47 protein-coding genes and 1 pseudogene are annotated in these 55,529 nt (G+C 68.4%); 30 read left to right on the forward strand and 18 right to left on the reverse strand.

Translation table 11 applies throughout. The features are described 5' to 3' along the window. Positions 1–280: 280 nt before the first annotated feature. The 3 genes and pseudogenes from SB786_RS31480 to SB786_RS31490 form a co-directional block, all read right to left on the reverse strand. Entirely contained in the window at positions 281–652 is a 372-nt protein-coding gene (locus SB786_RS31480) for a nuclear transport factor 2 family protein (RefSeq protein ID WP_410730871.1), read from the reverse strand. A gap of 100 nt (positions 653–752) precedes the next feature. After that, positions 753–1,074, reverse strand: a pseudogene (locus SB786_RS31485) (hypothetical protein); the annotation flags it as partial. A gap of 54 nt (positions 1,075–1,128) precedes the next feature. Beyond that, on the reverse strand, positions 1,129–2,133 hold the full coding sequence (locus tag SB786_RS31490; protein ID WP_410730872.1) for an AraC family transcriptional regulator: 1,005 nt from the start codon (positions 2,131–2,133) through the stop codon (positions 1,129–1,131). A gap of 136 nt (positions 2,134–2,269) precedes the next feature. On the opposite strand from SB786_RS31490, the gene SB786_RS31495 reads away from it, so the two are divergent. Genes SB786_RS31495 through SB786_RS31505 form a run of 3 tightly spaced genes read left to right on the forward strand, consistent with a single transcriptional unit; the run spans position 2,270 to position 5,952 of the window. Further along, positions 2,270–3,943, forward strand: a complete 1,674-nt coding sequence (locus SB786_RS31495; protein WP_410730873.1) for an acyl-CoA synthetase — start codon at positions 2,270–2,272, stop codon at positions 3,941–3,943. Positions 3,944–3,963: 20 nt separating this feature from the next. Beyond that, the gene (locus SB786_RS31500; RefSeq protein WP_410730874.1) at positions 3,964–4,731 is read left to right on the forward strand and encodes a 3-hydroxyacyl-CoA dehydrogenase; all 768 of its coding nucleotides are present in this window, start codon (positions 3,964–3,966) and stop codon (positions 4,729–4,731) included. Between the two features lie 30 nt (positions 4,732–4,761). Next, on the forward strand, positions 4,762–5,952 hold the full coding sequence (locus SB786_RS31505) for an acetyl-CoA C-acetyltransferase (RefSeq protein WP_410730875.1): 1,191 nt from the start codon (positions 4,762–4,764) through the stop codon (positions 5,950–5,952). Between the two features lie 114 nt (positions 5,953–6,066). On the opposite strand, the gene SB786_RS31510 is transcribed toward SB786_RS31505, so the two are convergent. Beyond that, positions 6,067–6,759, reverse strand: a complete 693-nt coding sequence (locus SB786_RS31510; RefSeq protein WP_175699052.1) for a TetR/AcrR family transcriptional regulator — start codon at positions 6,757–6,759, stop codon at positions 6,067–6,069. A 363-nt stretch (positions 6,760–7,122) separates the two neighbouring features. On the opposite strand from SB786_RS31510, the gene SB786_RS31515 reads away from it, so the two are divergent. From SB786_RS31515 to hydA, 5 genes are all read left to right on the forward strand, one after another. Next, positions 7,123–8,403 carry a Zn-dependent hydrolase gene (locus SB786_RS31515; protein ID WP_410730876.1) on the forward strand — a complete coding sequence of 427 codons (1,281 nt, stop codon included), beginning with the start codon at positions 7,123–7,125 and terminating at the stop codon, positions 8,401–8,403. Positions 8,404–8,532: 129 nt separating this feature from the next. Next, complete coding sequence (locus tag SB786_RS31520) at positions 8,533–9,870, forward strand: NAD(P)-dependent oxidoreductase (protein ID WP_410730877.1); 1,338 nt, start codon at positions 8,533–8,535, stop codon at positions 9,868–9,870. Positions 9,871–9,942: 72 nt separating this feature from the next. Further along, entirely contained in the window at positions 9,943–11,250 is a 1,308-nt protein-coding gene (gene preA, locus SB786_RS31525) for an NAD-dependent dihydropyrimidine dehydrogenase subunit PreA (protein ID WP_011660851.1), read from the forward strand. 99 nt (positions 11,251–11,349) lie between these two features. Then, positions 11,350–12,858, forward strand: a complete 1,509-nt coding sequence (locus tag SB786_RS31530; RefSeq protein ID WP_410730878.1) for an NCS1 family nucleobase:cation symporter-1 — start codon at positions 11,350–11,352, stop codon at positions 12,856–12,858. A 46-nt stretch (positions 12,859–12,904) separates the two neighbouring features. Further along, a complete protein-coding gene (gene hydA / locus SB786_RS31535; protein ID WP_006760704.1) occupies positions 12,905–14,362 on the forward strand; it encodes a dihydropyrimidinase in 1,458 nt (485 codons plus the stop codon). A 70-nt stretch (positions 14,363–14,432) separates the two neighbouring features. Here the strand turns inward: hydA and SB786_RS31540 are convergent, their stop codons facing one another. From SB786_RS31540 to SB786_RS31560, 5 genes are all read right to left on the reverse strand, one after another. Then, the gene (locus tag SB786_RS31540) at positions 14,433–15,554 is read right to left on the reverse strand and encodes a Rieske 2Fe-2S domain-containing protein (protein WP_410730879.1); all 1,122 of its coding nucleotides are present in this window, start codon (positions 15,552–15,554) and stop codon (positions 14,433–14,435) included. Positions 15,555–15,773: 219 nt separating this feature from the next. Continuing rightward, positions 15,774–16,517, reverse strand: coding sequence for a peptide-methionine (S)-S-oxide reductase MsrA (gene msrA, locus SB786_RS31545; protein ID WP_410730880.1), 744 nt, complete (start codon positions 16,515–16,517; stop codon positions 15,774–15,776). A gap of 52 nt (positions 16,518–16,569) precedes the next feature. Further along, positions 16,570–18,426, reverse strand: a complete 1,857-nt coding sequence (locus tag SB786_RS31550; protein ID WP_410730881.1) for a cytochrome c biogenesis protein DipZ — start codon at positions 18,424–18,426, stop codon at positions 16,570–16,572. A gap of 37 nt (positions 18,427–18,463) precedes the next feature. Then, positions 18,464–18,991: a peptide-methionine (R)-S-oxide reductase MsrB gene (gene msrB / locus SB786_RS31555; protein WP_410730882.1), complete on the reverse strand. Its 528-nt coding sequence runs from the start codon at positions 18,989–18,991 to the stop codon at positions 18,464–18,466. Between the two features lie 477 nt (positions 18,992–19,468). After that, positions 19,469–20,383, reverse strand: coding sequence for a helix-turn-helix domain-containing protein (locus tag SB786_RS31560; protein WP_212062139.1), 915 nt, complete (start codon positions 20,381–20,383; stop codon positions 19,469–19,471). 334 nt (positions 20,384–20,717) lie between these two features. Here SB786_RS31560 and SB786_RS31565 point away from each other — a divergent pair, with 334 nt between their 5' ends. The 6 genes from SB786_RS31565 (at position 20,718) to SB786_RS31590 (ending at position 26,810) form a co-directional block, all read left to right on the forward strand. Further along, positions 20,718–21,791 (forward strand): porin, encoded by a 1,074-nt coding sequence (locus SB786_RS31565; protein WP_410730883.1) that lies wholly within the window; start codon positions 20,718–20,720, stop codon positions 21,789–21,791. Positions 21,792–21,895: 104 nt separating this feature from the next. Next, positions 21,896–22,219 (forward strand): hypothetical protein, encoded by a 324-nt coding sequence (locus SB786_RS31570; RefSeq protein WP_175885420.1) that lies wholly within the window; start codon positions 21,896–21,898, stop codon positions 22,217–22,219. A 151-nt stretch (positions 22,220–22,370) separates the two neighbouring features. Continuing rightward, positions 22,371–23,618 (forward strand): MFS transporter, encoded by a 1,248-nt coding sequence (locus SB786_RS31575; protein WP_410730885.1) that lies wholly within the window; start codon positions 22,371–22,373, stop codon positions 23,616–23,618. A 39-nt stretch (positions 23,619–23,657) separates the two neighbouring features. Continuing rightward, positions 23,658–24,524 carry a dihydroorotate dehydrogenase electron transfer subunit gene (locus tag SB786_RS31580; RefSeq protein ID WP_410730886.1) on the forward strand — a complete coding sequence of 289 codons (867 nt, stop codon included), beginning with the start codon at positions 23,658–23,660 and terminating at the stop codon, positions 24,522–24,524. Further along, entirely contained in the window at positions 24,517–25,494 is a 978-nt protein-coding gene (locus SB786_RS31585; RefSeq protein ID WP_166723228.1) for a dihydroorotate dehydrogenase, read from the forward strand. Before SB786_RS31580 ends, SB786_RS31585 begins: the two co-directional genes overlap by 8 nt. Further along, complete coding sequence (locus tag SB786_RS31590) at positions 25,494–26,810, forward strand: Zn-dependent hydrolase (protein WP_410730887.1); 1,317 nt, start codon at positions 25,494–25,496, stop codon at positions 26,808–26,810. The genes SB786_RS31585 and SB786_RS31590 overlap by 1 nt, the downstream gene beginning before the upstream one ends. Before the next feature lie 57 nt (positions 26,811–26,867). Here the strand turns inward: SB786_RS31590 and SB786_RS31595 are convergent, their stop codons facing one another. Continuing rightward, on the reverse strand, positions 26,868–27,428 hold the full coding sequence (locus tag SB786_RS31595; RefSeq protein ID WP_410730888.1) for a DNA-binding protein: 561 nt from the start codon (positions 27,426–27,428) through the stop codon (positions 26,868–26,870). A gap of 274 nt (positions 27,429–27,702) precedes the next feature. On the opposite strand from SB786_RS31595, the gene SB786_RS31600 reads away from it, so the two are divergent. The 4 genes from SB786_RS31600 to SB786_RS31615 all read left to right on the forward strand — a co-directional run bounded on the left by SB786_RS31600 (position 27,703) and on the right by SB786_RS31615 (position 33,333). Further along, positions 27,703–28,929 carry a Rieske 2Fe-2S domain-containing protein gene (locus tag SB786_RS31600; protein WP_410730889.1) on the forward strand — a complete coding sequence of 409 codons (1,227 nt, stop codon included), beginning with the start codon at positions 27,703–27,705 and terminating at the stop codon, positions 28,927–28,929. Next, positions 28,926–30,323: an SLC13 family permease gene (locus tag SB786_RS31605; RefSeq protein ID WP_410730890.1), complete on the forward strand. Its 1,398-nt coding sequence runs from the start codon at positions 28,926–28,928 to the stop codon at positions 30,321–30,323. Before SB786_RS31600 ends, SB786_RS31605 begins: the two co-directional genes overlap by 4 nt. Before the next feature lie 22 nt (positions 30,324–30,345). Then, positions 30,346–31,317, forward strand: coding sequence for a PDR/VanB family oxidoreductase (locus SB786_RS31610; protein ID WP_410730891.1), 972 nt, complete (start codon positions 30,346–30,348; stop codon positions 31,315–31,317). A gap of 588 nt (positions 31,318–31,905) precedes the next feature. Next, positions 31,906–33,333 (forward strand): MFS transporter, encoded by a 1,428-nt coding sequence (locus SB786_RS31615; protein WP_410730892.1) that lies wholly within the window; start codon positions 31,906–31,908, stop codon positions 33,331–33,333. 116 nt (positions 33,334–33,449) lie between these two features. Here the strand turns inward: SB786_RS31615 and SB786_RS31620 are convergent, their stop codons facing one another. Both SB786_RS31620 and SB786_RS31625 read right to left on the reverse strand, forming a co-directional pair. Continuing rightward, positions 33,450–34,850, reverse strand: a complete 1,401-nt coding sequence (locus SB786_RS31620; RefSeq protein ID WP_410730893.1) for an LLM class flavin-dependent oxidoreductase — start codon at positions 34,848–34,850, stop codon at positions 33,450–33,452. Continuing rightward, positions 34,847–36,106: an acyl-CoA dehydrogenase family protein gene (locus SB786_RS31625; protein ID WP_410730894.1), complete on the reverse strand. Its 1,260-nt coding sequence runs from the start codon at positions 36,104–36,106 to the stop codon at positions 34,847–34,849. The genes SB786_RS31620 and SB786_RS31625 overlap by 4 nt, the downstream gene beginning before the upstream one ends. A gap of 59 nt (positions 36,107–36,165) precedes the next feature. On the opposite strand from SB786_RS31625, the gene SB786_RS31630 reads away from it, so the two are divergent. After that, positions 36,166–36,360: a hypothetical protein gene (locus tag SB786_RS31630; RefSeq protein ID WP_410730895.1), complete on the forward strand. Its 195-nt coding sequence runs from the start codon at positions 36,166–36,168 to the stop codon at positions 36,358–36,360. A 37-nt stretch (positions 36,361–36,397) separates the two neighbouring features. After that, entirely contained in the window at positions 36,398–37,636 is a 1,239-nt protein-coding gene (locus SB786_RS31635; protein ID WP_410730897.1) for an SfnB family sulfur acquisition oxidoreductase, read from the forward strand. Between the two features lie 260 nt (positions 37,637–37,896). Here the strand turns inward: SB786_RS31635 and SB786_RS31640 are convergent, their stop codons facing one another. Next, positions 37,897–39,165 (reverse strand): alpha/beta fold hydrolase, encoded by a 1,269-nt coding sequence (locus SB786_RS31640; protein WP_410730898.1) that lies wholly within the window; start codon positions 39,163–39,165, stop codon positions 37,897–37,899. Between the two features lie 373 nt (positions 39,166–39,538). Between SB786_RS31640 and SB786_RS31645 the strand changes: the two genes are divergently transcribed. After that, positions 39,539–40,219, forward strand: a complete 681-nt coding sequence (locus SB786_RS31645) for a class II aldolase/adducin family protein (protein ID WP_175883922.1) — start codon at positions 39,539–39,541, stop codon at positions 40,217–40,219. A gap of 120 nt (positions 40,220–40,339) precedes the next feature. Next, positions 40,340–41,467: a sigma-54 interaction domain-containing protein gene (locus SB786_RS31650; RefSeq protein ID WP_410730900.1), complete on the forward strand. Its 1,128-nt coding sequence runs from the start codon at positions 40,340–40,342 to the stop codon at positions 41,465–41,467. On the opposite strand, the gene SB786_RS31655 is transcribed toward SB786_RS31650, so the two are convergent. Genes SB786_RS31655 through SB786_RS31670 form a run of 4 tightly spaced genes read right to left on the reverse strand, consistent with a single transcriptional unit; the run spans position 41,458 to position 45,301 of the window. Continuing rightward, positions 41,458–42,246: an ABC transporter permease gene (locus tag SB786_RS31655; RefSeq protein WP_410730902.1), complete on the reverse strand. Its 789-nt coding sequence runs from the start codon at positions 42,244–42,246 to the stop codon at positions 41,458–41,460. The genes SB786_RS31650 and SB786_RS31655 overlap by 10 nt on opposite strands. A 22-nt stretch (positions 42,247–42,268) precedes the next feature. Then, positions 42,269–43,087, reverse strand: a complete 819-nt coding sequence (locus tag SB786_RS31660; protein ID WP_410730903.1) for an ABC transporter permease — start codon at positions 43,085–43,087, stop codon at positions 42,269–42,271. Further along, positions 43,087–44,193 (reverse strand): PhnD/SsuA/transferrin family substrate-binding protein, encoded by a 1,107-nt coding sequence (locus tag SB786_RS31665; protein WP_410730904.1) that lies wholly within the window; start codon positions 44,191–44,193, stop codon positions 43,087–43,089. The genes SB786_RS31660 and SB786_RS31665 overlap by 1 nt, the downstream gene beginning before the upstream one ends. A gap of 31 nt (positions 44,194–44,224) precedes the next feature. Continuing rightward, the gene (locus SB786_RS31670; protein ID WP_410730905.1) at positions 44,225–45,301 is read right to left on the reverse strand and encodes an ABC transporter substrate-binding protein; all 1,077 of its coding nucleotides are present in this window, start codon (positions 45,299–45,301) and stop codon (positions 44,225–44,227) included. 440 nt (positions 45,302–45,741) lie between these two features. On the opposite strand from SB786_RS31670, the gene SB786_RS31675 reads away from it, so the two are divergent. The 8 genes from SB786_RS31675 (at position 45,742) to SB786_RS31710 (ending at position 54,854) form a co-directional block, all read left to right on the forward strand. Then, on the forward strand, positions 45,742–46,914 hold the full coding sequence (locus SB786_RS31675) for an LLM class flavin-dependent oxidoreductase (RefSeq protein WP_410730906.1): 1,173 nt from the start codon (positions 45,742–45,744) through the stop codon (positions 46,912–46,914). A 50-nt stretch (positions 46,915–46,964) separates the two neighbouring features. After that, positions 46,965–48,011: an ABC transporter substrate-binding protein gene (locus SB786_RS31680; protein WP_410730907.1), complete on the forward strand. Its 1,047-nt coding sequence runs from the start codon at positions 46,965–46,967 to the stop codon at positions 48,009–48,011. 33 nt (positions 48,012–48,044) lie between these two features. Continuing rightward, entirely contained in the window at positions 48,045–48,860 is an 816-nt protein-coding gene (locus SB786_RS31685) for an energy transducer TonB (RefSeq protein ID WP_410730908.1), read from the forward strand. 40 nt (positions 48,861–48,900) lie between these two features. After that, positions 48,901–49,617 (forward strand): MotA/TolQ/ExbB proton channel family protein, encoded by a 717-nt coding sequence (locus tag SB786_RS31690; protein ID WP_410730909.1) that lies wholly within the window; start codon positions 48,901–48,903, stop codon positions 49,615–49,617. Further along, a complete protein-coding gene (locus tag SB786_RS31695) occupies positions 49,617–50,027 on the forward strand; it encodes an ExbD/TolR family protein (protein WP_410730910.1) in 411 nt (136 codons plus the stop codon). The genes SB786_RS31690 and SB786_RS31695 overlap by 1 nt, the downstream gene beginning before the upstream one ends. Before the next feature lie 35 nt (positions 50,028–50,062). Then, on the forward strand, positions 50,063–51,127 hold the full coding sequence (locus SB786_RS31700) for an ABC transporter substrate-binding protein (protein ID WP_410730911.1): 1,065 nt from the start codon (positions 50,063–50,065) through the stop codon (positions 51,125–51,127). Next, positions 51,124–52,341, forward strand: a complete 1,218-nt coding sequence (locus SB786_RS31705) for an MFS transporter (RefSeq protein WP_410730912.1) — start codon at positions 51,124–51,126, stop codon at positions 52,339–52,341. Before SB786_RS31700 ends, SB786_RS31705 begins: the two co-directional genes overlap by 4 nt. Positions 52,342–52,538: 197 nt before the next feature. Then, positions 52,539–54,854 (forward strand): TonB-dependent receptor, encoded by a 2,316-nt coding sequence (locus SB786_RS31710; protein WP_410730913.1) that lies wholly within the window; start codon positions 52,539–52,541, stop codon positions 54,852–54,854. A 258-nt stretch (positions 54,855–55,112) separates the two neighbouring features. Here the strand turns inward: SB786_RS31710 and SB786_RS31715 are convergent, their stop codons facing one another. Further along, on the reverse strand, positions 55,113–55,376 hold the full coding sequence (locus tag SB786_RS31715) for a PIN domain-containing protein (protein WP_410730914.1): 264 nt from the start codon (positions 55,374–55,376) through the stop codon (positions 55,113–55,115). Between the last annotated feature and the right edge of the window lie 153 nt (positions 55,377–55,529).

Here is a 55,529-nt window from a genome sequence, read left to right on the forward strand (position 1 = left end):
GACCGTGAAACGACTCTACGCCGATGATAGTGCGGATTCCCGTGTGAAAGTAGGTAATCGTCAGGCTCCCTAAGCCAAGAACCCCCGCCCGACAAGGCGGGGGTTTTTGCATTGGCGCGGCGGAAAGGGCGATGGCAGCGAGGGCGCAGTCGTCGTTGGCGCATCTCTTCTCCCCGTCATTGGCCCAGGTCCCTGCGCGCCGAGCATATCGGTGCGTGACAGCCGCGGCATCGACTCACTTTCGGCTCCCGCACTCCGTCGATTGCCGGCATGCCGCAGCTCAACCGATCTGCGATGCGTGTCCGGCAACCACCCGCCAGTCGCTTCCCGACCGGCGCCATAGGCGCGTATAGGCAAACATGCCGTTGAATGCGGCGCCGTCGAAACGACCGGCAAGCATCGCCTTCGTCGTGGTGAGAATCAGCTCGCCGATCATCTTCGCCCCCATTTCCCGGATATCGAGTGCGTCGAGCCGCAACTGCTTCGCACGATGCGCGGACAGATCGTCGTGCTTCGCAATGACCTGCCCGGTCGGGACGGTGAAGATCAGGTCGTCGTCCAGCAACGTGTCGAGCGCGTCGACGTCGTTGGTGAGCATCGCCGCTCGAAGTGCGGCTTCATACGGTTCGATGACTGCACGAACTGCATCCATATCGGGCCTCGCATCATTTCGAAGATGATCAGGATTACGCATGGTCGCCGGCGGCCTGCGGTGGCCTTCGCATTCCGGCATCACGGCTACTCGACAGAGACTACTCCGCTTTCGACAGCATCTGACGCCGCACCGTCATCAGCAAGCAGATGCCGATCCGCGCGAGGCTGTTGACCGAGGGATAGAACGCAACCACGACATTCCACGTGCTTGGCGCGTACTTGAGCTCGCACAGCCTATGATCAGGCCGAGGGCGGCAAGCTCGATCGGCGTGACCGGACAGATCGACATCGTCGGGTCGTCGGTCAGCATCCGGAGCGGTATCGCCGATAGCGTCGCGCACGGGGAAGCCACTCGATGCGGGTCCAGCCGCGTTCGCCTCGAAACAGGCTCGCGACGAAAGTCAGCAAGCCGTTGGCCGCGCGCGTCGACGGCGTGTCGCGCCGATTCCGCAGCGTGTCCGGCCCCGCAGCGCATCAATGCTCCGGTTGCGCCGCATTGACGTCGCGCCGAAACGCGCCCGGGCTCGTGCCTGTCCATTTCCGGAACGCGCGATGAAACGCGCTGGGTTCGGTGAAGCCGAGTTCGGCCGCGATTTCCGCGACGCTGAGCCGGTGTGCGCGCAGCAGCGACTGGGCCAGTGCGCCGCGCAGTTCGTCCTTGATCGACGCGAAGCTCTGTCCCTCGCTGCGCAAACGTCGCCGCAGCGTCGCGGGCGTCGTGCCGAGGCGCACGGCCAGCGTGTCGAAGTCCGGCCACTCGGCGGCCGGCAGTGCCTTCAGGTGCGCGCGCGTTTTTGCCACCCAGCCGGTGTCGTGCCGGTAGCGGACCAGCAGGTTGCCCGGCGCGCCGCGCAGGAAGGTCTTCAATGCCTGTGCGGAGCGGATCGTCGGCAGCGCGAGATACGCGGCGTTGAAGGCGAGCCGGCTGTCGGGCCGGTCGAAATGTACCGGTACCCCGAAGAACTGGTGGTAATCGCTGCGGTGATCGGGGCTCGGACACGCGAAATCGATGCGCTGCAGCGGAATGCGCCGGCCGGTCAGCCAGCAGGCGACGCCCAGCAGGATCAGCCAGAACGTCCGGTAAGCGAACGCGGAATAGGGCGCGCCTGCCTGCTTGAGCACGATCTGCGCCTGTCCGTCGGCGACTACGAGCTCGCCGTGCGGCTCGTCGAGCACCACGCGCAGGAACTGCAGCGCACGCCGCAGCGCCTTCTCGAGCGTGCCCGCGTCCAGCACGGCATGGCACAGCAGCCTGAAGCTGCCACGCCGCATCGGGCGGGCCGCGAGCCCGAAGAATTCGTCGTCGATCGCGCTGGCGATCGCCAACCACAGCCGGCCATACTGCTGCGGCGTGACTGGCCCGCGCACGACGGCCGGCAGGCCGGCGGCGTGCAGCACCGGCCCGACCGGAATCCGTTGCCGGCGCAGGCTCTCGAGCGCATCCTCGACGAAATCGGGCGAGATCATCTGCGGCCCCATTTTTTCATGCCCTCCAGACATGGCAAAAGCGATCACGATTCTAGATTCGGTTTGTCATTGATTGCAATGTGACTGCTGTCTACCATCATCGATATACCCTCGGTTCGCCGGCGGTCATAACGAACAGGAGACACGCATGCGTGATGGAGCAACCGCCCGGGAGGTGCCGGCCTACGCCGACGCCGTGGCCGGCTTCCGTATCGAGACCGCCGCGGCATATCTGCACGGCGATCTGGAGCAGGGTCTGAACGCCTGCGCCGAATGCTGCGACCGGCATGCGGCGGCGGACCCGAACGCGATCGCACTCGACTGGATCGACGTCGGCGGCCGGCACCACAGCTTCACATTCGCGCAAATGCAGGCTCTGTCGGCGCGCGTCGCGAACCTGCTGGTCGCGCAGGGCGTGAAGCCGGGCGACGTGGTGGCCGGCCTGTTGCCGCGCACGCCCGAACTCGTCGCGACGATCCTCGGCACGTGGCGCGCGGGTGCCGTCTACCAGCCGCTTTTCACTGCGTTCGGACCGAAGGCGATCGAGCACCGGCTGCGCATGAGCGATGCACGGTTAGTCATCACCAATATCGCGAATCGCGCGAAGCTCGACGAGATCGCGGATTGCCCGCCGGTCGCGACGGTGCGCGAGCCGGGCGACACGATGCCGGCCCGCGACATCGATTTCCGTGCGGCGCTCGACGCGCAGTCGGGCAGGTTCGAACCGGTGCCGCGCAAGGGCACCGACCTGTTCATGATGATGTCGACGTCGGGCACGACGGGCTTGCCGAAGGGCGTGCCGGTGCCGCTGCGCGCACTGCTTGCGTTCGGCGCATACATGCGCGACGCGGTGGACCTGCGCGATAGCGACCGCTTCTGGAACATCGCCGACCCCGGTTGGGCATATGGTCTCTACTACGCGATCACGGGCCCGCTGCTGCTCGGCCATGCAACGACGCTGTACGAAGGCAGCTTCACGGTCGACAGCACCTGCGACGTGATCGAACGGCTCGGCATCACGAGCCTCGCCGGTTCGCCGACGGCGTACCGGATGCTGATGGCGGCCGGCACCGAAGTGGCGGCGCGGCTGAAAGGGCAACTGCGGGTCGTCAGCAGCGCGGGGGAACCGCTGAATCCGGAAGTCGTGCGCTGGTTCCACGCGGCGCTCGGCGCGCCGATCCACGATCACTACGGCCAGACCGAACTCGGGATGGTCGTGAACAACCATCACGGGCTCACACACGTCGTCCATGTCGGTTCGGCCGGGCTCGCGATGCCCGGCTATCGCGTCGCGGTACTCGACGAAGCCGGTCGCGAGCTCGGCCCGGGTGAGCCCGGCAACCTCGCGATCGACATCGCACGCTCGCCGCTGCTGTGGTTCTCCGGCTACTGGCAGCAGGATACGCCGGCGATCGCGGGCGGCTATTACCGGACCGGCGACAACGTCGAGCTCGAGCCGGACGGCACAGTGAGCTTCATCGGCCGCGCGGACGACGTGATCACGTCGTCCGGCTACCGGATCGGACCGTTCGACGTGGAAAGCGCGCTGATCGAGCATCCTGCCGTCAGCGAAGCCGCGGTGATCGGTGTGCCGGACCCGGAGCGCACGGAGATCGTGAAGGCGTTCGTCGTGCTGTCGAAAGGCTTTGAAGGCACGCCGGCGCTGGCCGACGAACTGAGCCAGCACGTGAAGCGCCGGCTGTCGGCCCACGCGTATCCGCGCGCGATCGACTTCGTCGACGCGCTGCCGAAAACCCCGAGCGGCAAGATCCAGCGCTTTGTTTTGCGCAAGATGGAAGCCGAGAAGACCGCTCAATCCTGAAGACTGAATATGGAGTGCGAATGAATATCGAGGATCGCGTTTTTATGATTACGGGCGCCGGTTCGGGCCTCGGCGCCGCGGTGGCGCGCATGGTGGTGGCCGCAGGCGGCAAGGCGGTGTTGCTGGACGTCAATGAGGATGCCGGCGCGAGCCTCGCGCGCGAACTCGGTGCGGCCGCATGCTTCGTGAAGACCGACGTGACGAGCGAAGCCGACGGACAAGCTGCCGTTGCCGCCGCGCGCGACGCGTTCGGCCGCATCGATGCGCTCGTGAACTGCGCGGGCGTCGCACCGGGCGAGAAAGTCGTTGGCTGCGAAAGCCCGCATTCGCTCGAGCGCTTCGCGCGCGCGGTGTCGATCAACCTGGTCGGTACGTTCAACATGATCCGGCTGGCGGCTGACGCGATGTCGAAGCAGGACGCCGACGCACAAGGTGAGCGCGGCGTGATCGTCAACACCGCGTCGGTCGCGGCGTTCGACGGGCAGATCGGGCAGGCCGCGTATGCGGCATCGAAGAGCGGCGTGGTGGGCATGACGCTGCCGATCGCGCGCGAACTCGCGCGGTTCGGCATTCGCGTGGTGACGATCGCGCCGGGTATCTTCGCGACGCCGATGATGGCCGGCATGCCGCAGGACGTGCAGGACGCGCTCGGCAAGAGCGTGCCGTTCCCGCCGCGGCTCGGCCGCCCTGACGAATTTGCGGCGCTGGTGCGCCATATTGCCGAGAACACGATGCTGAACGGCGAAGTCATCCGTCTCGATGGCGCGTTGCGCATGGCGCCGCGCTGAAACTGGAACTGGAACGGGAGAAACTCGATCATGACGACACAGGATCCGATCGTAATCGTCGGTGCGGCACGCACGCCGATGGGTGGTTTTCAGGGCGATCTCGCCGGGGCCAGCGCGAGCGAGCTTGGCGCGACGGCGATTCGCGCAGCGCTCGAGCGCGCGCGTGTGCCGGCCGAGCGCATCGACGAAATCGTGTTCGGCTGCGTGCTGCCGGCCGGCCAGGGTCAGGCGCCGGCACGACAGGCCGCGCTGAAGGCCGGATTGCCGCTGGCCGCGGGCGCGACCACGGTCAACAAGATGTGCGGCTCCGGGATGAAGGCCGCGATGTTCGCGCACGACCTGCTGCTGGCCGGCTCGGCGGACGTGGCGGTCGCGGGCGGGATGGAGAGCATGACGAACGCGCCGTATCTGCTACCGAAGGCGCGCGCGGGGATGCGCATGGGTCACGGCCAGGTGCTCGACCACATGTTCCTCGACGGGCTCGAGGACGCATACGACAAGGGCCGGCTGATGGGCACGTTTGCGGAGGATTGCGCGCAGGCCTACCAGTTCACGCGCGAGGAGCAGGACGCGTTCGCGATCACGTCGCTGACGCGGGCGCAACATGCGATCGCGGAAGGGCGCTTCACGTCGGAGGTCGCGCCGGTGACCGTGAAGGCTGGCAAGACCGAAGCGGTGGTCTCGATCGACGAACAACCGGGCAAGGCGAAGCTCGACAAGATTCCGACGCTCAAGCCGGCGTTCCGCGAAGGCGGCACGGTGACGGCGGCCAATTCGTCGTCGATTTCCGACGGCGCGGCCGCGCTCGTGATGATGCGTCGCTCGGAAGCGGAGCGGCTCGGCCTCACGCCGAAGGCCGTGATCGTCGGGCATTCGACCTACGCGAACAAGCCGGGCCTGTTCGCGACGGCACCGATCGGCGCGATTCGCAAGCTGTCCGAAAAAACCGGCTGGAACCTGCGCGACGTCGACCTGTTCGAGATCAACGAAGCCTTCGCGGTGGTCGTGATGGCCGCGATGCGCGATCTCGACCTGTCGCACGACAAGGTCAACGTGCACGGCGGCGCGTGTGCGCTCGGCCATCCGATCGGCGCCTCGGGTGCGCGCGTGATGGTGACGCTGCTGGCCGCGCTCGAATCGTATGGCCTGAAGCGCGGCATCGCATCGCTGTGTATCGGCGGCGGCGAGGCGACGGCGATCGCTATCGAGCGCGTCGCATAACGCGAACGCGTTCACGCGTCACGCGCGGGACGGCAAGTAAGCCGTCTCTCGCGACGCGGGCGGCGGGCATCGTGCCCGTCGCCCGTTTTGTTTTCCCGGGAATGCGCGATCGCGCTACGCGCTCGCGCCCGGCGACACCGCACCGCACGCGCGGATCACGAGCTGCACGACGTGCTCGGTCTTCTCGGCGAAGGCCTTCTGCGTGAACGCACGCTTGCCGCTCAGCGCGCGGATCTGCGCATCGAAATCCGCATAGTGCTGCGTGGTCGCCCAGATCAGGTACATCAATGCGTGCGCATCGATCGGTGCGAGCAGCCCGCGTGCGATCCAGCCTTCGATCACGTGCACGCGCGTGTCGAACCAGGGCTTCACACGTTCCGACAGGATGTCCTGCATGTGCTCGGCGCCGTGGATGATCTCGTTGGCCCACACTTTCGAGCCGAGCGGGCGCCGTCGCGACAGATCCATCTTCGCGCGCACGTAGCTGCCGATCGCCTCGACCGGATCGTCGCCGGCCTCGAACGAGCCGGCCGCGCGGTGCCAGTCTTCGAACAGGTCGTCGAGCACACGGCGGTACAACGCCAGCTTCGTCGGGAAGTAGTAATGCAGGTTCGCCTTCGGCAGGCCCGCACGCTCGGCGATCATCGCGGTGCTCGCGCCGTTGAGCCCGCGCTCCGCGAACACGGCTTCCGCGCACGCCAGCAGATGCGCTTCGTTGGACTCGCGGATGTGCGCCTTGCGTCGCCGCAAAGGCGTGCCCGTTTCGTCGTGGCCGCCGGCTGCGGCGGCCGCTTCGTCATGTCTCATCGTTGCCCTCGCGCGGCATCGGTGCCGCGTTGGGCTTCATTCTAGTCGCAGGTTCGCATCGAACGCACGTGCGCGCATTATCGGTGCATGCGCGATGCTGCGATGCGATGGCACGGTTCTCGCTCGAACCAGTCGCGCAAGAAAGACGTTGCGCTGGACATTTTGATGGTCTAAAACCTGTCCAATCGGACAGGATTCGACAAGTGGCGATACGCAGTGCGAGCACCCCCGCCGATCGATCGGACGAATCGCACGAACGATGCGCGCCCGCACCTCGCAGGTGCGGGTTTGCCCCGACAGCAGCAATGCGTGCACCGGCATCGACCGGATCACGACATGACCGACCCCACAGGAGCGATACGAATGGACACGGTATCGGAAACAGTGAAGCGGGCAGCATTCGACACGTCGATCAAGGTCGACGGCAGACGGTTGTGGGACAGCCTGATGGAGGTGGCGAAGATCGGCGCGACGCCGAAGGGTGGCGTCTGCCGCCTCGCGCTGACCGATCTCGACAAGGCCGGGCGCGACCTGATCGTCGGCTGGGCGAAGGCGGCCGGCTGCACGGTGACGGTCGATACGATGGGCAACGTATTCATGCGTCGCGCGGGTCGCGTGGTGGACGCCGCGCCGGTCGTCACCGGCTCGCACGCGGATTCGCAGCCGACGGGCGGCCGCTTCGACGGCATCTACGGCGTGCTCGGCGGCCTCGAGGTGATTCGCAGTCTGAACGATCACGGCATCGAGACCGAGCATCCCGTCGAGGTCGTGATCTGGACCAACGAGGAAGGCTCGCGCTTCGCACCGGCGATGGTCGCGTCGGGCGTGTTCGCGGGCGTGTTTTCGCTCGAATACGGGCTGTCGCGCAAGGACGTCGACGGCAAGACGATCGGCGAGGAGCTGGCGCGCATCGGCTATGCAGGCGACGTGCCGTGCGGCGGCCGCAAGCTGCACGCAGCGTTCGAGCTGCATATCGAGCAGGGGCCGATTCTCGAAGCGGAGTGCAAGACGATCGGCGTGGTGACCGACGCGCAAGGGCAGCGCTGGTACGAGATCACGTTCACCGGCCAGGAAGCGCATGCGGGGCCGACGCCGATGCCGCGCCGCCGCGACGCGCTGCTCGGCGCGTCGCGCGTCGTCGATCTCGTGAACCGGATCGGCCTAGATCACGCGCCGTTCGGTTGCGCGACGGTCGGGATGATGCAGATTCATCCGAACTCGCGCAACGTGATTCCGGGCCGCGTGTTCTTCACCGTCGATTTCCGTCATCCGGACGACGCCGTGCTCGCGAAGATGGATGCAGCGCTGCGCGACGGCGTCGCGCGCATCGCGGGCGAGATCGGGCTCGAGACCGCGCTCGAGCAGATTTTCTACTACAAGCCCGTCGCGTTCGATCCGGCCTGCGTGGCGGCCGTGCGCGACGCGGCCGACCGCTTCGGCTACTCGCATCGCGACATCGTGTCGGGAGCGGGACACGACGCGTGCTATCTGGCGCAGGTCGCGCCGACGTCGATGGTGTTCGTGCCCTGCGTCGACGGCATCAGCCACAACGAGATCGAGGACGCGACGCCTGCTTGGATCGAGGCAGGCGCGAACGTGCTGCTGCACGCGATGCTCTCGCGTGCGTGCGAGCCGGCTTCATGACGGATCGAATATAGCGCGGCCGGCAGGCTGCTCATCGCCTGACCGTAGCACTCCAAAACATAGCCGACCCGGCTGTGCGTTTGCAGCCGGCGGGGACGGCTTTGTCTCCACTCAGTCGAAGGAACGCGTATGACCACCAAGCCAACCGGCGATATCGCCGCGCATCGCCTGACGTCCACGCAACTCTCGTGCGAATTCGCCGATATCGCGCCGCTGCTCGATCCGACTGCCGCCGCGGCCGCCGCCAGCCGCTGCCACTACTGCTACGACGCGCCGTGCGTGCAGGCTTGCCCGACGCAGATCGATATCCCGAGCTTCATCCGCAAGATCGGCAACGGCAACCTGAAGGGCGCGGCGACCGACATCCTGTCCGCGAATCCGCTCGGCGGGATGTGTGCACGCGTATGTCCGACCGAGATCCTGTGCGAAGGCGCGTGCGTGCGCAATCATCAGGACGCGCAGCCGGTCGCGATCGGCGCGCTGCAGCGGCACGCGACCGACTGGGCGATGGCGACCGGGGCGGTGCGTTTCACGCGTGCGCCCGATACGGGGCGGCATGTCGCGGTGGTCGGCGCGGGGCCGGCCGGCCTCGCCTGCGCGCACCGGCTCGCGCTTGCCGGGCATCGCGTCACGCTGTTCGACGCACGGCCGAAGGCGGGCGGCTTGAACGAATACGGCATCGCCGCGTACAAGACCGTCGACGATTTCGCGCAGCGCGAAGTCGAGTGGCTGCTGTCGGTCGGCGGTATCGCGCTGGAGACGGGCGTCGCGCTCGGCCGCGACGTGACGCTCGATGCGCTGCGCGAGCGGCACGACGCGGTGTTTCTCGCGATGGGGCTGGGCGGCGTGCGCACGCTCGCGATCGACGGCGAGCAGTTGACCGGCGTGATGAACGCGGTCGACTTCATCGAGCAGGTGCGACAGGCCGACGGGCTGGAGAACGTGCCGGTCGGGCGGCGCGTGGTCGTGATCGGCGGCGGCAACACGGCGATCGACGCGTCCGTGCAGAGCCGCAAGCTCGGTGCCGAGCGCGTGACGATGGTGTACCGGCGCGGCGTGGATGCGATGAGCGCGACGTGGGCCGAACGCGAGTTCGCGCAAAAGAGCGGCGTCACGCTCGTCACGCACGCGAAGCCGGTGCGCATCGCGGGCGCGCACGGGCACGTGACGGGCGTCGAATTCGAGGCTGCGTCGGGCGAACGCATCACCGTCGACGCGGACATGGTGCTGAAGGCAATTGGCCAGACGCTGGTGCCGGACAGTGTCGCGGCCGCGTTGCTGACGGCGGACGGTACGCGCATCGCGGTCGATGCGGACGGACGCACCGCGTTGCCCGACGTGTGGGCCGGCGGCGATTGCGCGGCGACGGGCGGTATCGACCTCACGGTGCAAGCCGTGCAGGACGGCAAGCGCGCCGCGGCCGCGATCGACGCGGCGCTCGCGCAGCGCGACGCGAAGGCCGCGTGAGCGCGGCGAACGCAACGGCATCGCGCATGCCGCGCGGATCACGATAAACGCCCCATTTTCACGGAGCCGAACATGGCCGACCTTCGCTGCACCATCGCAGGCATCACTTCGCCGAATCCCTTCTGGCTCGCGTCCGCGCCGCCGACCGACAAGGCGTACAACGTCAACCGCGCGTTCGAGGCGGGCTGGGGCGGCGTCGTCTGGAAGACGCTCGGGCTCGATCCGCACGTCGTCAATGTCAGCTCGCGCTACGGCGCGGTGCAGTGGAACGGCCAGCGGATCGCCGGGCTGAACAACATCGAGCTGATCACCGACCGTCCGCTCGACGTGAACCTGAGAGAGATCGCGCAGGTAAAGCGCGACTGGCCCGACCGCGCGCTGATCGTGTCGCTGATGGTGCCGTGCAACGAGCGCGACTGGAAATGGATCCTGCCGCTCGTCGAGGATACGGGCGCGGATGCGGTGGAGCTGAACTTCGGCTGCCCGCACGGGATGAGCGAGCGCGGGATGGGCGCGGCCGTCGGGCAGGTGCCGGAATACGTCGAGATGGTCACGCGCTGGGTCAAGGAAGGCACGAAGCTGCCGTGCCTTGTGAAGCTCACGCCGAACATCAGCGACATCCGGATGGGCTCGCGCGCCGCCTACAAGGGCGGCGCGGACGGCGTGTCGCTGATCAACACGATCAACTCGATCGTCGCGGTGGACCTCGACCAGATGGCGCCGATGCCGACCGTCGACGGCAAGGGCACGCACGGCGGCTATTGCGGCCCCGCGGTCAAGCCGATCGCGCTGAACATGGTCGCGGAGATCGCGCGCGACCCGGAAACGCCGAACCTGCCGATCTCCGGCATCGGCGGGATTTCATCGTGGCGCGACGCGGCCGAGTTCATGGTGCTCGGCGCCGGCAGCGTGCAGGTGTGCACCGCCGCGATGCACTACGGCTTCCGGATCGTGACGGATCTCGCCGACGGGCTGTCGAACTGGATGGACGAGAAGGGCTACGCGACGCTCGACGACATCCGCGGCCGCGCGGTGCCGAACGTCACCGATTGGAAATACCTGAACCTGAAATACGACATCAAGGCGCGCATCGACCAGGACCGCTGCATCCAGTGCGGGCTGTGCCATATCGCGTGCGAGGACACGTCGCACCAGGCGATCACCGCCGAGAAGGACGGCGTGCGGCATTTCGAAGTGGTGGACGCGGAGTGCGTCGGGTGCAATCTTTGCATGCATGTGTGTCCGGTCGAGCAATGCATCACGATGGAGCGGGTCGACGCGGGCGACTATGCGAACTGGACCACGCATCCGAACAATCCGGCACGTGCCGACGCGGGTGCCGGCCCGGCGGAACCCGCGAAGCACGCGAAGGCGGCCTGACCGGCGGCCGGTGGCGCGGTACGGGCCGCGCCGCCGCTTGTGTCCTGTTTCGCCGGCATCGCGCGATGCCGGCGCCGACGTTTACGTGGAGCGCTTTCGATGAAACCAGCAGCGATTCCCGCCGATTCCGACAGCGCCGCAGCGCCGGCCGGCAGCCTGTACAACGACGACCTCGCGCCGACGACGGCGGCGCAGCGCACGTGGCGGTGGTACCACTTCGCGGCGCTGTGGGTCGGGATGGTGATGAACATCGCGTCGTACATGCTCGCGGCCGGGCTGATCCAGGAAGGCATGTCGCCGTGGCAGGCGGTGCTGACCGTGTTGCTCGGCAACCTGATCGTGCTCGTGCCGATGCTGCTGGTCGGCCATGCGGGTGCGAAGCACGGGATTCCATACGCGGTGCTCGTGCGCGCGTCGTTCGGCACGCAGGGCGCGAAGCTGCCGGCGCTGCTGCGCGCGATCGTCGCATGCGGCTGGTACGGCATCCAGACCTGGCTCGGCGGCAGCGCAATCTATACGCTGCTGAACATCCTGACCGGCAACGCGCTGCACGGCGCGGCGCTGCCGGTGGTCGGCATCTCGTTCGGGCAGCTCGCGTGCTTCCTGGTGTTCTGGGCGCTGCAGATTTACTTCATCCTGCACGGCACCGATTCGATCCGCTGGCTCGAGAGCTGGTCGGCGCCGATCAAGGTCGTGATGTGCGTCGCGCTCGTGTGGTGGGCGACGTCGCGGGCGGGCGGCTTCGGCTCGATGCTGTCGGCGCCGTCGCAGTTCGTCGCGGGCGGCAAGAAGGCCGGACTCTTCTGGGCGACGTTCTGGCCGGGCCTGACCGCGATGGTCGGCTTCTGGGCGACGCTCGCGCTGAACATTCCCGACTTCACGCGCTTCGCGCATTCGCAGCGCGACCAGATGATCGGTCAGTCGATCGGGCTGCCGCTGCCGATGGCGCTGCTGTCGGTGGTGTCGGTCGTCGTGACGTCGGCGACCGTCGTGATCTACGGCAACGCGATCTGGGATCCGATCGACCTGACGAGCCGGATGACCGGCGTCGGCGTCGGCATCGCGCTGGTGATTCTCACGCTCGACACGATGTGCTGCAACCTCGCGGCGAACCTCGTCGGCCCTGCTTACGATTTCTCGAGCCTGTGGCCGAAGGCGATTTCGTATCGCACCGGCGGGATGATCACCGCGACGATCGCGATCGTGATGATGCCGTGGAAGATCCTCGCGACGACGGACGGCTATATCTTCACGTGGCTCGTCGGCTATTCGGCGCTGCTCGGCCCGGTCGCGGGCATCCTGATGGTCGACTACTTCCTGATTCGCGGCACGCGGCTCGATACGCACGCGCTGTTCGACGAGCGCGGCGATTTCAGCTATGCGCGCGGCTGGAACCCGGCCGCGCTGGCCGCGCTCGCGATCGGCGTGCTGCCGAACCTGCCCGGCTTCCTGCATACCGCATTCCCGGCGTCGTTCACGAACGTGCCGGCCTTCTTCAACACGCTTTACACGTACGCGTGGTTCGTCGGCCTCGTGCTGGCGTCCGGCGTGTACGGCACCTGGATGAAGTGGCGCGCCGCACAGCGCGCGCAGATCGCGAGCGCGTGATGCGCGCAGGCATGCGACACCCGACAGTCAACGAGGAGGCGACGACATGGCAATCCTGATTCGCGGCGGCACCGTGGTCGATGCGGACCGCACCTATCGCGCGGACGTACTGTGTGCCGACCCGCAGGACGGCGGCACGATCCTGCAGATCGCCGAGACGATCGACGCGCCCGCCGGCGCGACGGTGGTCGACGCGCATGACCAGTACGTGATGCCGGGCGGCATCGATCCGCATACGCACATGGAACTGCCGTTCATGGGCACGACGGCGAGCGACGATTTCTATTCGGGGACGGCCGCCGGGTTGTCGGGCGGCACGACGAGCATCATCGACTTCGTGATCCCGAGCCCGAAGCAGCCGCTGATGGACGCGTTCCGCGAATGGCGCGGCTGGGCCGAGAAGGCGGCGGCCGACTACGGTTTTCACGTGGCCGTCACGTGGTGGGACGAATCGGTGCACCGCGACATGGGCACGCTTGTGCGCGAGCACGGCGTGTCGAGCTTCAAGCACTTCATGGCGTACAAGAACGCGATCATGGCCGACGACGAGGTGCTCGTGAACAGCTTCTCGCGTTCGCTCGAACTCGGCGCGCTGCCGACGGTGCACGCGGAGAACGGCGAACTCGTGTTCCGGCTGCAGCAGGCGCTGCTCGCGCGCGGGATGACCGGGCCGGAAGCGCATCCGCTGTCGCGTCCGCCGGAGGTCGAGGGCGAGGCCGCGAACCGGGCGATCCGCATCGCGCAGGTGCTGGGCGTGCCCGTGTATATCGTGCACGTGTCGTCGAAGGACGCGGTCGATGCGATCACGCGCGCGCGCAGCGAAGGGCTGCGCGTGTTCGGCGAAGTGCTGCCGGGCCATCTGGTGATCGACGAGGCCGTTTATCGCGACCCGGACTGGACGCGTGCGGCCGCGCACGTGATGAGCCCGCCGTTCCGCTCGGCCGAGCATCGCGAGGCGCTGTGGCGCGGGCTGCAGGCCGGCCAGCTGCATACGACGGCGACCGACCACTGCGTGTTCTGCGCGTCGCAGAAGGCGATGGGCCGCGAGGACTTCACGAAGATTCCGAACGGCTGCGGCGGCGTCGAGGACCGCATGTCGGTGCTGTGGCATCACGGCGTGAATCACGGCCGCATCACGCCGAACGAGTTCGTGCGGATCACGTCGACGAACGCCGCGCAGATCTTCAACCTGTATCCGCGCAAGGGGGCGGTGCAGGTCGGCGCCGATGCCGACCTCGTCGTGTGGGATCCGGCCGCGACGAAGACGATCTCGGTGAAAACCCATCACCAGCAGGTCGATTTCAACGTGTTCGAAGGGATGACCGTGCAGGGCGTCGCGACGCACACGCTCACGCGCGGCGCGCTCGCATGGGCCGACGGCGAACTGCGTGCGGTGCGCGGCGCGGGCCGCTACCTGGAGCGGCCGCCGGCCGCCGGCTACTACGAGGCCGCCCGCATCGCGAACCGGCTGCGCGAGCCGCATCCGGTCGAGCGCACGGGCTGACCGAGGGCGAAGCGGGCAAAGCGGGCGAAGCGCGCGAACCGGACGAAGGCGCGCGCGCTCGCCGCGGCGGTCAGCGCGCGTCGCTCGCGTTCGCTTCGCGGATCGGGATCACGGTGCGCGCGCCGCACTGGCGCAGCAGGTCGCGCAGTTCGTTGATGACCGGGAACACCTCGTGGTTCCAGTCGGCGCCTTGCCGGTCGTGCGCTTCCTGTTCGCGCTCGACGATCCAGCGATCCTCGCGGAAGATCCGCTCGGTGAACCAGACGAGCAGCGGCCACGCGAGATCGAGTGCGAACGGGATGCCCGGCTTGTGGATCGACAGCACACCGAACGTGCGGTTGGTGCGCTGCTCCGCGTCGAGCGGCACGTAGACGATCCACAGGTCCATCACGAGCGTGCCCTCGCTCGAGCGGATCTGCAGCGTCTGATACGGGTAGAGGGTGCGCACCGTCATCACGCTCTTGTCGGACTGGTCGGCCGGCTTCTTGCTGGCGCCGAACACAAGCGCCTCGCCGACCGGCTGCTTGCCTTCCATCCGCGTGAACGTGTAGTCGACCTCGACCCAGTCGTCGCCGCGCCGGCGGCCGACGCTGCGCGCGCGCATCTGTCCCATCTGCTTGCGATGCAGGAACTGATGGTTCATGTCCATCAGGTTCTCGTGCATGAACGAGTAGTGGCACTTGACCTCGCGGCCGAAGCGGCGCGTTTTATACGCACGGTCGTCCGCCGATTCGAGCGCGGGGAACGGGCGTTCGTCGGCGAGCGTCGCGTCGCCGGGGAACACGAAGATCAGCCCGTGCGCCTCGCGGCACGGATACGCGCGCACGCCGTTGGGCAAACGGTCGCGGCCCAGGTAAGGCACGTCGACGCAGCGGCCGCTGTCGCACGCGTAGGTCCAGCCGTGGTAGCAGCAGCGCAGCGTTTCGCCGGACACGACGCCCGCATGCAGCGGCACCTGGCGGTGCGCGCAACGATCTTCGAGCGCATACACGGCGCCGGATTCGGTGCGCACGAGCACGATCGGTTCGCCGGCGAAGCGCACGCCGAGCGTCTTGCCGCGCTTCAGCTCGCGCGACCACGCGAGCGGATACCAGTGGTCGGGATGGATGGGCACGCGGCGCAGGTCGCGCACGACCGCGCCGGTGGACGGTTCTTCGAGGGTGCTGCTGTCAGACAAAGGCACTGCGCTCATGCGTGACGCCTCCTGGCAAGCTGGTGAGTTCCGGCCGCCGCGTGAGGCGGCGGGGACTTGATCTGGAGAAGTCTACGCGAAGTTGGCCCGTGAAGCTGACCTGATCCGGGTTTGCCCCGTCGGCGCGGCATGCGTTTCGTTGATGCAGCTCAAACGCGGCCGGCGGCGCGGGCCGGCCGCGTCATGCCGCCGGCCGGCCGCCGCGCCGCCGGCTGCCCGTCACAGATGGGCGTCGCGCCACAGCACCGCGTCGGCACGATACAGCGTCGGGAAGCGCTGCTTCAGCCCGGCGACCTTCGGCAGGTCGTTGAATGCGATGTACGGCGCGTCGGGATGCAGCTCGAGGTAGTTCTGGTGATACGCCTCGGCCGGATAGAAGCCCTTGTACGGCTCGACGCGCGTGACGACGGGCGACGCGAACGTGTGCGCGGTGCCGAGCTGCACGATGTACGCGGTCGCGACGGCCCGCTGCTGCGCGGTGGTCGGGAAGATCGCGGACCGGTATTGCGAACCTTCGTCGGGGCCCTGACGGTTCAGCTCGGTCGGATCGTGCGCGACCGAGAAGAACACCTGCAGCAGCCGGCCGTACGTGATCTGCGTCGGGTCGTAGACGATACGCACCGATTCCGCATGGCCGGTCAGCCCGGTGCCGACCAGCGCGTAGTGCGCGGTTTCGGATGCGCCGCCCGCATAGCCGGCCGTGACCTGCTTCACGCCCTTCACGTGCTCGAACACACCCTGCACGCCCCAGAAGCAGCCGCCGGCGATCACGGCGGTTTCCTCGTGGGATGTGCCGGGGGTTTCGTCGAGCGTGGGCGCGGGCACCGTGCGCATCGGTTCCGCGGAACTGACGACACGCTGGTAGCCGAACACGGCGGCGGCCGCGACGGCGATCGCGCCGATGCGGCGCAGCATGGCCGCCCGCCGCCGCGGTGCGGAATTGCGAGTGGATGTCGGGATCATGAATTGCTCCTTCGAAAACGAGGGATGGAATGAGCTGGCCGGGCAGCAGTCCTTAACCAAACGTGAACGCATACGCATCGACGCCCGGATCGAGAAACTCGATCGAGAACGTGCGGTCGGCGATCGCGCCCGGCTGCCGGACCAGTTGGTACAGGCGTTGGCCGGTGACGGTGCCGTAGCCCTGCGCGTCCACGTCGGCGCCGTGTGCCGCGCCGGGCGCCGCGCCGTCGAGCGTTACGCGAAAGCGCACCGGCTTGCCGTTCGCCCCCGGGCCGAGCACGAGGTGCAGGTCGCGCGCATGGAAGCGGTAGACGATGCTGCCGGCCGGCGCGGCGAGCGTCGCGCGCTCGGCGCCGACCTGCCACGCGCCGGCGAGGCCCCAGTCGTTCAGGTCGGGGTGAGCGGGCGCGTCGTAGCGGTGCGCCGTGTCGCGCACGACGCCGCCCGGCGACGTGAAGTCTTCCGCACGCGCATAGCCGACATAGGTTTCGGGCGAGCGGACGTCCGCGCTGTCGGCCGCCGCGAGCGCGCCTTTCGCGGGCGCGCCGGTGAGCCCGAGCGGCACGTTCAGCGCTTCCGGGTGGCCGGCTTCGGCGAGCAGCGACTGGATTGCGCGTTCCGACTGCGCGTATTCGCCTTCGCCGAAGTGGTGATGGCGGATCCGCCCCTGCGCGTCGACGAAGTAGTGCGCGGGCCAGTATTCGTTGCCGAACGCGCGCCAGATCGCATAGCCGTTGTCGATCGCGACCGGGTAGTCGATGCCGAGGTCATGCACGGCCTTCTTCACGTTGCCGATGTCGCGCTCGAACGCGAACTCCGGTGCGTGCACACCGATCACGACGAGCCCGTACGGCGCGTACTTGTGCGCCCACGCGGTCGTGTACGGCAGCGTGCGCAGGCAGTTGATGCACGAATACGTCCAGAAATCGACGAGCACGACCTTGCCGCGCAGGCCGGCCGCGGTGAGCGGCGGCGAATTCAGCCACTGCACGGCGCCGTCGAGCGACGGCAGCGTGCCTTCGACGGGCAGCGCGGCCGGCGCCTGCGTCGCGGGCGTCGTGCCGGCCGCGCGCATCATCGCGCCGCCGGCCGCCGGTGCGCCATCGGTCGCCGCGGCCATCATCGCGCCGCCCGCCGTGCCGGTGTCGCTCGTGGAGGACATGGCGGCCGGTGCATTGTTCGAGCGCCCGCCGAGCCGGTCGACGAGCTTCGTCTCGAGGCTGCCCGTCGTGACGGTCGACAGTTGCGCGAGCGCACCCGTATCGAGGCCGAGCGCGATCGCGGCGACGCCGGCCAGCAGCGCCGCGCCGATCCCGCGCCGGATCCATTCGCCGGCGCCGAGCGAGCGCTTCATCGCGGCGAACACCTTGCCGCCGATCACGAGCGCGACGCCGAGCGACGTCGCCGCGCCGGCCGCATACGCGACCAGCAGCACCGTCGTGCCGACGCTCGCACCGCGCAGCGCGGCGCCAGTCAGCACGAGCCCGAGGATCGGGCCCGCGCACGGCGCCCACAGCAGGCCGGTCGCGACGCCGAGCAGCAGCGACGACATCGGGCCCGCCGGGCGGCCGTCGCGCTGCGCGAAGCCGGTGAGGCGGTTGCCGGCCGCGACGAGCGGGCGCGTCAGGTGTTCGGCGAAGCGCGGCAGCAGCAGCGTCAGGCCGAACACCGCAAGCAGCACGATGGCGAGCCAGCGGCCGGCCTGGTTGGCCTGCGCGACCCAGCCGCCGCCGACGGCGGCGAGCGTCGCGACGACGGCGAACGTGAGCGCCATGCCGATCAGCAACGGCAGGCCGGTACGTACGAACGGCTGGTCGGCGCGCGCGAACACGAACGGCAGCACGGGCAGGATGCACGGGCTCAGGATCGTGAGGACGCCGCCGAGATAGGCAAGGACGATGAGCAGCATGGGGCAGTCTCCGGTCGTTCAGGAAGGCGGCGGCCCGTCAGGCGGCGGCCGGGTGGAAGGCGAGCGCGAGCCCGTTCATGCAGTAGCGCAGGCCGGTGGGCGGCGGGCCGTCGTCGAACACGTGGCCGAGGTGGCCGCCGCAGCGGCGGCAGTGCACTTCGGTGCGCGCCATCCCGTACGACGGATCCGTCTCGGTCGCGACCGCGTGGTCGAGCGGCTTCCAGAAGCTCGGCCAGCCGGTGTGGCTGTCGAATTTGGTGTCGGACGAGAACAGCGCGAGGTCGCAGCCGGCGCAGGCGAACGTGCCGTGGCGGTGCTCGGCGTTCAGCGGGCTGCTGTACGGCGGCTCGGTGCCGGCATTGCGCAGCACCGTGTATTGGGCGGGCGTGAGGCGGCGACGCCATTCGGCGTCGCTGCGGGTGATCTCGAACGGGGCGGCCATCGGGGCGGCGGGCGGCGCGGCGAAAGCGCGGCCGACGAGCGCACGGCGGCCAGCCGACGACAGCCCTGCGAGCGTGGCGAGGCCGGTGACGCCGGCGAACAGCAGATGTCTGCGGGTGGGCATGACGGGCTCCTTGAAGCAGATCCTGAAAACATGCGCACAGAGTAGGCAGCGGCCGGTGTCGAAGTCCTCACGGAAAGTTAAAGGATTCGTGATGATTGGGGTGTTTCGCGGGGGGCGGTGGAATCCGTCGAAGCGCCAACTGGCAAGGGCCCTCGAACGGGTGAGCCGCCGATATTTACCGAGCGCCAGTTCGCAGAGGTTAACGCGTGGCTTTCGCGCGAACAAAAGCAGACTGCTTTCCCTGTCGCCGAGAGCCGTCTTGGAAGATGGTTTCGGCGCCTCACGCGGGTTGTCCCGGACACCGTGCCGGCAATAGAAGCCGCGCTCTGCATCAGACACGCGCCCGAAAACAGCGCGAGCATTGACAAGTCGATCATGGGCGTTCCTCCGGGCTGGTTCGGCGCAAAAGGAAGAGCAGTGCAGGAACGCGCGCGATGCGGGTCAACCGGGATCGCGCGTGGTCGATGCGACGTCGCACTACGCCCGGTCGAGCAGCTCGACGAGCAGCCTGGCCCCGTCGGCCCCCTTCGTGGAATCGGTCCACAGCCGGTCGATCATCTTCCGGTACATCGCGACGGCATCCGCCGACGTGGTGATCGTCGCGATGCCAGTACGAATGTTCGGCAGCTCGCCGAGCCGGAACGGCGATACCGCGATATGCGCGCTGTCGTCGTCCTCGAAGATCTGGAAGGTCTCGTTCGGCAGGTTGTCGCTGACGATACCGATACGCACGCCTTTCGCATCGTCCTCGAGCATCCCGACGATTCGCATCACTTCCCGGCGCGCGGCGAGTTTGCGCTCGAGCTGCACGCCCGGCGGCAGCCCGAGGCGGCCGACCAGGCCGTGGTGCAGGAACTGCTCGATCTGGCGCAGCCCGATCAGGCTCGTCACGTTCAGCGGTGCGCGCCGGAACGCGGCTTTCCGGTCCGCGAGGATCGCCATCACTTTCGACAGCGTCTGCCGCCAGGCGGCATCGGTCAGCGACGGCGGGATGCTTTCCTCGAGCATCTGGCGCAGCCAGCCTTCGTAATCGTCGGAGGTCAGCAGGAACGAGAACGGATCGAAATGCGCGAAGATCCGCTGCGAGCGGCTCTCGATCTGCCGCATGCGCTCGAAATAGCTGATCGCCGAATCGTGATACTCGACCTCGACGCCCATCAGGTTCGCGAGCGACACGCCGAACAGCGCGGCGAGCCGCTCGAGCGTATCGATCTTTACAATCTCGCCACGTTCGAGCTTGTAGACCGCCGCGCGCGAGATGTTCAGGCGCTCGGCGACATCCTCGCTGCGCAACTCGGCAGCCATCCGGTACGCGCGCAAGCGCTCGCCAATGCTGTCGAAGTCGAAGCGCGCGCCGCGCAGACGCGTTTTTCGGGAACCGGCGGTGGACATGAAGTACCTCTAGGTGGCGGGTGAAAAATCGACAGACACCGAATTGCGCGACCGCGCCGCGCCGCCATCCTGCCGGGGGCATCGCGAAGATCGATGTTTGTCTATTTTTTTGTATCGGGTATTTTAACGTAGCCGACAACGGATGCTCGCACACCCGCGTCTTGCGCTCGTCTCGTGCGCGGTAACGGCCTGCGACCGGACCGTGGCCGTGCGCGTGCACATCGTCTAAATATTTGGACGAGCCGGCGAGCGCGCAGACGGCTGTCGGCGATAGAGGCAGCCCACCTTCCAGACATTCCCACGTGCCGGCCCATTGCGCCGGGAGGAGAAAAGCATGACGTTGCGCACCCCGCGCGCCCGATTTCGGGCAGGATTCCTGATGGCCGGCGCGGCAGGCGCCATTGGCACCGCGCCGCTCGCGCACGCGCAGTCGAGCGTGACGCTGTACGGTGTCGCGGACGCTTTCGTCGGTTCGGTGAAGCAACCTGGCGGTCGCACGGCGCTCGTGCAGTCGGGCGGCGGGATGACGACGTCGTTCTGGGGGCTCGGCGGCAGCGAGGATCTCGGCAACGGCAACAAGGCGTTCTTCGTGCTCGAAAGCTACTTTCAACCGCAAAGCGGCGCGTACGGCCGCTACGCCGGGGACAGCCTGTTTTCGCGCAATGCGTACGCGGGATTGCAGACGCGGTTCGGCCAGCTTCGTCTTGGCCGGATCACGACGCCGCTGTATCTCGCGACGATCCAGTTCAACCCGCTGTTCAATTCGTACACGTTCTCGCCGATGATCTTCCACACGTTCAAGGGCGTGGGCGCCGAGGGCGTGGTCGGCGATTCGGCGTGGAACAACGCGCTCGCCTATACGAGCCCGACGTTCGGCGGATTCAATGCGGGGCTGCTGTACGCACTCGGCAATACGGCCGGCTGGAACGGCGCGAAGAAATGGAGCGTCAACGCGAACTACGCGCGCGGCGCGTTCGCGGCCGCCGTGGTCTTCCAGTACGTGAATTTCAGCGCGACGCCTGGCGATCTCGACGGCGCGCTCGCCGCGGCGCCGGGCCTGTCGAGCCAGCGCACGGTGCAGGTCGGCGCGTCGTACGACTGGCGTGTCGTGAAGCTGTTCGCGCAGTACATGAACGTCGCGAACCGCGCGCAGCGCGGCAACTTCCACGGCGATACGGTGCAGGCCGGCGTCAGCGTGCCGATCGGCGTGGGTTCGCTGCTGGCGAGCTACGCGTATACGCATTCGAGCGGGGCGCTCGCCGACGGCGCGCATCGCAGCACCGGCGCGCTCGGCTACGACTATCTGCTGTCGAAGCGCACCGACCTCTATTCGGCGATCAAGATCGATCACGTCGGCGGGCTGTCGACCGGCATCACGTACGGCGCGGGCCTGCGCACGCGTTTCTGACGCAGGCATCGCGATGCGAGGCTTCCCGGTTTACCCCGATACATCGGACGCTTGCATTCCGTTTTTGATGCGGGTAGTCTAAATATTTAGACGAGGAGGAGAGCATGAACCTTATGGACGCCACGCAGTGGCTGGCACAGGACGTCGTCGGCTTTTCCGATATTCACCGGTTCGCGACGCGCTGCCGGGACGCGGCGGCGCCGCACGGGCGGGAATCGGCGGCGCTGGTGCTGCTCGCACAGGCGGCCGCGACGTTCGCCGAACGGCAGGAGGGCGTGGCGGTCTGCACGGAGACTGTGCAGGCGTTTCTCGCCGAACTGCGCGAGCACGCGCGGCGGTTGAGCGATGCGAGCGGGGGCTCGGACGACGCGCTGCTCGCGGCGCTCAACGGCTTCGCCGCGCAGGTGTCGAAGGAACTGGTCGTCTGATGCGCGACGCCGGCGCGAATCTGCCCGGGCCACGCCCTTAAGCTGTGCGATGCCGACGATCGGGTTGCGGTCAGTCTGTCTAAAAAAAACGACAAACGACCGCAAGGCGGACCGCCGGCATCGATATTCCCTCCTCACGATACGGACAATCATGGAAGCGAACCTTCGATCCTCCGCTGCCGCGCCCGCCGGTGCACCGCCCGAACGGGTGTCGCGCTACGCGTGGAAAGTGCTGGCCGGCTCGGCCATCGGCTATGCGATGGACGGCTTCGACCTGCTGATCCTCGGCTTCATGCTGCCGGCAATTGCGGCGTCGCTGCAGCTCGGCGCGCAGCAGGCGGGGGCGCTCGTTACGTGGACGCTGGTCGGCGCGGTCGCGGGCGGCGTGATTTTCGGCGCGCTCAGCGATCGCTACGGCCGCGTGCGCGTGCTGACCTGGACGATCCTGCTTTTCGCGGTGTTCACCGGGCTGTGCGCGTTCGCACAGGGCTTCTGGGATCTGCTCGCGTACCGGACCATCGCCGGCATCGGCCTCGGCGGCGAATTCGGCATCGGCATGGCGCTCGCGGCCGAAGCGTGGCCTGCAGCCAAGCGCGCCCGCGTGTCGTCGTACGTGGCGCTCGGCTGGCAGAGCGGCGTGCTCGCTGCGTCGCTGCTGACGCCGCTGCTGCTGCAGAGCGTCGGCTGGCGCGGCATGTTCGCGATCGGCGTGCTGCCCGCGATCGTCGCCTGGGTGCTGCGCAACAAGCTGCACGAGCCGGAAGTGTTCGTCCGGAGCCCGCAGCCGGCGCGCACGGGCGCGCGTTTCCGGCTGCTGTTCGCCGATGCGCGCACGACCCGCACGAGCATCGGCATCGTCGTGCTGTGCGCGGTGCAGAACTTCGGCTACTACGGGATCATGATCTGGATGCCGACGTTCCTGTCGAAGCAGCTCGGCTTCTCGCTGACGAAATCCGGAGTGTGGACCGCCGTGACCGTGCTCGGGATGATGGCCGGCGTCTGGCTGTTCGGACACCTGGCCGACCGGATCGGCCGCAAGCCGACGTTCCTGCTGTACCAGTTCGGCGCGGTGGCGATGGTGTTCGCGTATTCGCGGCTGACGGACCCGGCCACGATGCTGTGGGCCGGCGCGCTGATGGGCATGTTCGTGAACGGCATGGTCGGCGGCTACGGCACGCTGATGTCCGAAGCGTACCCGACCGCGGTGCGGGCGACCGCGCAGAATGTGCTGTGGAACGTCGGCCGTGCGATCGGCGGCCTCGGGCCGCTCGTCGTCGGCGCGCTCGCCGTGCGCTATTCGTTTCAGATCGCGATCGCGATGCTGGCCGCGCTGTACGTGCTCGACATGATCGTCACGGTCACGCTGATTCCGGAACTGAAGGACCGCGCGCTCGACTGACGCGCGTGCCTCCCGCCCAACCGTAACGAGGAGAGAACGATGGACGTGATCGACGGGGCGCGCGCCTGCGCGCAGCCGTGGGCGGCCACGGTCGCCACGCACGCGTGCGACGTGGTCGCGCATCGCGCGGTGAACCGGCGCTATCGCTATCTGCGCGTGCGCGCCGACGCGCCGCTCGCGAGCGTCACGCAGGCCGGCCAGTTCTATCAGCTCGTCTGCCCCGTCAGCGATCTGCACCGGCCATTCCTGCCGCGCCCGATGAGCGTGTACGGCGTCGGCCCCGGCGCCGGCGAAATCGAGTTCCTGTACAACGTGACCGGCGAAGGCACGCGTGCGCTCGCGCAGCTCGGCGTCGGCGCGCGGCTGTCGATCGTCGGGCCGCTCGGCCGCCCGTTCACGCTCGACGCCGGTGCGCGACGGCTGCTGCTCGTCGCGCGCGGCGTCGGTCTCGCGACGATGGCGCCGCTCGTGCAGCGCGCGGCGCGGGCGGGCATCGCGCTGACGGTCGTGATGTCGGCGCGCACGCCGGACGACCTGATGACCGCGGAATTCCTGCGTGGCGCGCCGGCCGACGTGCATGCGGTGTTCGACAGCGACGGCTCGTCGGCGGTCGCGAACGTGGACGCGCTGCTGCGCGCGAGAATCGCGCGCGATCGGCCGGACGCGGTCTACACGTGCGGCTCGCAACGGTTGCTCGCGCTGCTGCAGCGCGTGCTCGCCGACCATCCGTCGATGCGCGGCGAGGTCGCGCTCGAGCAGCGGATGGCATGCGGGATGGGCGTCTGCCTGTCGTGCGTGCGGATGTTCGACGACGGCGCGACCCGTGCATTCCGGCGCGTGTGCCGCGAGGGCCCGGTGTTCGCGATTCGCGATGTGGTGACGGAGGTGGAGGTGGAAGTTGGCTGACCTGAGCGTACGCGTGGGCGAACTGCGCCTGCGCAATCCCGTGATGCCGGCATCCGGCTGTTTCGCGATCGAGTATCGCGATGCGCTCGACCTGACCGGGCTCGGCGCGCTCGTGATCAAGAGTGTGTCGCCCGTCAGCCGCCCGGGCAACCCGACGCCGCGTGTCGCCGACGCGGGTGACGGCATGCTGAATTCGATCGGCATTCCGAGCCGCGGCATCGACGACTATCTCGAACACGTGCTGCCCGCGTACACGGGCCACGGCACGCCGGTCGTCGCGTCGGTGTCCGCCGATACGGCGGACGCGTTCGCGCGCGCGTGCGAGGCGCTGTCGCGGCCGGACGTCGCGGCGATCGAGGCGAACATCTCGTGCCCGAATCTCGAGGCGGACGGCATGGCGTTCGGGATGGACGCGGGCATGACCCGGCAGGTCGTCGACGCGATCCGCACGCGCACCGGGCATCCGCTGTGGGTGAAGCTGACGCCGAACGCGGGCAACATCGCGAAGATCGCGCAAGCGGCGCAGGACGCGGGCGCCGATGCGATCGTGATGGGCAACACGGTGCTCGGCATGTCGATCGACGTGCGCACGCGCCGGCCGTCGCTCGGCAACGTGATGGGCGGCCTGTCCGGGCCGTCGATCAAGCCGATCGCGCTGCGGCTCGTCCACCAGTGCTACCGCGCCGTGTCGATTCCGGTGATCGGCTGCGGCGGCATCCGGAGCGCCGCCGACGCCATCGAGTTCCTGCTCGCGGGCGCGAGCGCGGTGCAGGTGGGCACTGCATCGTTCCGCGATCCGGGCGTGATGCGCACGATCATCGACGGGCTCGAGCAGTTTTGCGCGGACGAGGGCATCGGTGCGATCGCGTCGCTGACCGGGCAGGTCAGGCTCGACGCGGAGCTGAGCGAGCGCTGGCGACGCTTTTGCGCGGCGCCGGCGCGCGCGGGCGGCACGACGGCGGGGGCATGATGAACGCGCATACCGACAGGCCGGACGCGCCGGCGGACATCGAAGTGCACGACGCGGCGGCGCTGTCGCTTGCCGAACTGACGGCGCTCGCCGAGCAGTGGTTCGACGAGATCCGCGTGCTGTCGGCCGACGGCGTGGGCGTCACGCGCGAGAGCTACGGCGACAGCGAAACGGCGGCCGCGCAGCGGCTGGCGGCGCACGCCGAACGCGAGGGCATCGCGGTGCGCGCCGACCGCGCGGCCAACCTGGTCTTCAGCCTGCCCGACGCGGACCCGCATGCGCGTGCGATCTGGGTCGGCTCGCATCTCGACTCGGTGCCGCATGGCGGCAACTACGACGGGCTCGCGGGCATCGTCGCAGGGCTGCTGTGCCTCGTCGCGCAACGGCGCAGCGGCTGCGCGTCGCCGCACCCGTTGAACGTGATCGCGCTGCGCGGCGAAGAGAGCGCCTGGTTCGGCAAGGCCTACATGGGATCGAGCGCGCTGTTCGGCCGGCTGACGCCGGACGATCTCGCGATGAAGCATCGCAGCACCGGTCGCCCGCTGGCCGACTGCATGGCGGCGGCGGGCGTCGACATCGACGCGGTGCGGGCGCGCAAGCCGCTGTTCGACGTGCGGCGCGCGCATGCGTATCTGGAGCTCCACATCGAGCAGGGGCCCGTGATGGTCGCGCGCGGGCTGCCGGTCGCGGTCGTGTCCGGCATTCGCGGCAACGTGCGGCACAACTCCATCAGCTGCATCGGCGAGGCCGGCCACTCCGGCGCGGTGCCGCGCGACCTGCGGCACGACGCGATCTTCGCGGTCGCCGAGCTGATCACGCGGCTCGACGAGCACTGGCGCCGGCTGCTCGAACGCAACATCGATCTCGTCGTGACGACCGGCATCGTGTCGACCGACCAGGACGAGCATTCGATTTCGCGGATTCCCGGCCAGGTGCATTTCAGCTTCGAGGCGCGCAGCGAGAGCACGGAGACGCTCGACGTATTCCATGAGCTGCTGATCGCCGAATGCAACTCGATCGCGCGCGAGCGTGGCGTGCGATTCGATTTCGACCGGCGGTTGGCGAGCGCGCCGGCGCGGATGGATGCCACCCTGCGCGCCGCGCTTGCCGACGCGTGCACGCGGCTCGACGTGCCGTATGCGACGCTGCCGAGCGGCGCGGGCCACGACGCGGCGCTGTTCGCGAACGCGGGCGTGCCAAGCGGGATGCTGTTCGTGCGCAACGATCACGGGTCGCACAACCCGCACGAGGCGATGTCGATCGATGATTTCATGCTGGGCGTGCGCGTGCTCGCCGACACGATTGCGCGGCTGTGACCGGCGACACGGGAAGCGATGGCGGCCGACGCGCTGTGGACCCGGAACGCGTGCGGTTTACGCCGACGGAACGTGTGCGCCCGCGCCGCCTGCCGCGCGGTTCACCTGCGCGAGCACGAATGCATAGACGTCGTCGAGCGCCGACACGATGCGCGTGCCGGCCGCGACGCCATCGAACGCGCTCGCGGGCCCGGCGCAGATCAACGGCTTCGCGAAGCGCGTCGCGAGGCGGATCTCGTCGAGCGTGCCCTTGCTCCCCGGCAGCGCGACGACGACGTCGCTCGTCAGCACGTTCACGTAGTTGCGGCTCAATGCGTCGTCCGCCGCGTCCGCTTCCTTGCGCGGCAGTGGCGTGACGATAGGCAGGTCGATGAACGGATTCGGATACCCGGCGATCGGCACGAAGCCGAACAGCGGGTGCGCTTCGCTCGGCACGATGCCGATCGAGCGGCCGCGGCGCCCCGGCGTCGTCGCGTAGGCGCGCGCGATCGACAGCATCACGCCGCGGCCGGCGCCGGTCAGCAGGTCGAATCCTTGCGCGGCGATCCACGTTCCGAGTGGCGTCGCCAACTCCGGCCATTCGTTCTTGCCCGAGCCCATCACGCCAATGATCGCCATCTTGTCCTCCTGGTTGGCCGACGCGCGGCGCGTCGATCTCAGCGATCGCGCGTGCCGTTCGTCTTTTTAATTATACACATCGGCCGATTTATGGCGATGCGACGGCGATGATGGGCTGAAAATTGTGGACTTTCCCGTCTTGCATTTTCCCTTCACTTTATTTAGTCTAAAAAAATAGATTTATCGACGGACGTATCGCGACTCGAGGGTTCGCCGGTACGCAGACGTCTCCGGGGCGATACAGCCCGCTACAACCTGAGAGAGAGGTGTATTCATGCTTGACCACGCCACCAACGAATTGCTGACCCGCGTGGGGCCCGGCACGCCGTGCGGCGAGTTGCTGCGTCGCTACTGGCATCCGGTCGGTTATTCGTCGGAGCTGGCCGAAGCCGGCCAGACGAAACGCGTGCGGATTCTCGGCGAGGATCTGGTGCTCGCGCGCACCGGCAACGGCGGCGTGCTGCTCGTTCAGGAGCGTTGCCCGCATCGCGGTGCATCGCTGCTGTACGGCTTCGTCGAGGAAGCCACGATCCGCTGCGCGTATCACGGCTGGCAGTACAACGCGGCCGGCGAATGCGTGGAGCGGCCGTTCGAATCGGCGAAGGCGAGCCGCGTCTGCAAGAAGCTGATCGACAGCTATGCGACGCACGAATGCGGCGGGCTGATCTTCGCATACATGGGGCCGGCGGAGCACAAGCCCGCGTTTCCGAACTGGGACATCCTCGTACGCAACGACGGCGTCCGCCATTTCGAGGTGCAGGACGATCTCGCGTGCAACTGGTTCCAGGTGCAGGAAAACGCTGTCGACGTCACGCACACCTTCTATACGCACTCGAAATACTTCGAGCACCTCGGCATGCGCGACGCGTCCGGGTTCGGCAAGCCGTTCAAGCGGTTCGGCTTCCAGCGCTTCGACTGGGGCATCGTGAAGAGCTGGGAATACGAAGGCGAGGGCCGTGGCTGGGGCAACCTGATGGTGTTCCCGAACATGCTGCGGATCATGACCGAGATGCACTGGCGCGTGCCGGTCGACGATACGACGACGCGGATCGTCTGGGTGTCGTTCACGCCGAACGCGGACGGCGCGCAGCCGCCCGCGGACGAGGCGCCGAAGATCGTCCGGCAGCCGGCGCGCACCGACGCGGCGGGCCGCTACCTGATGGACACGTTCATGAGCCAGGATGCGATGGCGGTCGAGACGCAGGGCCCGATCTTCGATCGTTCGCGCGAGAACCTCGGCGCGTCCGATCGCGGCATCGTGATGTTCCGCCAGATGCTGCAGGAGCAGATCGACGCGGTCGCGCGCGGCGAGCGGCCGGTCGCGAACGTGTACGGCGGCGCGCCGGACGTGACTGACCTGCGCGCATGGATGGGCGGCTATCTGCCGATGAGCTGCGCGCCGGACCCGACGTTCAGCCAGCAGCGCGAATTCGGCGACATCTTCGACGAGTCGCACGTCGAATACGAGATCCCGGCGAACTCGCCGGTGATGCGCGCTTGAGCGGCGGTGCGCTCGGCGGGCCGGGCCGCGGCGCCGGCATGCTGACGGCCGGCCGCGTCACGGCCGCGCTGCTCGCGGCGGGGCTCGCGAGCGTCGCCGCGCTCGGCGCGCGCGGCACGCTGTCGGCCGGCGACGCACGCATCGTCGCGATTGTGTTCACCTGCATCGTGCTGTGGGCAACGGGCGCGGTCGCGAGCCTGTGGGTGTCGCTGCTGTTTTTCTTCCTCGCGGCGACCTGCACGCCGGTGCCCACCGCCGAGATCTTCTCCGGCTTCGGGTCGAGCGCGTTCTGGCTCGTGTTCAGCGGCGCGGCGATCGGCTTCGCGCTGAAGGAGAGCGGCGTGAGCGAACGGATCGGCATCGCGCTCGCGCGCCGGATCGGCGGCTCGTATCTGAAGGCGCTGCTCGCATTCGCGATCCTGAGCTTCCTGCTGTCGCTCGTGATGCCGTCGACGTTCGGGCGGATCGCGATCCTGGTTCCGATCGCGATCGGCTACTGCGACGTCGTGAAGCTCGGCGCGCACGCGAACGGGCGGCGCGGCATCCTGCTGCTCGTGATCGTCGGCTCGTACGAGCTGGCTGCCGCGGTGCTGCCCGCGAACCTGCCGAACGTGATCATGGCGGGGATTCTCGAGCAGTCGCACGGGATGCATCTGCGCTTCTCCGAGTATCTGCTGCTGTTCTTTCCGGCTGGCGTGATCGTGCGCGGCGCGGTGCTGGTGCTCGCGTCCTGGTGGCTGTTCGCGGATACGGTCGGCGAAGTCGAGATACCGGCGGCGCGCGTCGCGCTCGGCCGCCGCGAATGGCACGCGATCGTGCTGCTGGCGATCACGCTCGCGCTCTGGTTCACCGACGCCGTGCATCGCATCGCGCCCGGCTGGGTCGGGCTCGGCTTCGCGCTCGTCTACTTCGGCACGTCGCCGCCCGCGCAGCTCGAGCGCTTCACCGCGACGCTGAAGATGGACCTGCTGTGGTTCATCGCGGCGATCATCGGGCTGACCGCGCTCGTCAACCATCTCGACATGCGCGTGCCGGACACGCTCGCGCTCGGCGCGCTGCGCGACAGCCCGATGCTCATGTACTTCGCGCTGACCGCGCTGTCGATCGTCGTCTGCTTCGCGGTCACGTCGAATGCGGAACCGGCGCTATACGTGCCGATCGTGTCGCGCCTGCTCGCGCACGGGCTGCACCTGAAGGCCGGCCTGCTCGCGCAGGTGATGGGCTATGCGACCACGGTCCTGCCGTACCAGTCTCCGCCGATCGTGTTCGGCAACGCGCTCGCGCAGCTGGACCGGGGTGCGGTGCTCCGGTACTGCATCGCGACGGCGCTGCTGGGCGTGGTGTTCGTGATCCCGGTCAATGCGTTGTGGTGGCGGCTGATCGGGCTGCTGTGAGTTTTCCTGAACGGTGAATCCAATGATCGAAAACGATCTGCTTGCCGCGCGCGTGATTGCGCGCGAGCGCGTCGCGTGCGACGTGATTTCGCTGCGGCTCGTCAGCGACGCGCCGGGTCTCTCCCTGCCGGCGTTCGAAGCCGGCGCGCATATCGACCTGCATCTGCGCGACGGGCTCACGCGCAAGTATTCGCTGTGCAACGATCCGGTCGAGCGCGGCGTGTACGAGATCGCGATCAAGCGCGAGCCGGCGTCGAGCGGCGGCTCCGCGCACGTGCACGATGCGATCCGGGTAGGCGACGTGCTGCGGATCGGCGCGCCGCTGAATTACTTCCCGCTCGCGCCAGACGACAGCCCGGCCGTGCTGCTCGCCGCCGGGATCGGCGTGACGCCGTTGCTCGCGATGGCGCACAGCCTGGTGCGCGCGGGGCGGCCGCTCGCGTTCCACTACTTCGTGCGTTCGGCCGACGCGGCCGCGTACGGGGCGACGCTCGCGTCGCGGCTCGCGGACGTCGCGTCGGTGCACACGGGGCTGACGCCCGACGCGACCCGCGACGCGATCACGACGATCGTCGGCGCGATGGATTCGCGCTCGCATCTGTATTTCTGCGGACCGGCGCCGTTCATGGCGGCCGTCGACGCGATCGCGCGCCCGGCGCTCGGCGATGCGCGGCTTCATCACGAGTATTTTTCCGCGCCAGCCGCGGAGCCTGCCGACGGCGAGGCCGACGCGTTCCGGATCGAGCTCGCACGCTCGCAGCGCGCGCTGCTCGTGCCGCCGGGGCAGTCGATCACCGATGTGCTGTACGAGCACGGCATCGCGGTCGCCACGTCGTGCGAGGCGGGCGTGTGCGGCGCATGCCGGACGACCGTGCTCGAGGGCACGCCCGATCATCGGGACGCATTCCTGAGTGCGGCGGAAAAGGCCCGCAACGATTGCATGATGCCGTGCGTGTCGCGATGCCGCGGCGAACGGCTGGTGCTGGATCTCTGAGCCGTCGCAGGGGGGGGCTGAGTGAGGCCGTTCGAAATACCCCGGTGGCGAGAAAGCGACGGCTTGCGGCGTCTTCTCGCCGCATTCGAACGTGTGCTGCCGCTTCGCAAGCCATCCGATCTCGCGCGACGCGAGATCGTTCAATTCGTACTGGGCGCGAGTGGTGGATTGACGCGCGAGATATCAACATTACTGAACAACGCGGCCGAGTTGGCCACGCGCGGGACCAGGACAGCTTCATCGGGGAATCTCCGGAAGAGCGGCAACGCGTCGCGAACGGGCAGGTGACCGACTAATGTAACGAAGCGCCCGCGATCCGTTAACGAAGAAATCCGCGATTGAACATGCGCGCCGCTGCGAAGCGGGTCAGTGGCGCAACTTTATGACGCAGGCCGATTAATTTATCGCTTTATATCGCTTTGGATACCGGGATCGGGGGAACAGAATGCCCGCTACCGGAACGCAATGACGGCAGCCTGTCGATCCGCCCGCGTTCCGTCGAAATCCCGCCGATCGCGAATGCACCAGCCCGGTCCCCGGCTTCACGCCGACCTCGGTCGTGCATTCCGCCAAACACTAAGGAATGCGATGAGTTCGATCGATCTGATCCCTGCCGCACCGGTTTCCTCCCCCATCCGCTCGGCCAGCGACGTCGCGCGCCTGATCAATACCGTGGACAGTTCGGTCAGCCATGCGCGGATGATCGTGCTGCTGGCGCTCGGCGGCGTGTTTCTAGACGCGTACGACCTCACGACGCTGTCCTACGGCATCGACGACGTCGCGCGCGAATTCGGGCTGACCCCCGCGCTGACGGGGCTCGTCGGTTCGGCGATCATGATCGGCACGATCTTCGGCAGCCTGATCGGCGGCTGGCTGACCGACCGGATCGGCCGCTACCAGGTGTTCATGGCCGACATGCTGTTCTTCGTGGTCGCGGCGATCGCGGCCGGGCTCGCGCCGAACGTCTGGGTGCTGATCGCGGCCCGCTTCGTGATGGGGCTCGGCGTCGGCATCGACCTTCCCGTCGCGATGGCGTTTCTCGCGGAATTCTCGAAGTTCAACGGGCGCGGCAACAAGGCGTCGCGGCTCGCGGCGTGGTGCCCGATGTGGTACGTCGCGTCGTCGGTCTGCTTCCTGCTGATCTTCGGCCTGTATTTTCTGCTGCCGGCCGAACATGCGGGATGGCTGTGGCGCGCATCGTTGATCTTCGGCGCGGTACCGGCGCTCGTCATCATCCTGTTCCGCAACCGGTTCATGAACGAATCGCCGCTGTGGGCCGCGAACCAGGGCGACCTGGCCGATGCCGCGCGGATCCTGCGCGAGTCGTACGGCATTCACGCGCACGAAGCCGAGGATGCGCGGCGCGAGCCGAGTCCGCCGCCCGTGCGGATTCGCGTGCTGTTCCAGCGCCCGTATCTCGGGCGCACGATCGTCGCCAGCGTGATGAACCTGTGCATTCCGTTCGAGTACACGGCGATTGCGTTCTTCCTACCGTCGATCCTGTCGCAGTTTCTCGGCGCGGGCGTGTTCGAGACGATCGCGGCCTCGCTCGCGCTGAACGTGCTGTTCGCGTTCACCGGCGGCTTGCTGGGCATGCGCCTCGCGTATCGCTATCCGTCGCGCCATGTCGCGATCGCGGGCTTCGCGCTGCAAACGATCGCGCTGGTCGCGCTGGCGCTCGCGGGGCATCCGCACGGCGCGATCGCGGTGGGCGTCGTGCTGCTGATGCTCGGGACGTGGCTCTTCGCTGAAGGATTCGGGCCCGGTGCGCAGATGATGATCTATCCGACGCTGTCGTATCCGGCCGCGATCCGCGGCACCGGCGTCGGCTTCGGGCGCTCGCTGTGCGGCATCGGCCAGGCGCTCGCGCTGTTCGTGCTGCCGATCCTGCAGGCGCGTCTTGGCACGGACATGTTCTGGGTCGTCGCGATCAGTGCGGTCACGCCGATCGCGTTCCTGCTGATCGTGCGGTACGAACCGACGGCGCACGACATCGACGACGAAAGCGTCGCGTGAACGCGCGAGGCATCAACCGCCCCCCGGAACGCACAAACGGCTTCGTCGAACCGCACGAAGCCATTTGTGCCGCAGCCGGTCGACTCGCACGCGGGCAGACCGGCATCGACATCCCGCTACGCGCTGACCGCCTCCCGCTCGGCTTTACGCTTGACCTGCTCGATATCGCGAAACTGCGCGGCAGGATGCTCGTCGGGCAGTCGCGCCGAGCCGCCGAACAGCTTTTCGCGCAGCGTGCCCGGCGCATACGCGGTCGGGTACACGCCGCGGCGCTGCAACTCGGGCACGAGATGGCGCACGACATCCTCGAAGGTTTCGTGCGCGACCGCATACGCGAGATTGAAGCCGTCGACGTCGGTCGCCGCGACCCATTCCTGCAGGATATCCGCGACGGTCGCGGCGGAGCCGACGAACACCGGGCCCAGTCCGCCGATACCGCCCCAGGCGGCCAGCGCCTCGATCGTCCACGCGGTGTCGCCGCCCGACAGGTGCTCGACGGCCGACACGATGGCATTCGTTTCGACGCGCCGCACGGGATCGGTCGGCGCATACTGGCCGAAGTCGATGCCGGTCCAGCCCGACATGAACACCAGCGAGCCATCGTACGACACGTAGCGGCGGTACTCGTCGAACTTGGCCTGCGCCTTTTCGTCGGTTTCGTCGACGATTACCGTGACGAGGTTGTAAATCAGCACCTTGGCCGGATCGCGGCCTGCCGCAGCAGCCTGCGCACGCACGTCGGCCACGTAGCGTGCGAGCTGCTCGCGGGTCGGCGCGGCGACGAACACGCATTCCGCGTGCTGCGCGGCGAACGTCTTGCCGGGGCCGGACGCGCCGGCCTGGAACAGCACCGGCGTGCGCTGCGGCGACGGTTCGCACAGGTGGTAGCCCGGCACGTTGAAGAAGCGGCCCTTGTGGCCGATCTCGTGCACTTTCTCGGGATGCGTGAACACGCGGCCGTCGCGATCGCGCACCACCGCGCCATCTTCCCAGCTGCCCTCGAACAGCTTGTACAGCACCTCGACGTATTCGGCCGCGACCGCGTAGCGGTCGTCGTGCGTGCGCAGACCGTGGTCGCCGACGTTCTTCGCGCCGCTCTCCAGGTACGACGTGACGATGTTCCACGCGAGCCGGCCCTTCGTGTGATGGTCGGCCGTCGACAGCCGGCGCGCGAACGTGTACGGGTGCTCGAACGTCGTCGACGCGGTGATGCCGATCCCGAGATGCTCGGTCGCCATCGCGATCGGCGCGGCGAGCTGCAGCGGATCGTTGACCGGGATCTGCGCGGCCTGGTGCAGCGCGTGATGGTTGCTGCCCTTGTAGACGTCGTAATAGCCGATCACGTCCGCGATGAAGATCGCGTCGAAGATCCCGCGCTCGAGCACGCGGGCGAGGTCGGTCCAGTAGTCGAGGTCCTTGTACTGCCACGAGCGGTCGCGCGGATGCGCCCACAAGCCCGGCGACTGGTGGCCGACGCAGTTCATCTCGAACGCGTTGAAACGAATTGTCTTGCTCATCGCGCGCCCCTCGCTTCCACGCTGGTGTCCGCACCGTTGCCGACGCGCCAGACGAACGGCGGCGTCCGGCCATTGATGACCCAGTCGCCGACGATCCGCGCCTTGTAGACGAGCGGATTGTGCGACGACACCGTGCGCGCGTTGCGCCAGTGGCGGTCGAGTGCCGTCGCGGTGCGCGTCGCGGACGCGCCGAGCGCGTCGAACAGGCGCGTCGCCGCGCGCAGCACGAGTTCGGACACGACGAGCTGGCTCTGCGCGGATTCGATCTCGGCCGCGACGTTCGCCGCGTGCTCGGCTGCTTCGTCGTTGCCGAAGCGCGCTTCATAGGCCTGCTGCAGCGGCTGCGCGGCGCGCAGCGCGAGCGCGTCGGCCGCGTACGCCCATGAAGCGATCTCGCCGATCACCTGCTGCAGTTGCGGGTCGTCGCCCGCGCGCGGTGCGTTGCCGTGGCTGTACACGCGCGTCCGGTTGCGCAGGAGCTCGCCAGCGTCGCGCACGATCGCGTGACCGATGCCGGCCAGCGTTGCGACGTGGAACAACTGGTAGAACGCGGTCTGGTACTTGAAGCGGCGCGCGAAGTCGATCACGTTGGCGGCGTCGACGGTCGCATCCTCGAAGCGCGTGGTGCCGCTGCCGGTCGTCGTCTGGCCGAAGCCGTCCCAGTCGTCCTCGCGGATCACGCCGGGCTGCGCGGTCGCGACCGCTACGATCACGTCGCTGCCGTCGTGCGCGCGCTGCGCGTACACGTCGATCCAGTCGGCGAACAGGCTGCCCGTGCTGTAGAACTTCCGGCCGTTCAGCACGAGCCGGCCGTTGCGCTCCGACACCTTCGTGATGGTCTGGCCGAGCGGCACGTCGCCGGCCTCCGACCACGCATTGCCGACGAGCTGGCCGCTTGCGAAGCGGTCGAACCAGGTCGTGCGCTGTGGCCCGGGCGGGGCGTTCAGCCAGTCCTCGACGAACGCGAAATGCCCGCGCAATGCCTGCGGCAGATTGGAATCGGCGGCGGCCAGTTCGGTCAGCAGCCGGAACAGCTGCGGCAGCGAGGCACCGGCGCCGCCGGCGCTGGCCGGCAGCCGCACCGCGCCGAAGCCCGCGGCCTTCAGCCAGCCGATCGCCTCGTGCGGCAGCTCGCGGCGGTGTTCGCGTTCGGCAGTGCCCGCGGCGATGCGCTCGAAGATCGGCCTGAACCGGCTCGCGAGCGCGTCGTAGTCGGTACCGGTGGAAAGGTCGGGGGCAGCGTGCAACGAAGTCATGCGGTGTTCCTCGAAGAGCGGGGCCGATTGCGCCGGGAGGCCAGTATAGGAAGCGCGACGTGAGCATTCCAATAACGGATTCGCAGATCGTTATCGTCGATGCGTATTACCGTAGGCGGACGGCGATGCAGCGACGCTGGCGCGTCGATTGCTGCGCCGAAGCGCATGTTGCCGGCGCCAATCGCCAGGTCATTTGTTATCCAAAGGAATATCGTTCCGAGAATCGCTCGTTTTTCCGGGCCGCGATGCGCTGATAGATTGAACGCTTTCGCCATTCGACAGGAGAACCCGATGTCAGACACGAGCGCGACGATTCAGGAGCAGCCGGCCGATGCGCAACCGTACGCGGCCCGCGTGATCGCCGATGATGCGCAGGCGATCGCAGCAGCGCACGCGCTGGCGACGCGGCTCGCGGAAGGTGCCGCCGAGCGCGATCGCACGCGCCGCCTGCCGCACGACGAAATCGAATGGTTCTCGCAGTCGGGGCTGTGGGCGATCACGGTGCCGAAGGCTTACGGCGGCGCAGGCGTGTCGCATGTCACGCTGACCGAGGTCATCAAGATCGTCGCGGCGGCCGATCCGTCGCTCGGGCAGCTGCCGCAGAATCATTTCGGGCTGGTCGACGTGATCGCGCTGACCGGCACCGACGCGCAGAAGCGCCATTTCTTCGCGGAAATACTGAGCGGCAAGCGCTTCGGCAACGGGTTCTCGGAGAAGGGCACGAAGCACGTGCTCGACCTGAAGACGCGCGTGCGCCGCGACGGCGATGACTATGTCGTCGACGGCGCGAAGTTCTACTCGACCGGTGCGCTGTTCGCGCATTACGTACCGGTGCTTGGCCTCGACGACGCACGCCAGGCATGGCTCGCGTACGTGCCGCAACCGACGCCGGGGCTGGCCGTGATCGACGACTGGTCGGGATTCGGGCAACGCACGACCGCGAGCGGCACGGTCGCGCTCGATGCGGTGCGCGTCCCGGCGTCGCACGTGCTGCCCGCGCAGCGCGTGTCGGACGTGCCGACGCTCAACGGCCCGCTGTCGCAGATTATCCAGGCCGCGATCGACGCGGGCATCGCGAAGGCGGCCATCGACGATACGCTGGCGTTCGTGCGGACCCGCACGCGCCCGTGGATCGACAGCGGTGTCGATCGGGCAGCCGACGATCCGCTGACGATTCGCGAGATCGGCCATCTGCACATCCAGCTGCATGCGGCCGAGGCATTGCTCGAACGCGCGGCACGCACCCTCGACGAGATCACGGCGCGCGGCGACGTGACCGAAGACGATGTCGCGCGCGCATCGATCGCGGTCGGCGAAGCCAAGGTGCTGACGACCGAGGTGGCGCTGCTCGCGGGCGAGAAGCTGTTCGAGCTGGCCGGCACGCAGTCGACGCTCGCCGAGCACAACCTCGACCGGCATTGGCGCAACGCGCGCACGCATACGCTGCACGATCCGGTGCGCTGGAAATACCATCTCGTCGGCAACTACTACCTGAACGGCGTGCGTCCGGCACGCCATGCGTGGAACTGAGCCGCTCGTAGGCGCCGATCGCGGCCCCATCGATCGTCGCGTTAGCGATCGGCCGCCAGCACCGCGCGCGCCAATAGCCGCGCGGTACCCGTAGTCGTGGGCGTCGGCGACGACGCTGAGATACGCCTGTTGACGGTGGCCTGCCGAACGAAATGGTCCGAACGCCATTCCTGCTTGCGGCGTTCGACCGCAATCTGCATTGCATTGACAACGTACGCCGCCGCCGGAACAGGGCATGGGCCGCCACGATAGCGGCGCGCTTATTGTGGTTCGGGTGCGCAGATGGACCGAATTCTGTCGCCGGCGAGCACACGCTTCACGAACGGAATCGAATCGGCGAGCGACGCGTTCACGGTGCCGTTGTGCTCGCGGCCCGCATACAGGTGTGCCTCGACCGTCGTGCCGGCCGCGCACGCATCCTTCGCGAGTGCGAGTTCGAGCGGCGCGAGCCCGTCGTCCGCGCCCGCGCCTATAAAGACGGGTGTCGCTATTTTCAGCGTCGGATACTTCAGATAGTCGTCCCACCATGCCTTCAGCCGCGCATCGCCGCCCGGCTTCACGGTGTTCGCGTGCGTGAGGTGCGCGAGCGCCGCGTCGTCCTCGAGCGACGCGAGGCAACTGATGCGTGCCTGTTCGAGGATCGGCAGCGCGGTGTCGGTCAGCACTTCGTCGGCGCGTAGCGACGGGTCGATCTGCTGTGCGGACAGCACCGAGTAGAACTGGTACGCGAGCGTCGGATCGGCGCGCTCGGGGTCGCGTCGGTAGGTCGTCTCAAACTTCGGCAGCGACGCGAGCGTGGCGTGCGACGCGTTGTAGATCGTGCCGGTCGCGACGGTTGCGCGGATCGCCAGTTCGGGCGCATAGACCGGCGCGTAGCCGGCCGCCGCGATCACGGCCGAGCCGCCTTGCGACTGGCCGACGAGCACGATCTCGTTCGCGAGGCCCGGCACGCCGGCGAGCACCGCGCGCACGCTGTCGAGCAGCGTGTAGCTGTTCGAGCGGTTGTTGAGCTGCGGATTCGGGCCGGGCGTGCCGAGCCCCTGATAGTCAGTTGCGACCACCGCGAACCCTTGTTGAAGCCAAGCGTTCAGGTAGCGCACGTCGCGATACGAGCGGCCGAACCACGATGGCGCGCAGATGTCGGCCATCCCGAACGTGCCATGCGCCCACGCGACGATCGGCCAGCCGCCGGCCGGCGGCGTGCCGCGCGGCACGAACAGCGCGCCCGACACGGCGATCGGCGTGCGGCCGCCGACGCCGTCGGTCGACGCGTACAGGATGCGCAGTTGCCGCCCGGCGCTCGCGAGCCCGAGCGTCGCGGGCAGCGGTTCGGTGCGTAGCAGCACGCCGGGCTGGGCCGGAATGTCGCGGTCCCACGTGTAGAACGCGGATACGCGACCGTCGCCCTGCAAAGGGTCCGGAGCTGGGACGCGGGTGGGCGACGCAGCGAGCGAGACGACGGAAGGCAGGGCGAGTGCCGATACGAGGAGAGTGCGCGCGGCGAGGTCGCGCAGAGAAAAAAGCGTCATGGTCGGATGGAGGTCGATGAGATCGGAGGCGCCGGCCGATGCCGGCGCGGGCGGAGTGCGATGCAAGTTTCGAACCAGCAGGATCGTTGCGCATGCAACGCGCGGCACGACAGGCGATCGGTCGATGCCGCGCGCATCGCACACGCGTATCGGCTGCGTGTCGTGCAGCAATCCCGGCCGGCACGTTGTTGCTTGCGCAGCAGATGCGTATGCGCGGGCTGCACTGCGCAAGTCGGGCATCGCGCGCCCGAGCTGCGCCAGCCGGCCTTCGATATGCACGTCGCCACGCTGGCACGATTGCTGCTGATTCGTTGCCGTGCGTCGCGGCGTTGCGACGCGAGCCCATCCGTTCAACCGATCAAGGAAACTTCCTATGTCCGTCACCCAAGCCATCGACAGCGGCGAACTCGTGGCTTTCGTCGAACGCGCGACGCGCGAATTCGCGCAGGCCGCGCGCGTGCTGAAGGAAACGCGCACGCTCAGCGCCACCAACACGTTCCAGGCGTTCCAGCGCGTGCCGGGCACGGAGCTCGTCGTCGCGCTGTCGGCGCCGAGCCCTTGGGCCGCGTCGCAGGAAGTCCAGCCGGTCGTCGTGACGCTCGACGGCGACGTGCTGCACGGCGATGCGCGCGCGGGCGGCCACGGCCCGCGCTACGCGGGCGTATTCCGCGAGGCGCCGGAAGTCGATGTCGTGATCCACGTGCACGGCCCGTATCTCGGCGCGTGGGCGAGCGCGCATCGTCCGCTGCCGATCCGTTACGCGCCGGCCGCACGCTACACGCGCGCGCGAGAAATCCCCGTCTACGTCGATCGTCGCCCCGGCGAGCCGCGCTTCATCGTCGACACGATCCGGCGCGATCCCGACGTGCCGGCGATCATCGAGGCGAACGGCGGCGCGACGTTTTGGGGCAAGTCGATCCTCGACGTGTCGAAGTACATTCTGATCCTCGAGGAAGCCGCGTATTTCCAGGCGCTCGCGGAACCGCTCGGCGGCTCGCTCGAATTCGGGCCGGGCGCGCTCGAACAGCAATGGAAGATGACCGGCCTCGCATGATGCCGCGCGGCGGCCGGCGCAATCCGGCCGCCGTCATACCGATAGCTCGATGAATTGGTTCGTGGCCGGCGTGCGCCTTGCTATCGTCGAACCTTCCCCGTTCAACACGCCGGTCGTGCCATGGCCATCTTCAGCTTGCCGGACCCGACTTCGCACGCGATCACGATTCGCGCGAAGGCACTGACGTTCGACGATCCCAAATCGCGGGTGCTGCTCGAGCGCATCCAGCTCGTCGCGCCGAGCGATGCGACGGTGCTCGTCACCGGCGAGAGCGGCACGGGCAAGGAGCTGATCGCGCGTCTCGTGCATTCGCTGAGCGAGCGCCACGACGGGCCGTTCGTCGCGGTCAACTGCGGCGCGTTTTCGGAAACGCTGATCGAAAGCGAGCTGTTCGGCCACGAGCGCGGTGCGTTCACCGGCGCGATCAACAGCCAGCCCGGCTGGTTCGAATCCGCGAATCGCGGCACGCTGTTTCTCGATGAAGTGGGTGACCTGCCGCTGTCCGCGCAGGTCAAGCTGCTGCGCGTGCTGCAGGAGCGCGAGGTGACGCCGGTCGGCTCGCGCAAGACCGTGAAGATCGACGTGCGGCTCGTCGCGGCGACCAACGTGAATCTCGAAGCCGCGGTGCGCGCGGGCAATTTCCGCGAGGATCTGTACTACCGGCTCAACGTCGTGAAGCTGAGCCTGCTGCCGCTGCGCGAGCGGCCCGGCGACATCGCGCCGCTGATCGAACACTTCATCGATACCTACGCGAAGCGGCTGCGCGTGAGCGCGCCGACGCTGACCGACGCCGCCCGTGCGCGGCTGCATGCGCACGCATGGCCCGGCAACATCCGCGAACTGGAGAACGTGATTCACCACGCGATGCTGATCTGCGCAGGCGGGGCGATCGATGTCGGCGATCTGCAATTCTCGGCGCTGTCGCTCGCGCCCGACCCGGCCGACGCACCGGGCGCGGCCGCCGCCCCGCCGCGCCGCGCGCGCGACGTGGCCGAAGCGACCGATGCGCTGCGCCACGCGGTGATCGAACTGCTGGATCTCGGCACGCCGGCGCTGTGGCAACACATCGAGGACACCGTGTACCGCAGCGTGTTCGACTATAGCGAGCAGAACCAGTTGCGGATGTCGCGCCTGCTCGACCAGTCGCGCAACATCGTCCGCGCGCGGCTCGCGCAGCTCGGCATTCTGAAGCCGCGCGACGCGGGCGACGGCGGCGACGCCGACGCGCGGCTGCGCCGTCAGGCGTGATCGCGCCAGCGCAGCGCGCGCTGCGCGATCCGCTCGCATAACGCACTCATGCCGACGGCCAGCGCCGTGACGCCCAGCACGCACACCAGCAGCACGTCGGCGCGCGCGCCGGCCTGCGCGTTCTGCATCAGGCTGCCGACCCCCGCACCCGTGTTGAACAGCAGCTCGCTGCTCGTCGCGGTGATCCATGCGAATGGCACGGCCTGCAGCACGCCCGCGAACAGGTCGGGCAACGCACCGGGGATCAGCACGTCGCGCCACAGGCCGATGCGGGTCAGGCGATACGACTGCGCGAGTTCGACATAGCGCGGATCGACGCGGCGCAGCCCGTCGAAGCTGGCGGTGGTCATCGGGTAGAACGCGGCGAGCGCGATGATGAACACCTTCGCGAATTCGCCGGTGCCGGCCCACAGGCTCAGCAGCGGAATCAGCCCGAGCAGCGGTACGTAGCGCAGCGCCTGGAACGTCGGTTCGCCGAGCTTGCGCGCGAGCGGCGAACGCGCCATCGCCGCGCCGAACACGAGCCCGAACGCGACGCCGAACCAGAGCCCGAGCGTCGTACGGCGCAGGCTCGCGCCGAGATCGGTCGCGAGTTCGCCGCTGCGGGTGAGTTCGACGAGCGTGGCGCCGACCTGCTGCAACGGCACGAACGCATATTGATGGGCCGCGTCGCCGGACGATGCGGTTTGCCAGGCGGCCAGCAGCAAGGCGGGCACGACGAGGCCGCGTGCGCGGCGGCGTAGCGGGGCGAGCGAGAAAGTGCGGGTCACGAAGGTCATTCCGAAGCGATTCCGGTCGGGATCATCGCGCAGGCGTCTGCCAGCGCAACGCGTAACGTTGGACGAGCGCGATCGAGCGGTCGAGTGCGAAGCCGATCAGCCCGATCGCCGCGACGTCGACGAGCACCACGTCGAGCCGCAGCATCTGGCGCGCGAGTTCCATCATCTGGCCGATACCGCTGTCCGCGCTGAGCAGCTCGACCGCGACGAGCGCGAGCCACGCACGCGCGAGCGCGATCCGCACGCCGGTCAGCAGCGGCGGCAGCGCGGCCGGCAGCAGCACGTCGCGCAGCAGTGCGAAGCGACCGAGCCCGTAGTGGCGCGCCATCTCGACGAGATCGCGCGGCGCGTCGTGCACGCCCGTGTACGCGGCCAGCGCGACCGGGAAGAACACGGCCTTGCCGACCACGACGAGCTTCAACGGTTCGTCGACGCCGATCAGCAGGATCAGCAGCGGAATCAGCGTGAGCGTGGGCAATTGCCGCAACAGGTCGAAGGTCGGCCGCAGGTAGTCGGCGAACAGCCGGCTGCGCGCGAGCAGGATGCCGAACGCGGCGCCGCCGGTCGCGCCGATCGCGAAACCGAGTGCGAGACGATGCAGCGTGATCGACAGATTGTCCCGCAGTTCGCCGGTGTCGAGCAGCGTGCGCAGCGTCGCCGCGAGGCGGCCGGGCGGCACGACGAGCTGCGGCGGGAACCAGCGCTGCGCGCTCGCGAGCCACCACAGCGCGGCGAATGCGACGGGCGTGATCCACCATAGCGCGTGCTCGCCGAGCCGCGCGATGCTCGGCAGGCGAACCGCCGCGCGCAAGCCGTTCGGGGCGAGGGCGCGCATCGCCATCAGCGGCTCGCGACGCGCGGGGCGTCGGCGCGCCAGTAGCCGTCGAGGCCGAGCTGCTTGAGCGCGGTCGACACGAAGGTCGGCGCGAGCAGCGCGTTCACGTCGACCGGCGCGGACGTCAGCCGGGCCTGGCGGCTGTACGCGACGACGTCGCGGTAGTGACCGGTCAGCGCCGGCGTGAAGAGCGGCGTCCATTGCTCCTTCCACGGCGTCGCTTCGTCCGCGTATTCGCGACGCACGACGCTTTCGGGCTGGCCCGACGCGCTCAGGATCTTCACGTACGCGTCGCGGTTCTGCGGCTGCGAGATCCAGTGCGCAGCCCGTACGTAGGCCGTCGCGACGATCTGCGTGATGTCGGGGTAGCGCCGCACGAAATCGTCGGACGCCCACAGTTCCGCGCGCATCTTCCAGTCGTCGGGCGCGGTCTTGGTCGACCAGATGATCTTGCCGACCCGCTTGTCGACGAGCGAATACGCGTCGGACAGCGTGAAGAAGCCGTCGACGCGGCCGGCCGCGACGGCTGCCGCGCCGGCCTGCGGATCGAGGTTGTAGATCTTGAAGTCGGACAGCTTCAGCCCGTTCTCGGCGAGCAGCTTGCTGAACGGCACTTCCCACGGCCGGCCGCGATTGAGCGCGATGCGCTTGCCCTTGAGATCGACGATCGACTTCGCGGTCGAGCCGGCCGGCACGACGAGATACGTGTTGCTGCCGACGCCGCCGGGCACGATCAGGCGCGTGTGCGTGCCCGATGCGTTGACGACGACCGACGGCAGGTCGCCGTAGCCCGCGAAATCGATGCTGCCGTTCGTGAATGCCTCGTTGACGAGCGTGCCGACCGCCGCGGTCGACACCGGCACCCATTGCAGCGTCACGTGCCGCGCGGCGAGCGCTTTTTCGAGCGACTTGTCGGCGTCGATCAGCGCGGAGGCGCCCGCGTATTGCGTCTTGCCGCCGCTCGAATACGCGACGACGGCGATCCGCACGACCTTGGGCGCGTCTTGCGCGTGGGCGGCGGGGGCGACGAGCGACGCGACGGCCAACGGCAGCGCGGCGAGCAGCGCGCGCAGCGGGCGATGCAGCGACGCGACGGAGAGTGTGGGTTTCATGATGGTCCCGAACAGTGAACGGTAAAGGGGCTCACGCACGTTTCTGCAACGACGGCCGCAGCACGTCGGCGAGCGGGCGCGGATCGATCCAGTCGGCGACGTCGAAGTCGGCTTCCAGAAAACCGTGGTCGTGCAGGAACGTCTTGAACTCGTCGAGCGCGGCGACCGATTCGTCGTCGAGATTGACGCCGAGGTGCCGGTGCAGCTGATTGCCGTACGCGGCGCGCACCCAGTCGATCGACGACGCGGTTTCGCCGGCCACGTAGTGCGCGGTTTCGTCGGGATGCGTGCCGGCCCACTCGCCGGCGGCGACCACGAGTTTCAGGAAGCCGGCGACGATGTCGGGATGGTTCGCGAGCACGTCCGCGTTGACGGTCAGCGGGCGCGGCGTGCCGTTGTTGTTGCGGATCGAGCGCTCCGGATGGAAGCCGATGTCGATCACGACGTGCGCGCCGATCAGTTGCGCGATTTCAAGGCCCGTCGAGCCCTTCACGTAGATCGCATCGACTTCGCCGCGCAGCAGCGCGCCGGCTTCAGCCGCATACAGCGCGCGGCTCGAAAACCCTTGTGGCGATGCGAACAGGCTCGCCGCGCGCGCGGGCCCGACGGCCTGCAGCGTGCGGGCGCGCACGTCGACGCGTTCGACGTCGCCGAGCGTCAGCCCGTCGAGGCTCAGCGCGTTGACGAAGCCGCGCAGCGCCGACGCACGAAAGATGTCGATGCGATCGTCGGGGCGGCTCGGGATCGCGATCCGGCGCCCGCGCAACGCCTTCACGGAGCGGATGCCCGACTCGGGCCGCGCGAGGATCAGCTGCGATTCGTCGACCCACGACAGCCCGATCACGCGCGTGTTCGCGTCGTTCGAGCGCGCCCACATCGCGGGGATGCTGCCGCCCTGGCGAAACGATTGCGCGAGCGAGTGGTCGCTGATCGACGATACGTCGTGCCGCGTGGCGCCGCGCGGCGAGCGGATCGCGACGCCGTCGGCCGATGTCTCGCCGTTGAGCCAGCCGAGATGCACGGCGATGCCGAGCGGCGTCGGCACCGGCGATCGGGCGTACCAGAACGTCTGCTGCTTGTCCGATGACGAATCGGGCCTGTCTGTCATGTGTGAGATTCCCCTGTCTGGGTAAGCGTGGTCGAGGCGCGGTGTCGCACGCGCGGGCCGTTCCACGTTGCAAGTTCCGGGCCAGTGAACGGAAACCGCCGTGCGGCCGGCGGCGCGGGCATCACGGGCGACGCACGGCACCGCGGTCGCCGAATGTGTTGTTGCGTGAGCAACAGTCGCGTCGGGTGCTGTTGCGCGCGCAGCACCGGTGCGGCGGATGCAGCAGCGGCGCGTACGCGTGTCGCGACATGTCCGGCGGCAACCGGCGCACGTGATTCGAATCGCCGCGCACCCCGGCCCGCAAGGCGCCGCGCGCATTCGCCGGCAGCCACGCGAGCGTCGGCACGTGCCCATTGGCACACCGCGTGCTTTACAGCGCTGCATACGCGCGGCACGCCGGTGCCGCACGCAATCCGAACGGGCCGACAAGGAGAATCCCGATGGCTGTTGAATTTCTGTGGCGCCTGCCGATGCACGGCGACGGCCGGCGCGCACACGATCTGCATACGCGCGGCGAATGGAATCGCCAGCGCGCGTCGCGCGTCGCGCCGAAAGTCGACGACGACGATTTCGGCTACATCGACTATCTGTCGCAGGTCGCGCGCGCGGCCGACATCGCCGGCTTTCACGGCGCGCTGATTCCGATCTTCCGCTTCACCGAGGAGCCGTGGGTCGTGGCGGCCGCGCTGGCGCGCGAGACGCGCCGGCTGCGGCTGCTGATCGCGCTGCAGCCGCATTTCGTGCATCCGGTCTATGCGGCGCAAATGGCCGCGAGCCTGCAGCGGATCAGCCGCGGCCGCGTCGAGTGGAACGTCGTCACGGGCGGCGGCGGGCCCGATCAGCGCGCGTACGGCGACTTCATCGATCACGACAGCCGCTATGCGCGCACCGACGAATTCCTCGACGTCGTGAAGGGCGTCGCGGCCGGCGCGCCGTTCACGTTCGACGGCCGCTTCTATCGCGTCGAGGAGGGCGGATTGCTGCCGCCGCTGAGCGGCCAGAAGCCGCCGCGGATCTATCTGGCCGGCGCGAGCGACGCGGCGCTCGCGGTCGCCGCGAAGCACGGCGACGTGCACCTGAGCTGGGGCGAGCCGCTCGCGAAGCAGAAGGAAGTGATCGATGCGGCGCGCCGCGCGCTCGACCGGCAGAACGCCGAGCGCGACCTGCGCTTCGGCATGCGTATCGACATCCTCGCGCGCGAGACCGAGGAGCAGGCGTGGGCCGAGCTGCGGCAGATGTTCGCGACGGTGGGCGACACGACGCGCAACGGCTTCGGCGGGCGCGGCGAAGCGTCGGAATCGGTCGGCGCGAAACGCCAGTTCGCGCTGCACCAGGGCAATACGCAGCACTTCGACGACCTGATCGTCGGCCCGAACCTGTGGGCCGGGATGTCGCAGATCCGCGGCGGCCCCGGCTGCGTGATCGTCGGCAGCCACGAGCAGGTGGCCGAGCGGCTCGCGGAATACGTCGAGATCGGCGTGTCGACGTTCATCCTCGCGAGCAACCCGCATCTCGAAGAGGCGTACCGCGTGGGCGAGGAAGTGCTGCCGCTCGTCGAAGGCGCGCTGAACGCGCGCGGCACGCACGCGGCGCTGCGCGTGGCCGGCGCCTGAGCGCGATGGCCTGCCGCCACGCATCAACGACAACGACAAGGACACTCACCATGACGACACTCGCTGCGCAGGCCACGGCTTGCGATGCACTCTGGTACACGCGCTGCCCGGTGCCGACCGCGCTCGGCATCGCCGTGCATCGCGGCTGGTTCGACGAAGAGTTCGGGCCGGACGGCATCGCGCTGCATTCGCTGCAGGAGACGCTCGACGCGGACAAGCGCGAATCGCATTTCGATCACAGCCTGCCGCACTCGTTCCGGCAGGGCGGCAACATTCCCGCGCTGTGGGCGCGGGCCCGCGGCGCCGATACGCGCGTGATCGGCCTATCGTGGACCAACGAATTCCAGGCGATCGTCACGCTGCCCGAGCGCGGCATTCGCACCGCGCGCGACCTGCGCGGCCGGCGGCTCGGCTTGCCGCGCCATCCGATCAGCATCGACTTCTGGCGCGCGGCCGCGCTGAAGGGGTTCCTGAGCGCGCTCGAACTGGAAGGGCTCGGCCACGGCGACGCCGAATGGGTCGACCTGCCCGACACGCGCGAGCGCCGTACCGGGCCCGCGTCGTTCACGCGCAGCCCGCACGAATACGGGCTCGAGATCGCGGCGCTCGTGCGCGGCGACGTCGACGCGGTGTTCGTGAAGGGCGTGGCCGGGCTGGAAACCGTGCATCTGATCGATGCGCAGGTCGTCATCGATCTCGGCGCGCATCCCGATCCGCTGGTGCGGATCGGCAACGGCACGCCGCGCACGCTGACCGTCGATCGCGCGCTGATCGACGCGCGCCCCGATCTCGTGAGCCGCTTCCTGTCGGTCGTGGTCGGCGCGGGCGACTGGGCCGCGCGCCATCCGGCGGAGACGGTCGCCTATATCGGCCGCGAAACGCGTGCATCCGACGAGTGGGTGCGCTACGCGTATGGCGCGGATGTGCATCGCCATCTGGAGACCGGGCTCGCGCCGACGTCGATCGACGGGCTGGTCGCGTTCAAGGATTTCCTCGTCGAATGGGGCTTTCTCGAACACGATTTCGACGCGCGCGCGTGGATCGATCCGGGGCCGTTCACGCAGATCGACCGGCACCGCCATGCGTGGGTCGCGTAGCGCGCCGCGGCGTGTCATTGCAAGGAGTCGAACATGACAGGGCTGACGATCGAATACGGCGTGCCGCCCGCGCGCCGGCATGCTGTACGTGCTGCAGGTGCGGCGCCGCGAACGGTGGCAGCGGTTGCGCGGCCGCCTTCGCTGCCGCCGTCCGCGCAGGTTGACGCACGGGCGGCACCGGCGAACGGATGGCGCGGCGCGGCAGCGATTGCGCTGGCCGTCGCGGCGCTGCATGCGGGCGTCGCGCTGCTGGCCGCGCGCGTGCCTGCCGCACCACCCGTGCAGCCGCCCCGGCCGCTGCCGATGACGGTCGAGCTGACGCGGCCGCCCGAACCGCTGCCGCAGGCCGTGCGTCCGCCGCCCCCGGTCGTGCCGCCGAAGCCGTTGAAGCAGGCGCCGACCCCGCCGAAGCCGCGCGCGGCCGTTCCGCGTCCGGCGCCGGCTGCCACGCCGCAGGCGACGCGCGAAGCCGCACCTGCACCTGCGCCGGCGACGCCGACTGTCGCGGTGCCCGCCGCCCAGACTCAGGCACCTGCGCTCGCACCCGCGCCCGCCGCGCCGGTGCGCGAAACCGCGCCGATCGGCGACGCGGCGTACCTGCGCAACCCGGCGCCCGACTATCCGGCGTTCGCGCAGGACCAGGGCTGGGAAGGGCGCGTCGTGCTGCGCGTGCACGTGCTCGCGAGCGGCACGCCCGATTCGGTCGAGGTCCGCACGAGCAGCGGCCGCCGCCTGCTCGACAGCGCGGCGGTGGCTGCCGTGAAGCGCTGGACCTTCGTGCCCGCGAAGCGCGGCGACGAAGCGATCGACGGCTGGGTGAACGTGCCGATCGATTTCAAGCTGGGCTGACCCGCCGGGCCGCCCGCCAATTTTTCAAGGAACTCACATCATGAACGCTATCCCGACCACCTTCATCGTCCAGGGCGCGCTCTGGCTGCTCGTCGTCTTCTCCGTCGTCACGTGGACGCTGATCGTCGTGAAGGCGATCCACAGCCTGCGCTCGAGTGCGCGCAACCGGCGTTTCGTCAGCGCGTTCTGGGCCGCGAACAGCTTCCACGACGCGGCCGCGCTCGACGGCGCGAACAGCCCGGTGGGCGAACTCGCCGCGACGGGCTTCGACGTGCTGCGGCGCGCCGACGAGAGCAGCGCGCACGATCTCGAACACAGCTGGAGCCGCCACGACCTGCTCGAACGCCATCTGCGCCAGCAGATTCACAACGCGCGCCGGCGCGAGGAAGCGGGGCTCGCGGTACTCGCGTCGATCGGCAGCACCGCGCCGTTCGTCGGACTGTTCGGCACCGTATTCGGCATCATCCACGCGCTGACCGCGATCACGCACAGCGCGTCGGCGAGCATCGACGTCGTGGCCGGCCCGATCGGCGAAGCGCTGGTTGCGACCGGGATCGGCATCGCGGTCGCGGTGCCGGCCGTGCTCGCGTACAACTTCTTCGTGCGCCGCGTGAAGGCCGCGTCGGCCGATCTCGACGCGTTCGCGACCGACTTCGTCACGCTCGCGCAGAAGGCCGGCTTCCGCGTGCCGGCCGCCGTGCCCGCTGCCGCCCCGGCGCGCCGTTCCGACGATACGCGTCAGGAGGCGTTCGCATAATGGCCTTCTCGTCCTCCTCCGACAACGACGACGTGCTCAGCGAAATCAACATCACGCCGCTCGTCGACGTGATGCTCGTGCTGCTCGTCGCGTTCATCGTCACCGCGCCGCTGCTGAACAACGCGGTGCACGTGAATCTTCCGAACACCGTCGCCACCGCGCCGGCCGACCGCAAGCCGAACGTGACCGTGAGCGTCGACGGCAACGGCGTCGTGTATCTCGACAAGCGCGCGGTCGCGCTCGACACGGTGCCGGGCGAGCTGGCCGCGCTGAAGGCCGGCCGGCCCGACCTCGCGCTCGACTTGCAGGCCGACGAGCACGTGCCATACGGCACCGTCGCGAAGCTGATGGCCGCGATCGAGCACGCGGGCATCACGCGGCTGTCGGTGCTCACCGCGCCGCGCGGCTGACGCGCCTTTCACGACTCCTTTTTGCGAATGCATTCATGAGCCCGACCGCTTCACACAACGTCCAGTCGATCTGGTACACGCGCTGTCCGGTGCCGACACCGCTCGGCATCGCCGCGCATCTCGGCTGGCTGGATCACGAATTCGCCGGCGACGGCATCACCGTGCGCGCGCTGCAGGAAAGCCAGCACGCGGCGCTGCATCACGCGCACGTCGACCATTCGCTCGACAACGCGTTCCGGCAGGGCGGCAGCATTCCGGCGCTGTGGGCGCGCGCGTCCGGCGCCGACACGCGCGTGGTCGCGCTGACCTGGGTCGACGAGGCCCAGGCGATCGTCGCGCTGCCGGAAGCCGGCCTCGCGCGGCCGAAGGACCTGCGCGGGCGCCGCATCGGCCTGCCGCGCCGCGACGGCGAGCGGATCGACATCTTCCGCGCGGCGGCGCTGCGCGGCTTCGTCAGCGCGCTGTCGCTCGACGGGCTCGGCCCCGGCGACGTCGAATGGGTCGACGTTCCGGCGTCGAACCTGCGCGCGCCGGTGGCGACGCCCGCGACCCGCGACGCGGCGTTCAGCCATCCGGCGAGCCTGTCGAGCCGGCGGCTCTATGCGGCCGAGGCGGCCGCGCTGGTGCGCGGCGACGTCGATGCAATCTACGTGAAGGGTTCGCTCGGGCTCGAAACCGCACACTTGATCGGCGCGCAGCCGGTCGTCGACATCGGTTTCCATCCCGATCCGCAGATCCGCATCAACAACGGCTCGCCGCGGCCGCTGACCGTCAATGCGTCGACGCTCGAACGCCATCCCGACATCGTCAGCCGCTTCCTCGCACGCGTGACCGACGTCGAAGGCTGGGCGCGCGAGCACGAGCAGGAGGTGCTCGGCTATCTCGGCCGCGAGACGGGCTCGGGCCACGACTGGCTGCGGCTCGCGTACGGCGTGGACGTCCACCGGCGGTTGCGCACGGATCTCGACGAAACGTCGATCGCCGCGCTCGACGATTTCAAGCGCTTCCTGGTCGACTGGCGGTTCCTGCCCGCCGACTTCGACGTGCGCGCGTGGATCGACCGGCGCGCGCTCGACGGCATCGCGACGCTGTCGCGGTGAGCACGCCGGCACGCGTCGCCGACGCATGGCGGCGCGAGCGCTTCACCGGCGGCTTCATGCTGCTCGCGCTCGCGAGCGGCACGACGATCAGCATGGCGCAGCTCGCGACGACGCTGTATGCGCTGGCGCTCGGCGTCGACGACGCGCGGCTCGGCATCATCGCCGCGATGGAGCCGCTCGGCATCGCGCTGATGACGTTGCCGGCCGGGTTGCTCGTCGCACGCTACGGTGCGCGCCGCGTGTACTTCGCCGCCAGCATGGGGCCGATGCTGCTCAATCTCGTCGTGCCGTTTACCGGCGCATGGCCGCTGATCGCGCTCACGCAGGGACTGATCGGGCTGTGCATCCCGTTCCGGATCGTGTCGATCAACGGCGTGTTTCTCGCGCGTCTCGCGCAGATCGGCCTCGCCCGTGCGGGCTGGTATCGCGCGGCGATGTCGATCGGAACGGGCATGGCGGGGCCGTGGCTCGCGAGTGGGCTGATCGGCACGCACGGTGCGGTCGCGACGTTCTGCGCAGCGTCGGCGAGCTTCGCGGGCATGGCGTTGTTCAGCCGTGCGTTGCTCGGCGATGCGGAACCGCCGCCGCGTGGTGCGTCCTTTCAAACCGGCGGCCTGCGCGCGTTGCTCGCGCTCGCGTGGAGTCGCGACATACGCGAGCAGCTCGTCGTGGAAGCGGTGAACAGCGCGACGCGCGCGCTCGTCGGCACCTATACGGTGGTGCTCGCGATCCAGTCGCTCGGCCTCACGCAGACGCATGCCGTCGCGCTGCTGACGTGGCAGGGCGCGGTCGCGGTGATCGCGCTGTTCGGGCTCGGGCACGTCGCGCAGCGCATGACCGAGCGCCGCTGCCATGCACTCAGCCTCGCGGGCGGCGTGGCCGGGCTGCTCGCGCTCGGCCTCGCGCGCGAGGTGTGGATCGTCGGCGCGGGGCTCGCCGCGCTGTGCGCCGGGTCGTCGCTGCTGCATCTCGTCAACATGCAGCATCTCGGCCGTCATCCGGCCGACAAGAGCCAGGTGTCGAGCCTCTACAACCTCGCGTCGATGACCGGCGCGTTCTGCGGCCCGCTGGTCGGCAGCGCGCTCGCGCCGCTCGTCGGGTTGCGGGCCGTGTTTCTGTGCTGGTTGCCGGTCGTCGTGCTGGTTGCGCTCGCGCTGCGGTTCGCGCACGGCCATCGCGGCGTGAAGCAAGCGCTGCCTGCGAAGCTGTCCTGACGATTTCGGAAGCGGGCGGTGTTGCGTGGCCAGCAGTTTGCCTGCCGTCACAGATGCGCATGCAGCAACACCGATGCAGCATGGCCGCCGCAAGCCCCGTGCGACGGGCATGTCGATGCTGGCATCCGAATTGCATGAGAGAACCCGTGCGTCGCGCACGCACGTGCGTTCAACCGATCAAACAGGATGACTCATCGATGTTCAGGAAAAAACTAATCGTCACCGCGCTGGGGGGACTGCTGACGGGCGGCGCCGTATCGTTGCCCGCGTGGGCAGAGGATGGCGCGGCGACGGCGGGGGCGCCGGACGCGAAGCCGGCGCAACAGGCGCAGGACGACGCGGCTGCGGCTTCATCAAAGGCGGTGCGTGCGAACCGCGGCACGGCCATACGCGAAACGAATCTCGGCACGGTGACCGTGACGGCGCGCCGACGTAAGGAAAGTATCCAGGACGTACCGGTCGCGGTCAGCGCGCTGAGCGGCGACGCGATCAAGAACAACGAGCTGCGCGTGATCAACGACGTGACGAAGTACGTGCCGAACTTCACCGGGCAATCGACTGAGGGCCGCGAGCGGCCGCGCTGGTTCCTGCGCGGCGTCGGCAGCAACGATCCGTCGGACCTGTCACTGAGCCCGATCGGCGTGTACTTCGACGACGTGTACATCAATAGCGTGTTCGGGCAGGGGTTTCCGCTGTTCGACCTCGACCACATCGAAGTGCTGCGCGGGCCGCAGGGCACGCTGTGGGGCAAGAATACGGTCGGCGGCGCGCTCAGCATCACGTCGCAGAAGCCGACGTTCGACGTGAGCGGCTACGGCAAGCTCGGCTTCGGCCAATACAACAGCCGGCTCGCGGAAGCGGCGATCGGCGGGCCGATCGGCAAGAACGACGTGCTGGCCGCGCGCGTGTCGGTGTATCACGAGAATGCCGACAGCTTCTACACGAACACGGTGCAGCAAGGGCGCTTCGGCGGCTTCCACGACAACGCGGTGCGCTTCCAGGTGCTCGCCGTGCCGACGTCGGACACCGACTTCCTGTTCAACATCCACGGCCGCAACTACACGGGCGGCGGCAACGCATGGCACGCGGAGGGCGCGGGGCGCGGCGGCACGAACCAGTTCGGCTTCGTCGGGCCGAGCGATCCGTATACGGTGTCGCTCAATGCGCCGTCGAGCGATCACATCTCGACGTGGGGCACGTCGCTGACCGCGCACTGGCGCATCAACCCGGCGGTGTCGCTGACGTCGATCACCGCGTTCGAAGGGCTGCACCGCTGGTATCAGGACGACGCGGACTATTCGCCGTTCGATGCGGCGCGCTCGCACGACCGCCTGTCGAGCCGGCAGTTTTCGCAGGAATTGCGGCTCGAATCGCCGCAAACCGACCGGTTGAGCTGGATCGTCGGCACGCATCTGTTTACCGAGCAACTGGCCGAGCAGGGCGCCGGCGGCGGGCTGCCGGGCTCGCCGTCGCCCGCGTACTACCATCTGACCGACCTCACGCAGCACACGCAGAGTGCGGCGATCTTCGGCAGCGTCAAGTACCGGTTCACCGACCGCTTCAACGTGACGGGCGGGCTGCGCTACACGATCGAGCGCAAGACCATCAACCTGACCGGGCTGCAGGATACGGGCAACGTGACGTTCAGCGATCCGAACAGCTGGTGGTCGCCGTCGTCGGTGTCGTCGCCGCTCGCGGTCAGCGCGCGGCAGAACCAGACCAACACCTGGCGCGCGCCGACCTGGGACCTCACGCCCGAGTACGCGCTCAGCAACAACGTGCGCGCGTATTTCCGCTATGCGCGCGGTTTCCGCTCGGGCGGCTACAACGGCAACGCTTATACGCAGAGCACGGTGTCGACCGTGTCGCCGGAGCACCTGACCGACTACGAAGTCGGCATCAAGAGCGAATGGTTCGACAAGCGGCTGATCGTCAACGCGAGCGTGTTCCACTACGACTATCGCGACATCCAGGTGTTCGCGCTGGCGCCGAACCCGTTCGGCGGGCCGCCGGTGTCGACGCTGTCGAATGCGGGGCAAGGGCGCGCGGACGGCTTCGAGTTGGAGCTGAAGGCGCAGCCGGTCAACAGCCTGTACCTGTTCGCGAACCTCGGGATGCTGAACACGCGCTACACGGAGTTCCGCAACGTGCCGACGGCCGTCGGCAACTCGTTCGCACGTTCGCCGCATACGACGCTGAACGCGGGCTTCGACTATCGCGTGCCGGTGTCGTTCGGCACGTTGACGGCGGGCGGCGACGTGAACTACCGCAGCCGCGAGTATTTCAGCGCGACGCGGCAGACGATGCCGCAGCTGTGGCAGGGCGGCTATACGGTGCTGAACGCGCATGTGTCGTACACGACGCCGAACCAGAAGTACATCGTGACCGGCTACGTGACGAACCTGACGAACAAGGTCTACAAGAAGCTCGAGCTGCTACCGTCGTACGGCGCGTATCCGACGCTGTACGGCGATCCGCGCACGGTCGGGATCACGCTGACCGCGAAGATCTGACGGCGTATGGGCTTTCGCCATTCAGTATTTCGGCATCCTTTGCGCATCGTTGAGCGCTGGCCCACAAAACTGTCACATTGGGAATGTGGAAAATTCCGGCATGACGTTGTCATAAGACGAGGAGGTCGTGCCGTGAAGAACCGCACGTGTTCGCGTGGCCAGGGCTCGGCGGGCTGATGTACGACGCGCTGCTGCCTTTGAGCGCGGCGCGTCGATCGGCGCGCTCGCGGGCTGGTGCGGCGGCTGAGTCGACGGGGCTCAGCTGCACGCACCAGCCGCAATAATCAGGGCTCCGGGCAGGCGGCTCGCGCGCGGGTCAAACGTGAGCAGAGGTGCCCGTCCTGCGGCGCCGGCGTGATGGACGTGCAGGCAATCCGCGAAATCCCCGCCATGCTCGCGGTACAAGTGCAACGCGCGTTCGAGCGCGCCTTCTGCCTCAAAGCTCAGTTCACGCGTCTCGAGCAGCGCGGTCAACGCGGCCAAGATTGGCAGGCGATCGAACCGGTAGCGGGATCGCAGCACCCATTCGCGCTCAAGGACTGGAAGATGCCGCCTATCTGGAGCTCACGTTGTACCAAGGCGTCGAGCTTATAGGTACACTAGCGCCTTTCCCATGATTCGACCAGACTCGAGGCGTTCGTGTGCATCGGCAATCTGCTCCAAGGGTACTGTCAT

Origin of the sequence: Burkholderia sp. SIMBA_062 (assembly GCF_046534765.1) — a bacterium.
In the GTDB taxonomy this organism is placed as follows: Bacteria; Pseudomonadota; Gammaproteobacteria; order Burkholderiales; family Burkholderiaceae; genus Burkholderia; species Burkholderia ambifaria.

Excerpts from the sequence above, each read along its gene's own strand:
- SB786_RS31480 (WP_410730871.1), bottom strand. The coding sequence starts at position 652 with ATGGATGCAGTTCGTGCAGTCATCGAACCGTATGAAGCCGCACTTCGA.
- SB786_RS31490 (WP_410730872.1), bottom strand. The coding sequence starts at position 2,133 with ATGGGGCCGCAGATGATCTCGCCCGATTTCGTCGAGGATGCGCTCGAG.
- SB786_RS31495 (WP_410730873.1), top strand. The coding sequence starts at position 2,270 with ATGCGTGATGGAGCAACCGCCCGGGAGGTGCCGGCCTACGCCGACGCC.
- SB786_RS31500 (WP_410730874.1), top strand. The coding sequence starts at position 3,964 with ATGAATATCGAGGATCGCGTTTTTATGATTACGGGCGCCGGTTCGGGC.
- SB786_RS31505 (WP_410730875.1), top strand. The coding sequence starts at position 4,762 with ATGACGACACAGGATCCGATCGTAATCGTCGGTGCGGCACGCACGCCG.
- SB786_RS31510 (WP_175699052.1), bottom strand. The coding sequence starts at position 6,759 with ATGAGACATGACGAAGCGGCCGCCGCAGCCGGCGGCCACGACGAAACG.
- SB786_RS31515 (WP_410730876.1), top strand. The coding sequence starts at position 7,123 with ATGGACACGGTATCGGAAACAGTGAAGCGGGCAGCATTCGACACGTCG.
- SB786_RS31520 (WP_410730877.1), top strand. The coding sequence starts at position 8,533 with ATGACCACCAAGCCAACCGGCGATATCGCCGCGCATCGCCTGACGTCC.
- preA (WP_011660851.1), top strand. The coding sequence starts at position 9,943 with ATGGCCGACCTTCGCTGCACCATCGCAGGCATCACTTCGCCGAATCCC.
- SB786_RS31530 (WP_410730878.1), top strand. The coding sequence starts at position 11,350 with ATGAAACCAGCAGCGATTCCCGCCGATTCCGACAGCGCCGCAGCGCCG.
- hydA (WP_006760704.1), top strand. The coding sequence starts at position 12,905 with ATGGCAATCCTGATTCGCGGCGGCACCGTGGTCGATGCGGACCGCACC.
- SB786_RS31540 (WP_410730879.1), bottom strand. The coding sequence starts at position 15,554 with ATGAGCGCAGTGCCTTTGTCTGACAGCAGCACCCTCGAAGAACCGTCC.
- msrA (WP_410730880.1), bottom strand. The coding sequence starts at position 16,517 with ATGATCCCGACATCCACTCGCAATTCCGCACCGCGGCGGCGGGCGGCC.
- SB786_RS31550 (WP_410730881.1), bottom strand. The coding sequence starts at position 18,426 with ATGCTGCTCATCGTCCTTGCCTATCTCGGCGGCGTCCTCACGATCCTG.
- msrB (WP_410730882.1), bottom strand. The coding sequence starts at position 18,991 with ATGCCCACCCGCAGACATCTGCTGTTCGCCGGCGTCACCGGCCTCGCC.
- SB786_RS31560 (WP_212062139.1), bottom strand. The coding sequence starts at position 20,383 with ATGTCCACCGCCGGTTCCCGAAAAACGCGTCTGCGCGGCGCGCGCTTC.
- SB786_RS31565 (WP_410730883.1), top strand. The coding sequence starts at position 20,718 with ATGACGTTGCGCACCCCGCGCGCCCGATTTCGGGCAGGATTCCTGATG.
- SB786_RS31570 (WP_175885420.1), top strand. The coding sequence starts at position 21,896 with ATGAACCTTATGGACGCCACGCAGTGGCTGGCACAGGACGTCGTCGGC.
- SB786_RS31575 (WP_410730885.1), top strand. The coding sequence starts at position 22,371 with ATGGAAGCGAACCTTCGATCCTCCGCTGCCGCGCCCGCCGGTGCACCG.
- SB786_RS31580 (WP_410730886.1), top strand. The coding sequence starts at position 23,658 with ATGGACGTGATCGACGGGGCGCGCGCCTGCGCGCAGCCGTGGGCGGCC.
- SB786_RS31590 (WP_410730887.1), top strand. The coding sequence starts at position 25,494 with ATGAACGCGCATACCGACAGGCCGGACGCGCCGGCGGACATCGAAGTG.
- SB786_RS31595 (WP_410730888.1), bottom strand. The coding sequence starts at position 27,428 with ATGGCGATCATTGGCGTGATGGGCTCGGGCAAGAACGAATGGCCGGAG.
- SB786_RS31600 (WP_410730889.1), top strand. The coding sequence starts at position 27,703 with ATGCTTGACCACGCCACCAACGAATTGCTGACCCGCGTGGGGCCCGGC.
- SB786_RS31610 (WP_410730891.1), top strand. The coding sequence starts at position 30,346 with ATGATCGAAAACGATCTGCTTGCCGCGCGCGTGATTGCGCGCGAGCGC.
- SB786_RS31615 (WP_410730892.1), top strand. The coding sequence starts at position 31,906 with ATGAGTTCGATCGATCTGATCCCTGCCGCACCGGTTTCCTCCCCCATC.
- SB786_RS31620 (WP_410730893.1), bottom strand. The coding sequence starts at position 34,850 with ATGAGCAAGACAATTCGTTTCAACGCGTTCGAGATGAACTGCGTCGGC.
- SB786_RS31625 (WP_410730894.1), bottom strand. The coding sequence starts at position 36,106 with ATGACTTCGTTGCACGCTGCCCCCGACCTTTCCACCGGTACCGACTAC.
- SB786_RS31635 (WP_410730897.1), top strand. The coding sequence starts at position 36,398 with ATGTCAGACACGAGCGCGACGATTCAGGAGCAGCCGGCCGATGCGCAA.
- SB786_RS31640 (WP_410730898.1), bottom strand. The coding sequence starts at position 39,165 with ATGACGCTTTTTTCTCTGCGCGACCTCGCCGCGCGCACTCTCCTCGTA.
- SB786_RS31645 (WP_175883922.1), top strand. The coding sequence starts at position 39,539 with ATGTCCGTCACCCAAGCCATCGACAGCGGCGAACTCGTGGCTTTCGTC.
- SB786_RS31650 (WP_410730900.1), top strand. The coding sequence starts at position 40,340 with ATGGCCATCTTCAGCTTGCCGGACCCGACTTCGCACGCGATCACGATT.
- SB786_RS31655 (WP_410730902.1), bottom strand. The coding sequence starts at position 42,246 with ATGACCTTCGTGACCCGCACTTTCTCGCTCGCCCCGCTACGCCGCCGC.
- SB786_RS31660 (WP_410730903.1), bottom strand. The coding sequence starts at position 43,087 with ATGGCGATGCGCGCCCTCGCCCCGAACGGCTTGCGCGCGGCGGTTCGC.
- SB786_RS31665 (WP_410730904.1), bottom strand. The coding sequence starts at position 44,193 with ATGAAACCCACACTCTCCGTCGCGTCGCTGCATCGCCCGCTGCGCGCG.
- SB786_RS31670 (WP_410730905.1), bottom strand. The coding sequence starts at position 45,301 with ATGACAGACAGGCCCGATTCGTCATCGGACAAGCAGCAGACGTTCTGG.
- SB786_RS31675 (WP_410730906.1), top strand. The coding sequence starts at position 45,742 with ATGGCTGTTGAATTTCTGTGGCGCCTGCCGATGCACGGCGACGGCCGG.
- SB786_RS31680 (WP_410730907.1), top strand. The coding sequence starts at position 46,965 with ATGACGACACTCGCTGCGCAGGCCACGGCTTGCGATGCACTCTGGTAC.
- SB786_RS31685 (WP_410730908.1), top strand. The coding sequence starts at position 48,045 with ATGACAGGGCTGACGATCGAATACGGCGTGCCGCCCGCGCGCCGGCAT.
- SB786_RS31690 (WP_410730909.1), top strand. The coding sequence starts at position 48,901 with ATGAACGCTATCCCGACCACCTTCATCGTCCAGGGCGCGCTCTGGCTG.
- SB786_RS31695 (WP_410730910.1), top strand. The coding sequence starts at position 49,617 with ATGGCCTTCTCGTCCTCCTCCGACAACGACGACGTGCTCAGCGAAATC.
- SB786_RS31700 (WP_410730911.1), top strand. The coding sequence starts at position 50,063 with ATGAGCCCGACCGCTTCACACAACGTCCAGTCGATCTGGTACACGCGC.
- SB786_RS31710 (WP_410730913.1), top strand. The coding sequence starts at position 52,539 with ATGTTCAGGAAAAAACTAATCGTCACCGCGCTGGGGGGACTGCTGACG.